This is a genomic window from Acetobacterium paludosum (assembly GCF_008086595.1).
GTDB classification, from domain to species: Bacteria; Bacillota; Clostridia; order Eubacteriales; family Eubacteriaceae; genus Acetobacterium; species Acetobacterium paludosum.
Genome location: NZ_RXYA01000004.1, coordinates 115,344 through 173,014 on the forward strand (window position 1 = coordinate 115,344; position 57,671 = coordinate 173,014).

Consider the following 57,671-nt stretch of genomic DNA (forward strand, 5'->3'; position numbering starts at 1 on the left):
GAACTTGCAAGAAGAAACAAACCAATTAAGAGAGAACTTCAGCATGTTTAAAGCGATGGTAATTTACTTTGATGAAAGCCATCAAGTCCGGCCAGAAATAGTTCCGGTCAAAACAAAATCAAAAGACGAAGCTCTTAGAATTGTTTACCAGTGCTATATGGACAGAAAGCCTAAGAAGGGCTTACGGTTTGCTGGTGTAATAGTATTTTAATGAAAAAAGGCAGTTATATATTTGGCCACCCTTTGCGGTGGTCTTTCTTATGCCTCTAGGAGCTGATTCTGGATAATAACGTAGGGTTTAGCTGTGTGATTATGTGTGGAGAATTAAGAGCTTAAAAGCGGCCTTTAAGGAGCAAGAACATAAAAGCCATTGTTTAAAATATTTTTTCATAATTTTTTATGTTAACATCTTTATGAATGGCTTTGCAACGGTAATATAAAACCAATACCTTGGTGTTTATTTGGTGTTTATTTTAAATTTTTGAGTATTTTTTCATCTCTTTTCATGACATTTAATTAAAAGATAAATCGATAAAATAGCTTATTATAGCCATCTAATGAGTTGGTGAAAGTTCATCTATTTTCATTTACTTTACTGGCAGTCAGAAGGCCAGGGGTTCGAGTCCCCTCATCTCCACCAATAAGAATTGCATAAGAGAGCCATTGAGGTTCTCTTTTTTTTATGTCTGGATGCTGGAAGAGGTCATAAAACCCCTAGGCTGGCGACTGCTTGGCGACTGTTTTTAAAAAAACTAAAGCCCAATAACAAAAGTTACTGAGCTTTACGGGCTTTTGTGACTAGAATATGATCCAGGGCATCACTGGCTTTTGCATCGGCTGAATTAATCACATGGGCATAAATATTGCCGGTTGTGGATAAATTCGAATGACCCAACCGTGAAGATACTGTTTTGAGATCCACACCGCTGGCAATTAATATGGATGCGTTGGTGTGCCGGAGTGAATGAATGTGTATGAATTCATTTCAAAACTGGTCATGATCCACATTGTCTAGCACTTTGACAACGCCATTTATTTCAATATATCGGCTCATTGGATTACATTCGGTTGGAAACGTGCAGCTTTTCCATAAGAGCATCTTGTAATACTCTGGAAACATTGACATTTGCCTTATCTGCTTCAAGATTCAACCAATTGGGTAAGGTTACATTCCGTCTAACTGTTTTATTGTCAATTCGGCGGCGGTATTCTGAAAAGTCCACATCAACTAATGACACAATCCCACTCCCATCAGGGGCAAAAGTGCCTTTTAAGGGATCAATTTCATTGAACTTTGAAGGTGCTGGAACATCTTCACCATCGTCTTGAATCGTGATCCCCTTTAATCCAATGGCATCACGGGCCATATCAATGGCATCAGCCATATCGGTTCCCTCTGTCAGAATTCCCAAATCTGGCACCTCTACCAGAACAATATCATCTGTTTGTGTGAAAATCACGGGAAAAATGGTTTTCATTTGTTTATCCTCCTGGTTTGTATATTTTGCAAGTGGAAGCAGGGCTTTTATAAGCCCCATTTCCTCAAGATTGCTTTTGCCAGACGTTCATTGATTTCATTGTGTCGTGGGATTTCTTCTAAATCTTTACCTCTTCGGTAAACATCATGCTTCCCTCCATAACGATCAAACTCAAAACCAATTTTTTCCAGCTTTTTTATCAAGTCTCTACGTTTCATAGTATCCTCCTGACAATTATATTATACGCACTGAATACACATTTGTCAATGAAATCAAATCATACGACTTAATTTTTTCCATTTATACCATGCGTACAAAAAACAATTTATGACATTTACGACAATACGACAAGGAAAATGATATTCACTGGAAAGCCCATCAATACAGACTTATTTCTACTGAAGGATGTTTTAGGAATTAAAAAAACAAACAGCGAATCAAAAGTAGGTATACAGAATGTTTGAAGTCATGGTTTAAAATATAGTTGATTGTATTTTAAAAATTGATATTTTTATAAAAATGTCTGATAATCCTCGTAGTTTTTTTGCAGCAGTTCAGGGGTATCCAAACCATATGGACATTTTTCTTTACACTGATTGCAATGGATACAGTTCTCGATGTTTTTCATTTTTTCCTGCCATTCCTTCGATAAAAAATTGTCCGAAGGAGCACGGCGCAGCATCAAGCTCATTCTTGCACAATTATTAATTTCAATCTCGGCAGGACACGGCATGCAGTAACCGCAGCCACGGCAAAAATTGCCTGACAGTTCTTTTCGATCGCCTTCGATTTTCACTTTCATCTCTTCAGTAAGCCTTGGCGGACTTTCCTGGTAGGATATAAACTCATCCAGTTCGTTTTCTCTCTGTATCCCCCAGATGGGTGCAACATGATAAAACTGACTCAGATAAGCATAGGCGGCTTTCGAATCTGTTATCAGCCCGCCGGATAAGGCTTTCATTGCAATAAAGCCCATATCATTTGTTTTAGCAGCCTTGACAAGCTGCAAATCTTCATCGCTGGCAAGATAGCAAAATGGAAACTGCAGGGTATCATAGAGCTTGGTTTCGATGGCTTCTTTTGCGACTGACTGGCTGTGGTTGGTGATGCCGATAAAACGTATTTTCCCCTGTTTTTTTGCTTTAAGCATGGCTTCATAAAGACCGGATTCATCACCTGGTTTTGGACAGAAAGAGGGGTTGTGAAACTGATAGATGTCAATGTAATCCGTCTTCAAGTTCTTCAGACTCGTATCCAAATCTTTCCAGAAATCATCAGCTGTTTGTGCACCTGTTTTCGTGCTGATAATTATTTTTTCCCTGATCCAGGAAAAAGCGGCTCCCAGTTTTTCTTCACTATCGGAATACCATCTGGCTGTATCAAAGTAATTCATGCCATTGTAAAATGCCTTCTGTAGCAAATAAACGGCATCCTTCATTTCGATACGTTGTATTGGCAGCGCCCCAAATCCATTTTTGTTGACAACTATTTTTGTTTTTCCTAAAATAACCTGATCCACGATTTTTCTCCTTCTACCTTTACTATTTTAATCAAAACTGGCCGCTATATATTTTTGCGTTTATCATCAATAAAACTGACGGCATTAAGGGTTGCAACTTGGCCCTCGCCAGCGGCTTTCATATATTGATACGGTTTTCCTGAAATGTCGCCGGCAGCATAAAGCCCGGCCACGTTTGTTTCCATATTTCTGGTCACTTTAATATGCTTCCCCTCCATTTCAAGTCCCGGCACAAGCTGTTCCGGACTTACACTGTCCCGTAAAATGAACACCCCATCTGTGGTAATTTCCCGATCCTTCAGCTCAAGCAGTTCGACTTTATCGGTTCCTTTAATACTTACCGGTGTTCCTTGAACCATTTCGATATTAGGGTTTAACGCATAGTCTCCCTTAAACATCGGGATAAAATATGTTTTTTCCACAATCTCACTGATAAAATTCGCCTCATCTATTGATTCCTGATTATAACCAATGACCGTGACAACTTTCCCCTTGAAAAATGAAGCATCACAGGTTGCGCAGTAACTGACGCCCTGACCTAAATACTCAAATTCTCCCGGCAGGGTTTTTGAGAATTCAACACCTGTTGCAATAATCACCGAGACGGCCTCATAATTATTTTCATTTGCGATTAAAGCAAAATAATCGCCCATGGCATAAACGTTATTAATTTTTTCCGGGATTACTTCGATCCCCATTGCCGTTGCATGGTTGATAAATTTGTCTTTTAACTGTTTTCCGGTAATTTCAGGAAGTCCCAGATAATTGTCAATGATTGGTGCCTTTATTAATTTAGCACTTAGATCCTTACTCCCAAAAACGATGATATTTTTGTTTCTCAGTTTTGCATTTATTGCGGCTGATATACCAGCCGCTCCACTGCCGACGATGGCTAAATCATATCTTGTACTCATTAAAGCTCCCCTCTTTCAATTCAATTTGAGTGTTTTGTCTTTAGTTTTTTTACGGATGCTCATCCGCTTCCGTACCACCAGATACATTAATAACATTTCAATTCATGTTTGTATCTTATCTTTGCATACTACAATTTGTCGCTTACTCTGTCAATCTTTTTTATTGAATAACAGCTGTTCTAAAAAGACTTTTGGGCGGTATTCGGTTTGACTTTTTGATTATGCTTTCATATCAGCACATGTTATAATCATTTAATATCAGTTTGAAAAAGAAACCATCAGCACCACCGGCAAATACGCATTTTGAATTTCTGGGGGATGCAAGACCGCGTGTTTCTGATGATTAGAAACCACAGGAGGATTATATGATTCGAATTTCAAATATCAAAATAGGAATCAATAAAGTCGTGGCTCGTGATGCCGAAAGGCAGGCTTTGCAAAATGCGCTGCTTTCAAGAATCGAGATCAGTCCCAAGGACTTGATTGATTTCAAAATTTTCAAAAAATCCATCGACGCCAGAAAAAAGGATGCGATTGTTTATATCTATACCATCGATGCGAATGTTAAAAATGAAAAATACATCCTGAAAAAGCATGGCAAAAAGGATGTTGCCATCACTCCAGACTTATCCTATCGCGGTGTGCGACCGGGAAATCAGCGTTTGGCTGAAAGACCTGTCATCATTGGAATGGGTCCGGCCGGTCTTTTTGCCGGTTTAACCCTGGCTAAGAATGGTTATGAACCAATCATTCTTGAAAGAGGGGATGATGTCGATACACGTGCTGCCAAAATCGACGCATTTTGGGAGACTGGGATACTTGATACAAAAAGCAATGTCCAATTTGGCGAAGGTGGTGCCGGTACTTTTTCTGATGGAAAATTAACGACCCTAATCAATGACAATCGTTGTCGCACCATATTAGAAGCCTTTATTGAAGCCGGGGCGCCGGAAGAAATACTGTATCTTAGCAAACCGCACATCGGAACGGATCTGCTCAGAGAAACGGTAAAAAACATTAGAAAAGCGATTATTTCACACGGTGGCGAGGTTAGATTCCAATCGAAAGTCACCGATTTTATCATCAAAGATGGCCATCTGAATGCCCTCATCGTCAATGACAAAGAGGAACTGCCCTGCCAGATCGCTTTACTGGGAATCGGCCACAGTGCCAGAGATACCTTTGAGGCCTTACACCTTCGTGGCATTGAGATGTCCCCGAAACCTTTTTCGATTGGCGTCCGGATCGAGCATCCCCAGGAAATCATTGATCGCGCCCAATACGGTGATTCTGCCGGACATCCTGGATTGGTGGCCGCCGATTACAAACTTTCCTATCATTCCTCAAACGAACGGTCTGCCTATACATTTTGTATGTGCCCGGGCGGCTATGTCGTTGCTGCCACTTCAGAGGAAAAAGGCGTTGTGACCAATGGCATGAGCGAACATCAACGAAATGGGAAAAATGCCAATGCCGCCTTGCTGGTCGGCGTACAGCCTTCTGATTTCGGCAGTGAACATCCTTTGGCGGGAGTGGCATTCCAAAGAAAGTGGGAACGGCTGGCTTTTCAGTTAGGGGGAGAAAATTATCATGCTCCGGCACAGCTGGTCGGCGATTTTCTTGCTGATCAGCCCAGTACCAAATGGGGCAATGTGAAACCGACCTATAAACCCGGTCTTGCTTTTGCTCAACTCAAGGAATGTTTACCGGATTATGTCATCGAAACAATGAAAGAAGCCCTGGTGTATTTTGATACCAAAATCGATGGCTTTGCCATGCCGGACAGCATTATGACCGGTGTTGAAACCAGAAGCTCTTCCCCCGTCCGGATCAATCGCGATGAAAATAATGGTTCCAATATTAAAGGTCTCTACCCGATGGGAGAGGGTGCCGGCTATGCCGGCGGTATTATGTCGTCAGCAGTGGACGGCCTGAAAACAGCCGAAAAACTGATGCAAAAGTATGCTCCTTTTAAATAGCTGCCACATAAAAAGACGTTTTGCTGATAAAACACAAAACGTCTTTTTATTTTTACATCAGTTTACTGATATTTTGGGTGAATAAAACAATATCATCTACCGGCAATCCGGCAATCAGTCTTGCCTGATTATAGAGCAACTCGGTGTAGAGTTTGAGCTGATCTTCATCTTTTTCATAAAATCCTTTTAGTTTTTCATAAACCGGATGATTTTTATTGATTTCCAGGACTTTTTTGGCTTTGACTTTGCCACCCTGAGGCATGGAGTTTAATGTTTTTTCCATTTCAATGGAAAGATCTCCTTCTGTCGAAAGATAGACGAGATCGTCTTTTAAATGACCGGTAGTCTTTACCTTGACCACTTCATCACCGATAATTTCCTTCATCTTTTCAAGCAGTTTTTCATCTACTTCTGTTGCTTCTTTATTTTCCTCTTCTTCATTCTCTTCCGGCGCCTCTAGTCCCAGATTATCGCTGGACACGGAGCGGAAATCCTTTTCGCCATATTGACCGATGGTCTGGAATACAAATTCATCAATATTTTCTGTCAGATAAAGTATTTCATAGTTTTTGTTCTTAACGATGGATACCTGTGGCAGTTTTTCAATATGTTCTACGGAAGATCCGGAAGCAAAATAGATGTATTTCTGATCCTCGGGCATACGCTCGACATATTCTTTGAGGGTGACAAAGTTACCTTCTTTAGAAGAATAAAAGAGCAGGAAGTCCTGGAGTTTGTCTTTATTCTGTCCCCATTTGTCATAGGTTCCAACCTTTAATTGATTGCCGAAGGCCTTGAAGAACTCTTCATATTTTTCCCGATCATTCGCCAACATTTTCTTAAGCTCTTCCGAAATTCTGGAATCAATCTTACGGCTGATTAAACGCAGCTGTTTGTCCTGCTGCAGCATTTCGCGGGAAATATTAAGAGATAAATCTTCTGAATCCACAACCCCTTTTACAAAGCTGAAATAATCAGGAAGCAGTTCCCCACACTTATCCATGATCAACACGCCGTTGGAGTAAAGCTCCAGACCTTTTTCATAGTCTCTGGTATAGTAGTCAAATGGCGGTTGTCCCGGAATGTATAAAATTGCTTTGTAGCTCATCATTCCTTCGACATTTAAATGAATGTGAGCTAAGGGGGCGTCATACCCATATCTTTTTTCCTGATAGAAATTGTTATAATCTTCATCAGTGAGCTCATTTGCATTTTTTCTCCAAATCGGTACCATCGAGTTAAGAATATCGTCTTCCAGATAGGTTTCATATTCTGGGTTTTCATTATCTTTTGTTTCTTCTTTTACCCGGCTCTTTTCAGTTACCATCTTGATTGGGTAGCGGATATAATTGGAATATTTTTCCACCAGATTTTGAATGTGATAAGGTTCTAAATACTCATCATAATTGTTGTCTTCGGTATTTTCTTTGATATATAATGTGATTTTTGAACCATGTGATTTCAGTTCGCCCGGCTCAATTGTATAACCATCAGCGCCTTCGGAAACCCATAAATAAGCTTGCTCTTCATCAATTGATTTTGTTTCGACTTCGACCTTATCGGAAACCATAAAGGACGAATAGAAACCAACCCCGAACTTGCCGATGATATCAAAACCTTCTTCCATTTCCTGTTCTGATTTGAAATCATTGGAACCACTCTTTGCGATAATCCCCAGATTTTCTTCCAGTTCCTTTTCAGTCATACCAATGCCTGTATCTGATATTGTCAGGGTCCGATTATCTTTATCCGGATGAATTCGAATGTAATAATCATCCTTGTTAAAATTCTTATCTTTGTCCGTTAATGTTTTATAGTAAACTTTATCAATTGCATCTGAAGCATTTGAAATCAATTCACGCAAAAAAATCTCTTTGTTTGTGTAAATTGAATGAACCATCAAATCCATTAGACGTTTAGATTCTGACTTAAACTCCTTTTTTTCCATTGCATATACCCTTTCTCATTGCCAAATTATTATTAGCACTCTAACAGTTCGAGTGCTAACAGTTATATTGTAAGTTTATTTATGAGTTGTGTCAACACTGTTTAACAATTATTTAAGTAATTTTTTAGATTTTCCCGCACCGTAATCAATTTTTCAATTCTCAATTTTTGTAATGATTTTTGATCAATTATGGGTATAAATAGCATATCACTTGTAAATGAATTTATTTAATAAGTGCTTTAAAATGAATCGCTCAAGACTTTTTAATGTTGAGCGCAAAAAAGGACTGGTGTTATTATGAAAACAATACTGGAAATCCCGAATAAAAATTCCCGGGGACTGATTGTTATTACCGGCTGCGATACCGGAATAGGCAAAAGCCTCGTCACTGTATTAGTTCAAGAGGGCTACACGGTTCTTCAAACCTATTTGGTTCAAAATTCCTTTGAAAATGAATCTAACGTATATTCTATAAAAACGGATCTTCGGAACGAGGATGAAGTGGATAGATTCTGTCAATATGCAAAAAAATTATCTGGCGAACTACAATTGCAGGCTGTTATCACCAATGCGGGTGTCGCTCTGGGCGGTCCGATTGAGAATCTTCCCATGGCTGTTTATCGAGAGTGCTTTGAAATCAATTTTTTCGGCGCGGTGAAAATCATTCAAACCCTTATTCCTGAACTGATCGAAAGCAAGGGCAAAATCATTGTGAACGGCTCAATGGCCGGGAGGATTGCGCTGCCATTTCTATCCCCTTATGCCGCCACAAAATTTGCTCTGGAAGGATTTTGTGACTCCCTGCGGCGGGAGCTCAATCCGTACGGCATTAAAACGGTCTTGCTGGAGCCTGCTGCCGTTGCGACGCCTATCTGGAACAAGGCTAAGGAACAAGACATTTCATTTGTTGACAAAAAATATCTGCCCAGCCTTTACACTTTTCAGGATAATTTCATCGAGGGCGGAAATCACGGGCTGAACGTGGCGCTTGCCGCTTCAATGATCGCTGAAATACTGAATAAAAAAAATCCCAAGTCCAGATATATCATCGCCAAAAACAGGATGAGTTCCAAGTTGCTGCTGCTCGTGCCATCTTTTGTTCTCGATAAATTAGTTGTTAACATGTATCAGATGCATTACGGTTCACATGACTGATTTGAGCGATATCAGGTTTATGCTATAAAAAAAAGATATCAGCGAATGACTGATACCTTTTTTTATTACTTACACAACTTGTTTACGTTCCTGTTTTCTCTGAAAAAATTTGACTATTTCAACAATTGGAATCACTAGGAATGCTAATCCTAAAGCTGTAAAGTATTCCATAATCGAAATTGGTTCGAACTGAAATGCGGCTCGAATTGAAGGGACCACGATCACAATCGTTGTTAATAATAAAGATGCCGCCATGGCTAGGAATAAGAACTTGTTATGACTTCCCATTCTAAAGATCGATTGTCTTCGACTTCTCATATTTAATGAATGGAACATTTCGGCCATGGATAACGTTAAGAATGCCATGGTTACACCATCCGGACTGTTGGTGATTTCCCAAACGCCCACTTCCATAAAATGTCCAATAAAATATGCTGCCAGGGTCACCATTGTCACCATCACTCCCTGCCAAATAACATCGATCCCAAGACCGCCGGCAAAAACACCTTCATTGGATTTACGGGGCGGATTATTCATGGTATCTGCCTCTTCAGCTTCCATGCCAAGTGCGATCGCCGGAAAAGAGTCTGTAATTAAATTAATCCACAATAAATGCACCGGTTTTAAAATAATAAAACCTAATAAAGTTGCCACAAAGATCGCTAAGACTTCGGAAAGATTAGAGGATATCAGGAACTGAATGGCCTTACGAATATTATCGTAAATACGACGTCCCTCTCTTACCGCATGTACGATTGTTGCAAAGTTATCATCGGCAAGAACCATATCCGCCACATTCTTAGTAACGTCAGTTCCGGTGATTCCCATGCCAATACCGATGTTTGCCGTCTTAATGGATGGTGCATCATTGACGCCATCTCCCGTCATGGCGACAATCATTCCCTTGTTCTGCCATGCTTTTACAATGCGGACCTTATGTTCGGGCTGTACCCGGGCATATACGGAATACTTTCCGATATCTGTTGCAAACTGTTCATCACTTATTTCACTTAACTGGGCTCCCGTTATCGCTTCTGATATATCCGAAATGATTCCCAGCTGTTTGGCAATCGCAACTGCGGTATCTTTATGGTCACCGGTAATCATGACTGTACGGATACCTGCTGCATTACATTCTGCTATAGCAGGTTTAACTTCAGGTCGGATCGGATCAATCATACCCGTCAACCCAATGAAGCAAAGATCATGTTCCAAATACTTGGATGTCTGCTGGACAGGCATCGAATCCCAGGAACGAAATGCTGCCGAAAGCACCCGAAGTGCCTGATCTGCTAAAGATTTATTGAATTCGTTAATTTCCTGACGCTTTGCATCAGTCATCGGCCGCTTGCTGCTGCCATCCCAGTAGGAAGTGCAACGGGATACCAGGACATCCGGAGCACCCTTTGTATATTGTTCAAAGGAGCCGTTTTCCATTTTGTGAACCGTACTCATCAGTTTTCTTCCCGAGTCAAATGGAGCTTCTCCTACCCGTGGAGTCACTGCTTCCATATCGCTTTTAGTCAAGCCAAGTGAAAACCCATAATTTACAAGGGCTACTTCTGTTGGCTCACCCTCTGCTTTTTCAGCATTATTTAAATAAGCATCATTACAAAGTGTCATCGCTCGACCTAAAAGCTGTTCATCTAAGTCAAAATGATCGACTACCGTCATTTTATTCTGGGTTAGCGTCCCGGTCTTATCTGAGCAGATGACCTGTGTACAGCCCAAGGTTTCGACCGCCGTTAATTTACGAATGATCGCATTTTGCTTGGACATTTTGGTTACGCCAATTGACAATACAATGGTTACAACCGCAGCCAAGCCTTCTGGAATAGCTGCTACAGCCAAAGAAACGGCTACCATAAAGGTACCTAAAATACCGATGCCGGTAATGCCTCCGTCCATATTAAGACGGATTAAACTAATTCCAAATATAAATATACAAATACCGAGTACCAGCCAGCTGAGTACCACACTTAACTGATTGAGTTTGATCTGAAGCGGTGTCTGATTTTCTTTGGCCTGGGTAATCGCATCTGCAATCTTACCCATTTCTGTGCTCATACCGGTTGCCGTTATGGCGGCTGACCCGCGACCATATACAACGGCACTTCCCATATAAACCATATTCTTACGGTCACCTAAAGAAATATCTTTTTCATCTCCTAAATTCAAGGCGTTAATCACCTTTTCAACCGGAACGCTTTCTCCGGTCAGCGCGGCTTCTTGAATCTTTAAGCTGGCACTGTCAAGTAATCTTGCATCACCAGGTATGGAATCCCCCGCCTCCAAAAGAATGACATCCCCGACAACTAAATCCTCACTTTTTACGACTTGAATTTCACCCTCACGCATAACCTTTGATGTGGCCGCCGATATCGCCTGGAGTGCTTCAATGGCCTTTTCTGCCTTACTCTCCTGATATACCCCTAACACCGAGTTGATAATAACAACCGCCATGATAATGATAACATCGGCAAAAGATTCTCCTGAATAGACCGCTGTGATCCCTGAAATAATTGCTGCCGCCATCAGAATAATAATCATCGGATCTTTTAACTGATTTAATAAACGAACGGTTAAAGAGTCTTTTTTTGCTTCCGTAAGCTTATTCTTACCGTTATCTTCCAATCTTTTGCCAGCTTCACTATCCAGTAAGCCCTCCGACCTGGATTTCAGCTCCAGAAGCACTTCCTCAGAAGTTTGTAAATACTCTTTCATCTAATTCCTCCCTTAAATAAAAATGACCAAGTGCATCTGCACTTGATCAAAAAAAGACTCAAGTACAGATTTCTAACTGTACATGAGTCTCACTTATTAAGATAAACCAGGTATACGACTATACCATGCGTGTTGACTTATCACGCAAATTGCATCACACAAATTGCGAAAATTACTCCCTCATATTATTCTCATTTTACAGTGCAAAATTATATTTGTCAATAAAATACTGCACAAAGCACAAAATAAATTGCATCTCAAGGACAATTATTTATCTTTTTGAATCACATCAACGGAGCAAACAAGCGAAAAACATCCTGAAAAAAGCGCGTGATAACATTTTCGCTGCAATCCTGTTTTTTTATTCTCTGACAAATTTCAAGAGTTTTTAAAAAGTCGTTTTTCACTTCCATGACTGCAGTACTACGATGCATCCATACGCCGCATTCAAAATGCAGATAAAGACTTCTGAAATCTAAATTTGTAGTTCCCACTGTAGCAGTACAATCGTCAGAAACAAAGGTCTTAGAATGCATAAAGCCATTGGTATATTCATATATTTTAACACCGGCAGAAATAAATTCTCGATAATAGGAGCGAGTCGTAAAATGAACAATTCGTTTGTCCCATTGATGGGGTGTCACAATGCGGACATCGACCCCACTTTTGGCTGCCAGCGTCAATGCCGAAACCATGCTTTCATCAACAATAAGATAAGGGGTATTGATATAAATATAGTCTTTGGCGTGATTAATTATTTGCAGGTAAACGTGTTCTCCAACGTTCTCATGATCCATTGGACTGTCAGCATAAGGCTGTACCAAACCATCGTCTGCTATTTCACAGCGCTCATGCTTCCATGGATAAAAGCTTTGATAATTCTCTTTAATATTTTTACAAATAGACCACATTTGTAAAAACATCACGGTGAAACTCCAGGCGGCTTCCCCTTCAATCATGACAGAAGCATCTTTCCAGTGACCATATTTCTCAATGACATTAATATATTCGTCTGCCAGATTGATCCCGCCGGTAAAGGCAACTTTACCATCAATGACGGCAATTTTCCGATGATCACGATTATTTTGTACGGCCGTTAGAATTGGCCGAAACGGATTAAATACGGCGCACTTAATGCCCATTTTTTCCAGTTGTTTGGGATAATCCTTTGGCAAAAGAAAAAGGCACCCCACGTCATCATAGATCAGCCGTACATCGATGCCCTGGTTTACTTTATCTTTTAAAATTTCTAAAACACTGCTCCACATAATACCATCATGGACAATAAAATATTCAAGAAAAATATAGTGCTCCGCTTTTTTTAGTTCTTCCAAAAGGGCTCCGAATTTTTCCTCGCCGGGCGTTAAATATTTTGTTTTTGTATGCTGATAAACCGGGAACCCCGCAAAATCCTGTAAATATCGGATTTGAGGAACATGAGTTGGTGCTTCTTCACACGCTTCATTATACCGGTTTCCCGGCAGCAAAAACACCGATTTGCTTTCTCTTTGAACTTTTTCCAGCTCTTTATGAATTTTTTTATTAGACGTCTGAAATTTAAACAGCAAATAAAACAAACCGCCAAAAATCGGAAACAGCAAAATCAGAAACACCCATGTCAGTTTATAAGCGCCTTTATTTCTTTGGGTAATAATATGAAGCGCCACTAACAAACTTATCCCGGAAAAACACCAGGTGATAAGCACCGATTCCTCGCTTCCATTCTCAATTAAAAAAATAATGACGGCTAATTGTAAAATAATGAGGAACATTACAAATAATCGTCCGCGAAACAACTTTTTAAACCATTTTTCTCCCACAACAATCACTTCCCAGTATTTTTTCTTTTTCTTTATCAGACAATATAATAACGCAAAAAAGCAGAAAACGCAAATTCTTATTACTGTCCTTGCTATAAAAGATCCGTTCTGTCGATAAAGAAATATCTATGCCCATTAATATCCCGGTAACCGCAACCGCTCATTGTCTTCTGATCAGTCGCTTATAATTCTTGCCCAAAGTGCTTTTGGAAGTGACAACACCCCCTGCATCAATACGATACAGGGGGTATTGTCACATACACATTATCAAAATGATAGTCTAATTCTGCTTTCTTTTTTCGGCTTCTTCCATAATACTTTTCAGGGTTATCAGCAACGGATTGCTTTTTTTATCCGATGAAGCCCCTGCCGAGTAGGTAAGTCCTGTCATCGAATTGGCTTCACAAATGTAGTAGGTATCATCTTCTCCAAAAAGAAAATCAATGCTGCCAAAATATATGTCCAGTACTTCTGCCGCTTTTTCGGCAATTTCAATGACCGGTTCCGGAGGCGTGATAAACTGAAGCTCACCACCTTGAGAAAGGTTTGATTTAAAATGATCTCCGTTATCTCTTATATACGCGGTTGCGTATTTTCCGCCACTTAACATGATGCGCATATCCCGTCCTTTGGAGGCCGCAATGCATTCCTGAATCAGAATATGATCGTCAAAGTTCATGGCGGCATAAATGTCCAGAATATTTTCCAGTTCTTTTTCAGTTTTAATTTGTACGACGCCTTTTCCCTTGCTTCCATGCATGACTTTTACAACACAGGGAAATCCTATTTCAGCGGCAATAAACGATGCTTTCGTTTTAGGGTTCATCAGAACCGTTTTTGGAAACAGCACCGTTTTTGACGCAGCCGCCAGTTTTTGAAAGGTCAGTAATTTATCCGCGGTATTGTTTAAGCTTTCCGAGCTGTTGACACAGAGGACATTTAAAGACTCCAGCATTTTAACCACAGCTTTGCTGTGGTAATTATTTCCGCCGAAGAAAGCACTCAGGGCAAAATCTGGAATATCTGTTGCCTCGCCTCCGATAAAGCAGTTCTTACTGGTTCCCGGTTCACACAACACCTGAACTTCACTTACTTCAACTGTTTTGATGTTCAAATTCATCTTTTCTATCAGCTGAATAATGGTTTGTATTGACGGTTCATCAAGCGTTTCCTGATTGACTAAAAACCAACCTAGCATGTTTGTTCTCCTTCTCTTAATCGTTTCTTCCAAAGCGGCTCCGGCATGCTTTCTACCTGCTTTATTAAATCCTTAAACATATCCTGGAGATCAAAAGCGATTCCCGGCATAGCGTTGGCTTCGCATAGATAAAAGGTATCATTTTCGCCAAACAGAAAATCCACACTGCCCATATTTATTTTCAGGCAGATGGCAACTTTTTCCGCTGCTTCGATAACCGACTTGGGCGGTGTATATTGCACAATTTTTCCGCCTTTGGCAAGATTTGATCGGAAGCTTTTCTCATTTTGACGAATAAATGCACTGGCAAACTTGCCGTTGCATAAAACGACTCTTAAATCCCGTCCTGATGAAGCAGCAATGCATTCCTGGATAATAATTTCATCGCCAACCGCACTTGCTGTGCTCATGCTAATCAGGTTATCCAGTTCTTTTTCGGTATTGACCAGTACAACCCCTTTTCCTTTGCTTCCGTGCATAACCTTCATAACCAGGGGATAGTCGAATTGTTTGCTGACAAATTCGGCACTGGTTTCATCTGTCACTAAAAGTGTTTTGGGAAAATCGACTTCTTCAATGGACTCAGCCACTTTCTGAAACGTCAGCAGTTTATCGTCAACATTCTTAATACAATCATAAGAATTGATGCAGAGAACGCCAACAGATTCCAGCATTCTCAAGACCGATCCGGTATGATAATTCTTTTCCGTAAAGAAAGCCGCAACCACATAATCCGGAACTTCCAGGACTTCGTCTCCGACATAAATCTTGCCATCAAAATCATGATCGCAGATGACATGGATTTTCAGCGGATCTACCACTGTTAGATCAATATTATTTGCCTCCACCACTTTCATTATTTTAACAATTGACGGATCATTCATTTTCTCGGGATTTCTTAATAACCAACCTTTCATAATAACCTCCTGTATTTTAATTATCTGACGCACTTAAGTAAAGATTTGCGTATAAACCATTTTTATTCATCAGTTCACGGTGACTTCCAACTTCACGAATATCGCCATCCTGCATGAAAATAATTTTGTCGGCATTTTTGATGGTAAAGAGACGATGCGCAATGATAAAGGTTGTTCGTCCTTTCATCATTTCCTCCATTGCCCGGGTGATTAATATTTCTGTCCGGGTGTCAACCGATGAAGTCGCTTCATCCAGGATCAAAACCTTCGGATCGGCAATAATGGTTCGGGCAATGGCAAGTAACTGGCATTCTCCTTCAGACAACGTGGTGAAATCTCCGCCAATACGCGTTTCATAACCCAGTGGCAGCTTTCTTATAAATTCATCACATTGTGCTTTTTTTGCCGCCAGAATGACTTCGTCCCGAGTTGCCCCGCTTTTTCCATAAGCAATGTTTTCTTCAATTGTTCCGTCAAAAAGCCAGGTATCCTGAAGAACCATTCCAAAAGCGCTTCTGAGATTTCGTCTGGTGAGATCTTTAATATCCAATCCTTCAATCGTTATACTGCCATGATTGATTTCATAAAAGCGCATTAATAAATTCACCAGCGTTGTTTTTCCTGCTCCACTTGGTCCGACAACTGCCAGAATTTCGCCTGGTTCAGCTTTTAAGGACACATCATGAAATAAAGTTTTTTCCGGAATATAACCAAATTCAACATGCTCAAATGCGATACTCCCTTTGGCATTTTTTACATCTAATTTTACAATTCCGGTATCTTCCGTTTCTTCCTCTTCATCCAGTAGCTGAAAAATCCGTTCGGCTGCCGCTGCCCCAGACTGTAAGAAATTCAAGTTGTTGGATATCAGGGCAATCGGACTGGCAATGTTGTTGGCATACATTAGAAAGGCCTGGATTCCACCAATGGTGAGCCCCCCGGTAATGACCAAAATACCGCCGATAACGCAAATAGCAATATAGGCAATATTATTGATTAATTTCATCAATGGCGATGTGAGACCGGAAAAAAATCGGGAACTCAAATACGATTTAAAAAAGCGCTGGTTGATATCGTCAAATTTTTCAGCCGCTTTTTCCTCATAGTTGAACGATTTAACAATCAAATGGCCATCATATACTTCCTCAATGAGTCCATTTAATGAACCCAACTCCTTTTGCTGTCTTCTGAATAAAACCTGTGTTTTTTTGGTAATCAGTTTCATAACAAAATAGGATAGCGGCAAAGCAATGAAAAAGATCAGACTCAATTGAATATTTACCACCAGCATCATCACAATAATACCAATAATGGTGGTTCCCTGCACAAGAATTTGGGTCACGTTGCCTTCCAGTGCTCCGGATAAAGTTGTCGCATCATTTGTCACTCGGGATAGTAGATCCCCTCTTTCGTTCTGGTCGATTACATTCAGAGAGAGTTTATTCAGTTTTTCCTGGATCTCCTCTCGCAACCGTTTGATAACCAACTGGGAAAGATAGGTGGTTCTCCGGGTGGCATAATAGATGAGACCAGCGCTGAAAATATAGAGCACCGCCAGCACGATTAATTGCCTGCCAATATAAACAAAATCAATAGCCGTACTTTGAGCAACACTGTTTGCGATACTATCCGTCACATATTTGGTCACGATCGGGGCGAAAATAGTAAATACCGTGCTGAAAATCAAGGCGATCGCAACACAAACAGCGGTAAGCTTTTTATCATTTAAATAGTCTTTCAAACGTCGCACAATCGTCATAAAACTGTATTTACGTTTTGATTTCTGTTTGATCACAGTGACTCACCCCTTTCCTCTTGATAGGATTGGGATTTTAGAATTTCCTGATAGACAAAGCAATCTTTAGCCAGCTCCTCATGTTTCCCCTGTCCTACAATAGCACCATTATCCAATACCAGGATTCGATCCGCGTCTTTTATGGTACTGATTCGCTGGGCGATCATAATAACCGTTTTGTTTCTGAAATTCTCTCTGATGCCCTTTCTGACTAAAGAATCTGTTTTAAAATCCAATGCCGAAAAGCAATCATCGAAAATAGTAATTGGCGCTTTTTTTACAACCGCTCGAGCAATACTGAGCCGCTGTTGCTGGCCTCCTGAAAGATCTGCTCCGCCTTGAGCAATTGAGCTAGTCAGCTGATTTTCCCTGGCACTGACAAAATCTGTGGCTTGAGCAAGGTTTAGAGCCTCTTTTACTTCTTCTTCAGTTGCGTTTTCATTTCCAGTTCTGATATTATCAATAATCGGTCCGCCAAATAAAATCGATTCCTGAGGAGAATATGCAATCACACTTCTTAGATCATGCTGGGTGCAATCTCTGATATCAATCCCGTCAATGGTAATTCCGCCTTCACTCACTTCATAAAGGCGCAAAATCAAATTCACCAGGGTAGATTTCCCGGACCCGGTGGCCCCAACAATTGCTGTTATTTTCCCCGGTTCCGCGATAAAGTCCAAATGATTCAGCACCTTTTTTTCGGCCCCTTTGTATCCAAATGAAACATTTTTAAATTCGATGCGGCCTTCTATATTTTCCATTTTTTTCGGCTGCTCGGGGTCTTTGATTGAAAAATCATAATCCAGAACTTCTTTTACCCGGATTGCTGATACTTGCGCCTGAGGGTAAGCCATTAAAAGAACAGAAACCAGACTCAGGGCTGACATGAACATCAATACATATTGAATAAATACCATTAAATCGCTCAAACCGACGACCTGCTGTTGAACTTCTTTGGAACCCATCCACAAAATAAGAACCATCGTCAGGTTCATCATTAACTGCATCAGCGGAGAAAAAAAGGCCACCGCATAATTTGCTTTCAGGGCCGTATCCATTCCTTCCTGATTAGCTTGGGAAAACTTTTCAGTTTCATATTCCTGTCGATTGAAGGCCCGAATTGCTCGAACTCCGGTCAACTTTTCTTTAATCAACAAATTCAATCGATCCACTTTTTCCTGCATAGTTTTAAACAAAGGCATGCTTCGGGATGTTGTGATGACAATGATTAGCGTCGTTAATACAAATGATGCCAACAGTACCAAAGTCAGGGTTATGTTTTCCCTGAATGCCATGATCAGAGCTCCTATTCCAGTTATTGGAATTAACAGAAGTGATCTCAACCCATTAATAACCACAATCTGCATCTGGGTTGCATCCGATGTTGATCGGGTAAGCAGGGTTGCTCCTCCAAAACGGTTAAAATCCGTTTGGGAGAAACTTTTTACTTTGTCAAATACATCCGCCCGTATGCCACTGGTAAAAGATGCAGTAACATAGGCAGAATAGTAACTCGATGCCACCATACAAACTGCCGCAACGAGTGAAACACCAAGCATCATTGAACCACTTTTAAAAATATAAGCTGTGTCCCCTTTCACCACACCGTTTGCGACAATATTTCCCATCATGATCGGGAGATAAAGCTGACAGGCTGCCTGACTCAAAACAAAAACAAAGACGAGGATCATCTGGATTCGATAATCCTTTAAATACCTTATGAGCAAACTGATCATCTATTACTCCTTGTCAACCAATGCAAAAAAGAAATTTTCTTTAATCAGTGTGTCGATCACACGAACAGGCTTTAACTGATTACCGGAAATCCCCCGATGGATCATTAAATCCCGATATAAAGCATAGGTTTCTTCTTGAACAAAGGTAATTTCTGAGTGGCTCAAAACTCCACTTTTTACTTTTTTGCCAATGGACGGATTAGCGATGCTTAATTTTTCACCAATTATTTCGCGATATTCATCATGTTTATCTTTTGACAACCGCTCTGCTGTTTCCATTAACAGCACATACCGACCAGGCGAGATCATCGTATCAGCGTAAACACTGTAGTCAACAAGTTCGCAGCCCGCCTCTTTTGCAAATTCTTTTACTGCCCAGGATATACATTCTTCGGTTGTTTTTTCACCGGCAATGCTCACCATCTGGTTTAATCGATAGACAAATTGTATTTTCGGGCATTTTTGATACCATCCCATGACACGAACTACATCCTGTATGCGATATCGGTAAAAACCGGAGGTATTGGTAATGATAATTTCATAGTCTTTTCCGATCTCAAGCTGATCCATTGTCAGAGTCTCTTCTGATTCACCTTCCCGATCCATCGGAATAAATTCATAAAAAGCACTGTCTGGGATTAATACAAATTCCTGGGACTCCATTTCATTACAAATTGCCATTATCGACTCTGAGGCGGCATAAATACTAAAATAAATAGGAATATCGCCAAGATAATTGCGCATTTTATCCGTATAGACTGAAAATCCGCCGCTTCCGATGGCATGAACGAATCTAAATTCCGGCCAGATTCTGGGAATAATCGGATCCGAAAACCCTTTTTGGAATTCCGCCCTTAATTCTGCTGCCCTTTTAGGATCTGGTTTTATTTGTTGCAACAGCTGCTTTTTTACATCGTCCGGTATTTTTATCTCTGCATTAATAGTTCCTTTTTCAATATCGTCAACCAGAAGTTCCCAGTTAATTTCCAAATATTTCATAAGGTCTGAAACAGCCGTCATGAAAGCTGAACATATAAAAGAAAGGGATCTGTCCGTTAAGGCAAACCGAAGATGCGCGTATTTCGAATCCATTATCTCTTTAGGAAACACCACCTCTTTGGGCGATGTAAACATGAGAAACAGCAAATCTTTTATACTGTAAACACCTCTTCCCGAAATTGACCCTGCAAACAGACCATTTGGGAGGGTTTCAAATTTAACTTCCATCAAGTTTAAGCCCCGGCCCTTTTTCCACTTTTTCCAATTTTTTTCCAGGGCACGGCAGATAATGGCAAAACTGTACTGCGTGGCATATTCCCGATAATTTTTAACCGTATCTTCTGACACTGGAATTCTTTTGGGATTATCCACACTTCCTGAAGTCAGCGCGTAATGGACAATCGGATCATTGGTAATCAAACCTTCTGCTCCTTCAATCATCCGTTCAATATAAGGTGCATAATCATCATAGGTGGAAAATGGCACGTTTTCTTTATAGGTTTCCAGTGTTTCAATCTGATCAAAATGATATTTTTTTCCATACTCCGTGCTGGCATTTCTCTTCACCAAGTCCAACATCAGCTGTTTGTTCACTTCTGGAGCATTTTTTGTTAATTCATCAAACCTTTTTATTTTCTCATATCCCTTTTTCACATTGAGGGAATACACGAGCTTTGGGATTATTTTTATCATCCTTTTCCTCCTGCCCAATTTAATATTTGATCATTCTCTGGAAGTTCATTTACAATTGTTTTTAACTTCGTCTGATTCACGTTTTTGCCAGGCAAAACTGTACGGGTAAACAAAGAATCACGGTATCCGTCCTTCATGATCATGATTTCTAGTGGCGCAAATTCTTTCGATCTGCGTTTAATTTCATAAACACTATTTTGAGACATTAAAATATTTTCTAATGTCAACTCAAAGCTTTCTCTTTGAATGCGATCAGAAAACGGCTCAACAATAAACACCAGTTTGCTATTAATTACATCCACCAGAACCTGATAAAAACGAACTTCTTCATTTTGCTGTTCAGAGGCTTTTTTAATTGTCTCCTCAATTTCATAAACCATCAATTCAAGATCATCCAGTTTAAGCTTTTCTGATGATTTACATACAAAAACGATTCTCGGGGATTGATTATCCAACTCTTCAACATAAACAATATCTTTCATATTATAACGATATAATCCTGAATACGAGGTGATAATGAGTTCATAATACTCCCCTTGTTTTAATTCATGTGCTTGAAGTGTCTGGCCTCCTCCAATAGGTAAAAACTCATAAAAATAACCAAAAAGAGCACAGAGGCCTGCTGGGTCCTGTGCTTTATCCGGTATATTGAACTTTCCTTCGCTGGCTCCGTATCCCCACTCCAAAAATTTAACATTCTTTGATAAACGTTTTTTTACATCATTTACAATTCTTTGCGCGGTGGAAGACATCCAGCAGGAAACCACCGAGAAATCCGGCCAGATATAAGACACATCCAGACATTTATTTTTCTTGAAAATTTCTTTCAATTCCTCAGCTCGTTCTGGATTCGGTTGAAGTTTAGCAACTAGACTGTTTCTCAAGCCTTCATTGATGCTGATTTTTGAATTAATTTGCCCCGTCTTAATGTCCTCTAATAAATCATCCGTCCATTGATTCATTTTTTTTAGCAGAATATTGAAATGAGCAATGTTACTGCACACCACCCCGGCGAGATTTTTTTCTTCAAGAGCATAACGAATGGTCAAATAATCCGTCGCTTCATTGCTGAGATCTTTCGCCATGATCAATTCAACCGGCAACACCATTTTTTTCTGAAGTTCTAACGGGAGATCCTTCGCCGCCTGCCCAGAAGCTGAACCAATACCAATGCCGCCTTCGGTTTTAGCATATTCAGACGGATTGGCAATGGCTAAAACCTTTTTACCGGGAGCCATTACTTCTGGTGCCATCATTAATAATAGAATGGCACGGATCTGAGAGACCAGACCCTTTACTAATTCGCCATTTTTACTTTCAGGAATTAATTTGGGGACCCCGGAGGATCCGCTTGTTGCAATAAAGCTGGCCATTTCACCATTAAAGAGAATGTCTGATTCTCCCGTTTTGAGCTTTTCAATATAAGATTGATAATCGTCAAAGCTTGAAATCGGAACTTTCTTTTTAAAATCATCAACTGATTTAATTTCAGAAAAGCCCATTTTTTGACCAAATTCAGATTTTTGTGCATGTTTTAAGATATCTTGAAGGACCGCGTTTTGCATTTCTTCAGGATTCTTTTTCATTGCAAAAAAACTTTGTATCAATTTTTCATTAGGCATTTCTTTTAATGTTTCCGGAATGCTCTTTTGTGCGTTAGCGGAAAATATTCCGCCTAAAATTTCCGCCTGCTTAAAATCTTTATTCATGTTGATTCCTATCATTCAATCGTTAAAATTTCAGAAAATCCGGTCATATTAAAGACCTCTTGTATCTCTGGCTTAACATTTTTTATAATCATATTTCCACTTAAAGCTTTTGATTTTTTTTGTATTAAAAGCAAAACTCTCAACCCAGCACTGCTGACAAAGTCCAATTTCTCAAAATCGAGGATTAAACTAAACCCTTGTGCATTATAGTACTCTTCCAGTTCTTTTTGAAAATCCGGTGCCGTGTTTGTATCCAAACGGCCTTCCATATCCACTACCGTATTTTCATTTTCTTTTTTAAATTCAATATTCATTTTTCTCCTCATCTTCTATTAAAATTTTTGATGTTACAAACTCTTTACGCTTTTCATTCAAACTATCAATTAAAAATTCTACCAAATAGAATTTTAATTATTAATATATTTCATTCATATTAAATTACATTTGTTATTGTTTTGAATAATTTAAAAATGTTCTCGTCATTTTGGTAATTGTATTCAATTTTATCCACACTTTTTTTTACCATAAGCAGCCCCAGGCCACCATAATCACGTTCATCCAAAGTCATGTTGATATCTGGTTCTTTCACCGATAGGGGATCAAATGGAGTGCCCTTGTCTTTGAAAGTAAATATAATCTGATTCGTTGATGTTTCTATCTCAATTTCCACATCGCCTTTATTTTTATCGTTTGCACGATCCTGATATGCATAATTTGCAATATTTGTGAATATTTCTTCGCATACCATTTCCAACACATTAATTTGAACCCCTTTAATAAAGTCTTTCTCTAAAGTGTCTTTTATAAATTGATAAAGAGCATCTAAATTAGTTGTATCTGCCGACAAAATGATTTTATTTTTCATATCAGCCCTCAAATCTATGAATTTCTTTACATCATAACATATTCCTTTTTTCTGCGCAATCATATAAAATGTTAATTAACATTCACTTAACGCTAGCTTATTCACCCAATAACTTTAATAAAAAGATTGATAACGGTCGTTAAAAGCAACATTTGTCAACAGTCAGAAATATCTTCGATGCTTTATTTTATTTTCATTTACAACCTTGCAAATATCTTTTACAAGTTGTTTACACTCTATTTACATTCTCCATAAAATGTGGTAGAATTACACCACTTAAACTAAGTCTAATGTAGGTATATCGATACACTACATTAAAAAAGAGGGAAGGAATGTCATGAAACAGAAACCGTTTATTTCTATAATTATTATCTTACTTGTTCTCCTTACCGCAATTATATTTTTTCGAGACAGTGGCCAAGTCGGAAGCGAAATGAAATCCTATAACGAGGCGGGTACTTACACCGTGAAGGCAACGTACAAAAATGCTGAAATTACCGCTGCCGGTGTAACCATTGAAAATGCAACCTTCACTGGAAATGTTTCCATCGCCGACTCCATTGTTGATGGCGAAATTCATCTTACGTCCTGTAATGTTAATGGAGAACTATTTGTCTATGGCGGAGATACCATTTATCTCAACAATGGCACCTACCAAAAGGTTACTGTTGATAAACAAGGTGTTAAAATCATTCTGCTTGGCGATGCCACCATTGACACCCTTGATGCTAAATCACCCTGCACCATTGTGGCCAGTGAGCAAAGCAAAATTACAAACCTGATTGTGGAAAAAACTGCCAGCCGTACTTCCATCACTTCCCAGGATAGCGGAACCATTTCAACCATTCAGGCAAACGGAATCGCTGATATTATTCTAAACACACCTACAAAATCAGTTACCTTTGGCCCAGATGCTACCGGCTCAACACTTGTAGCCAATGCTGCGGTAGAAAAAATACAAACGGAATCCAAGGTTATGCTGACCATTAATGCAAATGTCGGTTCACTAATTATAACTGGCGCTGGGGGCGGTACAACCGTGACACTTGGCAACAACGCAATCATTGCTTCCCTTGGTACTGATGCACCTGTCGAAATTACCGGTTCAGGCAGCGTGACTAGCGCTACCACCAATAATGCATCAAATCTTACCGGTACCATTACTCCCGGAATCATTAACATTACAACCGCGCCATTGACCAATGATCCAACTGGTGGTCTGACGATATCCGCAAAAACTTCCACGACAAGCACCACCGGAACATCAAGCGCATCAAAGACTTCAGGAACATCAAACACATCAAATACTGCCGCATCTTTAACCAATAATACAGCCTGGTATGCCGAATCCGGTAATTCAAGTAATCTTATCAATCCCAAATATGATACCCCCGCTGTTGATACCCCCGCTGATTCTGACTCTGTTTCCGTTACAAGTGTTCAAGTTTTACCGGTTGAAGCGGATGTCTTTATGGGTAACACTTTGACATTAAGCGCCGATATTCGTCCGGAAAATGCGACCAATAAAACGGTCTCTTGGGAATCCGCTAATCCGAAAATTGCCACCGTCAGCAATGGTATTGTTACCCCAGTTTCTAACGGTGAAGTCATGATCGTTGCCAGAACTCAGGATGGCGATAAAACAGATTTCTGTAAAGTAACGGTTAAAACCAATATCACTGCGGTAACAATGATTGATACCATTGATGCTGTCAATAACAATATTTCTGAAACCATCGCGTATAACGAAAATTACACGCTTCCGATCAGTGTGACGGTACGTGGCTATGGCAGCAACGATACCTTCTCCTGTTCAGTAACCTGGACTCCGGAATCTGCTGACAATAAAAAAGTTGGTGAAACAACCTATGTCGGCACGTTAATCATGCCAGGCGGGTATTACAATTTTGATAACATTCAACCAAAGATACAGTTGACGGTGAAATCACAACCCGTTATTGCGGTTAGCTCAGCTCTAACTTCCCAACGCATTTACTTAAATGGCAACCCTGCTTCACTCTCTGTGGACGCAACGGTAACGGAGGGTAAAACGCTGAGTTACCAATGGTTCCAACGAATCGGAACAGTTGACACAACCCTCGATGGTGAAACTGGATCAGCGTATGATCCAGATCAATCCTCAACTCCGGGCACTGTTTACTACTATTGCATTTTAACTGCTGAAAATGCCGATCCGCTTACCAGGCTGGCCGGTATTGTTGTGACCAGTACTAATCCGGCCAACCCCGCGGCGCTGGCTGAAATGCCCAAAATAACTGCTCAGCCGGTAAGCGTTTCCGGCACAACTGCTGGCTCCCCAGTTTCCCTTTCGGTGGAGGCCAATGTTGATAACGGCGGAACCTTAGCCTACCAATGGTTTACCCGCACTGAAGCAATCAACGCCGACGGAACGGCAATCCCCGGAGCTACTGGTAAAACTCATAGTTTTAATGCCCCTGACACTGCCGGCACCACCTATTATTATGTGGAAATCACAAACACCGAAGCCGGTCGCTCTTCAACCACCTCAGTGAGCCTTCCCGTATCTGTTACCGCCATTTCTTGAAATTTAAAAGAGTTGTTATCTGATTAAATATCATCAGACAACAACTCTTTTTTTATTTAATCACTATTCCCAAACCAGTTGAAAATGAACTTATTCCATTTCAACAACAAGTTCTCCAGATTGAACACTCTGACCTTCTGAAACATAAATACTTTTCACAACGCCGTCTTCACTGGCCACCATTTCTGTTTCCATTTTCATCGCTTCAACAATAACCAAGGCCTGGTTTTTAACAACGATATCCCCTTCATTTACGAGTACTTTAAGGACCGTTCCCGGAATACCTGATCCGATTTGTTTTTTATTCTTTGGATCTGCTTTAAGCATCGTCACCTTTTGTTTTGCAGAAAGGCTTCGTTTGTCTTCAATATAAATTTCTCTGCGGAATCCATCTACCTCAAACATAACGGGGCACATGCCCTCGTCGTTCGGAGCTCCCATGTTAACAAATTTAATAATCAGACGCTTCCCTTTCGATATTTCCACATCGATGACTTCGCCTTTATTTAGTCCGTAGAAGAAAGCATGACTTTCCATCCGCATAAAATCGCCATAATCCTGAATGAAATCCAAGTATTCCCGAAAAACTTTTGGATACAAGGCTACACTTAGCACTTCACGATCATTCAATTCATAATCGTATTCATCCTTGAACTCTTTTCGGATTGCATCAAAGTCTTCGTCTGGAAGCAACGCACCTGGTCGTACGGTAATCGGTTCAATTCCCTTTAAAACAATTTTTTGTAATTCAGGATCAAATCCGCCTTCCGGCTGACCGATCATACCGCTATAAAAGTCAACCAGAGAATCAGGATAAGAGAGGTCCTTGCCTTTTGTTTTAATGTTATCAGCGGTCAAATCATTTTGAACCATAAAAATAGCTAAATCCCCAACCGTTTTAGAACTTGGGGTTACTTTAACAATATCCCCCAGCATCAGGTTGGCTTCTTTATATTTGTCTTTAACTTCTTTAAATTTATGGCCCAGACCAAAACTTTCCACCTGAGCTCTCAGATTTGAATATTGCCCCCCCGGAATTTCGTATTTGTAAATCTCTGTCGATCCAGATTTCATCTCTGATTCGAAATTTCCGTATACCTGTCGGGTTGTTCCCCAATAATCTGACAGCAACTGCAGATTATCCTCATTCAATTCGGTATCTCTCGGCGTGTTTTTCAACGCCGCCACGATGGAATTAAGCGCTGGCTGAGAAGTTAAACCGCTCATGCCATTAAAGGCGGCATCCGCAATTTCAACGCCGGCCATACATGCCATCAGGACCGTAGCTACGCCATTTCCGGTGGTGTCATGGGTATGCAGATGGATCGGCATTTTTACTTCTTCTTTTAACGTTTTGATCAGCTTATGTGCGGCCGCTGGTTTTAGCAATCCTGACATATCTTTGATGGCTAAAATATGAGCGCCGGTATTTTCAATTTCGTGAGCCATTTTAACATAATAATCCAAATTGTATTTTGTTCGTGATTCATCCAGGATATCACCAGTATAGCACATGCTGACTTCAGCAACTTTTCCTGTTTTCAATACTTCTTCAATGGAAATTTTCATGCCATCCATCCAGTTAAGTGAGTCGAAAATACGGAAAATATCAATCCCATTCTTTGCCGATTCCTGAACAAAAGCACGGATGACATTATCCGGGTAATTTTTATACCCGACCGCATTTGCGCCGCGCAGAAGCATCTGAAAACAAAGGTTGGGAATACGCTTTCTTAATTCATCCAACCGTCTCCATGGCGATTCTTTTAAATAGCGATAGGCAACATCAAAGGTTGCTCCTCCCCACATTTCCAATGAAAACAAATCAGGAGCCAAAGCTGCCGTTTCCCGAGCTATTTTAATCATATCTCGACTTCTGACCCGGGTTGCCGCAATAGACTGGTGAGCATCCCGGAAAGTGGTATCACAAAGCAAAAGTTTGTTCTGGCTTTTAATCCACTTGACTAAACCATCCGGTCCCTGTTCATCCAAAATTTGTTTGGTCCCGGTGAAGTTTGTATCCACCGGAATTTCCGGGATAAAAGGTTCATCGAAATCCGGTTTATTTCCAAATGTTTCGTTAACAATAATATTTCCAAAATAACGAAGGACATTTGTACCTTCACTTTTTTGTTCTTCAATATCAAACAATTCCGGATGATCATCAATAAATTTCGTATCGCAATTTCCATGAATAAACATTGGATGCTGGAGCACATTGATTAAAAAATCTTTATTCGTCTGGACGCCTTCAATGTCCATTTCTCTAAGTGCTCGAACGGCTTTTCGTCTGGCATCCTCAAAGTTTCTGGAAAAAGATGTACTTTTAACCAGCAAGCTATCATAGTATGGGGAAATTTCCGCTCCGGTAAAGCCGTTTCCAGCATCAAGCCGGATCCCAAAACCGCTGCCGGTTCGATAAACATCCAGTCGTCCGGTGTCCGGCATGAAATGGTTTTTGGGATCTTCAGTCGTAACGCGACACTGAATTGCAGTTCCCCTTGTTTTTATGGAATCCTGACTTGGAATTCCGACTTCTTCAGAATGCAAGGGTAAACCTTGCGCGATTAAAATTTGTGATTGCACCAAATCGATGCCGGTAACCAATTCTGTCACCGTATGTTCAACCTGAATACGGGGGTTCATTTCAATGAAAAAATGGTCGCCGTTTTTATCCATCAAAAACTCGATGGTTCCGGCATTACGGTAGTTTACTTCTTTAGCCAATTTTAGGGCATCTTTACAAATTGCCTGCCTCTGTTCCTCAGTTATACTGAGCGATGGCGTGAATTCCACAATCTTTTGATGTCGTCTTTGGATGGAGCAATCTCTTTCAAAGAGATGAACAACATTGCCATAATTATCCCCTAAAATTTGAACTTCGATATGTTTAGGTTCTTCTAAATATTTTTCGACAAAAATGGTTCCATCACCGAAAGCTTTAGTCGCTTCACTAGTGGCCGAGTGAAATTCTTTGAGCAAATCTTTTTCATCTCGAACAATACGCATTCCGCGACCGCCCCCGCCGGCAGCTGCCTTTAGAATAATCGGATATCCAGCTATCTTGGCATACTCGATGGCCTCCTCATCAGAAGTGATGGGTTTCTCCACCCCTGGAATCGTGGGAACATTAACGCTTTTCGCCACAATCTTCGACTGAATTTTATCTCCCATTTTTTCCATCATTTCATGGGTAGGACCGATAAAAACAATGCCTTCTTCTTCACAGCGTTTCGCAAAAAGTGGATTCTCCGACAAAAATCCATACCCGGGATGGATGGCATCAACTTCCTTTTTCTTTGCCAGGGTAATAATTCTGTCCATATCCAAATAAGCTTCGACCGGTCCGGTCGTGCCGGTTATCAGATAAGACTCATCTGCTTTTGTTCTGAAAAGCGAGAGTTTATCTTCCTGGGCGTAAATTGCCACGGTGTGAATTCCCAGCTCCTGACATGCTCGAATAATTCGAATAGCAATTTCTCCTCGATTGGCAATTAATACTTTATTAAATTTCTTCATATTACCTTCAACTTTCTTACACGCATTTTTATGCATTGTTAAATAAATTTTTTAAACTAAATTTAATTGTAGTTATTATATATAATCAACTCCAATTATTAAAGTTATTTTTCAAAAAAACATGATTGTTTTAAAAAAATATTCAAAATTATAGCAATCCATGGTCTAATACTTCTCATATATTGTTCGGTATGATACACAGCACTATTAACGTTACCTTTAAAAGTTTTAATTTTACGCTATCTTTACTTTTCATTATTTTCAAAATCCTGCTCATTTTCTTTATGGTCGGCTTCTGATTTTTCGACTGCCTCTTCTGGTGAATTTTCAGCTGTTTCCTTGGCCTCGTTTATCTCATTTTCCAGGCGTTGAAACCCATAACGCTTTTCGGTTGCTTTATCCATTTTACTATTGCCTGAATATAGAGTTTTTGAGATACGACTAACGATAAAATAACCAGGAACAACAATCACAACGATGATTAAAAACATCAGCAGATCGCTCATCAACCATTACCGCTTATCTTGTTTTGTTTTTGATCATTAATCCATTGTTTCTGAAAAACTTTACTGCTGTCCAGCAGTTCTTGAATAAACCCTTCATAGGCCATAGCATACTCTTTGTTTTTAAGCTGGCTCAAATTTTTTTCTTTGACCCTTTCTTCTCGATTTTGGTCGAATATTTCATCATCATTATTGTATTTATATTCAGCAACTGCCTTGATGCAATCCATCCGTCTTTCGAAAAGCACCCGCATTTCAGCATCAATCTCATCAATTGTCTTTCGAATTATTTCCAGTGCCATAAATAATCTCCTCCCACTCTATATTAAAAAATCTGCCATACAAATTGCGGTTGCCGCCTCTACCACGGGAAAAGCTCTGATCACAATGCAAGGATCATGACGTCCTTCAATTTTTAGAAGCGCCTCTTTCTTTTCGGCCAAATTGATGGTCTGCTGTTCTTTTCCGATTGAAGGTGTGGGTTTAAACGCGACTTGAAAAACGATTGGCATGCCATTTGAAATACCGCCGTTTATTCCGCCATTGTTATTGGTTACTGTTTCAATTTTGTGATCGCTTATTCTCAAAAAATCATTCGCCTGAGAACCGCGCTTAGCCGCTATCTCAAATCCATCACCAAAGGTGACGCCTTTAACCGCTGGAATGGAAAACAACAAACTGGAAAGGCGACTCTCAATGGATTCGAAAAAGGGATTTCCAATGCCCGGTTTTAAACCAGTTACAAAACCTTCAACAATTCCCCCCACGGAATCATGTTCTTCCATAGCGGCGATGATTTCGTGTTTCATTGCTTCTTCGAGGTCTGGCGTATAGAGTGGAAAGGCGGGATTTTTAAATCCTTTTATCAGATCTTGATATTCCTTCCAATGAGCAATCGCACCATCTTTTATCCCGCCAATAGCAACAATTCGGCTGCCAATAGAAATTTCTGGCTGAATGGCTCTTAACACCTCTTTTGCGATCGCTCCGGCAAAAACTAGCGGTGCGGTAAGGCGGCCTGAAAAATGTCCGCCGCCCCGATAATCCTGAAAGCCTTTATATCTGATGCTGCTGGCATAATCAGCGTGTCCCGGGCGCATCAGATCTTTGGTTTTTGAATAATCACCAGAGCGGGTATTTTCATTACGGATCAGCCCCGCCAAAGGGGCTCCAGTTGTTTTCCCGTTAAATACGCCACTGAGTATTTCGACCTGATCCCCTTCTTTTCGGGGGGTAGCCAAGGGATTTCCTCTGGCTGCCCGGCGATTTAGTTCATGCTGGACTCTTATCAAGTCAATATCAATCCCGGCGGGAAGGCCGTCAATAACAGCGCCGATTCCTTCTCCGTGAGACTCTCCAAAAATTGATAGTTTAAGCTTGTTTCCCCAAGTTGATCCCAATGACTTCACCTCCCAATCTTTCAAAATCTTCCCAAAAATGCGGATATGACTTATTCACTGCTTCTGCCCCCTCCAAGATTATCTTCTTTTCGGATCGAATCGATGCCATTGCCACAGCCATAGCAATGCGATGATCGTTATGACTCGTGACTCTTCCGCCGATGAAGTTTTCAATACCTTGAATAATCAGACCGTCACGTGTTTCAATTGCGTTCCCCCCCAGGATGTTGATCACATCTGCCGTTGCCATCAGTCGATCTGATTCTTTGAACCGCAGACGCTCGCCATTAACAATGGTTGTTGTTCCCTTGCTCAAACTTCCAAGGACCCCTAAAATAGGGACTAAATCCGGACATTGTGACACGTCGATGATCATTCCCTGGGTTTTCGAATTGCTAACCACGATCGTATCGGACTGCGCCTGAATATCTCCACCCATGGCTTTGAGTATCTCCACAATCACTTTATCTCCCTGATTGGAGGTCAGATTCAAATCTTTACATTCGATCGATTCCCCAATTATTCCCGCAACCAGCCAAAATGCGCCCTGAGAAAAATCACCTTCGACACGGTAATTGCAGGGTGAATAGGCCTGGTTTCCGTGAATGTAAAATCGTTGATCATTCTCATTAACAATCTCAATTCCAAAAGATTTTAAAACATCCAGAGTGATATCAATATAAGGCTTCGATTCGAGCTTTGTTGTCAATTCAATCACTGAATCCCCTGAAAGTAATGGCAGGGCAAAAAGCAATCCGGTAATGAACTGCGAACTAACACCGCCACTCAATCGATAGGATCCCGGTTTTAGTTTACCTTCTAAAGCCAGCGGCAAATCCTGTCCGTCCTTGAGATGTTCGAAATAAATTGACTTCTCTTTAAAAATATCATAGTAGGGATCCATCGGACGCGTTACCAGTCGTCCTTTTCCGGTGATAACCGCTCGGTGTAGCTGAAGTAATAAAATTGGGATGATAAAACGCAGAGTTGATCCTGATTCATTACAATCAATTGATTCCGTATTTAATTGAAGAGGGTCACAGCCCATAATTTCTAAAGTATAACGATGATTTAATTCTTCCCGATACGTTATGATTGAACCAAGAGCTTCCATGGCCTGACAGGTAGCGATCATATCCTTGGATAACAGAACATTCGCTATTACGCTTTTTCCCTTAGCTAATCCAGCTGAAATAATCGCTCGGTGGCTCACACTTTTTGATGGGGGAATTTCCAGTCTGCCGCTTAGTTTTTCTGGGCTAATCTCAATAGTTTTCATTTTTATCCTCATCTATTTCTATAACATAAAACTTATTATTAAATTATCTAAACAGCTCAATGGCCTGCTGCTTCTGCATTTTTACGATTTGGGCTTTGCCAATTTTTTCTAAGGCACAGATATAAAGGCTATCATTTTCAAATTTTTTATCGGTAAACAGAATTTCCTGAACCTTATCCAAGGGCATCTTTGGCAGCTTGGTCGGCAACCCATAGGCTTCTAAAAGTTCAATGAGATTAGTATAAGTGTCCCGTTGTGAAATTCCCTCTTCCACTGTCTTTTTTGTAATTTGAGCCATACCGATAGCCACAGCTTCTCCATGAGAATATTTTTTAAATTTAAAATAGGTTTCTACAACATGCCCGACGGTATGTCCAAAATTTAATATCCGTCGCACCCCCTGCTCATGCTCATCTTCCTGGACGATATCCCGTTTTATCTTACAGCATTTGGCAATGATATCTTCCATATCTTCCATCAGATCTTCATGATAGGTGTAGCTCATTAATTTAACAAACAAAGGGGCGCTGCTGATGCAGCCGTATTTAATGACCTCACCCATTCCATCCATTAAAAAGTGATCTTCCAGAGTTTCTAAAAAAAGTGGATCAATGAGTACGGCTCGGGGTTGATGAAATGCCCCGACCAGGTTTTTTCCATAATCTAAATCAATTCCCACTTTTCCGCCGACACTGCTATCGACCTGCGCCAATAAAGATGTCGGCATTTGGATTAAGTCAATCCCTCTGAGGTATGTTGCCGCGCAAAAGCCGCCTAAATCACCGACAACCCCGCCGCCGAGAGTGAGTATCGCATCCGTTCTGGTAATATTGCACTTAACGAGTTCATCATATATAGTTGCCGTTTCTTCCAGGCATTTGCTTTGTTCTCCTGGGGGAATCACAATACTGTAGACCTTTGGACCGGCAAGGCGTACCTGACGTTCAATATCATTTAAATATTCTTTGGCAACATTTTTATCGGTAATAATAACAACCTTATGATACTGTGAAAAAAGGGCTTTCATTTGCGACAAACGCCCTTTAAGTCCTTTTTCAATAATAATTGGGTATTGGTGCGTATTTTCTGTTTTACAAACTAATTCCTTCATTCTTTCAGCTCCTTTAAAATCTTGAGGTTTATTATATCATAATTTCATATTTTAAAAAATCCGTCTTTGACGAGACGGACTCTTGCTCTTATAACTGAAATTAATTATCGTAATATCTATCTGCTTGTTTACCGATCTTCTTTAAAATAATTTTTTCCCAGCCATGCCGGCTCTTTTTTATTGTTTATCTTCCGCATTGATGTGAACAGCAAAACGAAAACGGTCGCCAAATAGGGCAAAGCGGTAAACAAATAAATTGAAACCGGAAGATTATACTTTTGCAGCCAAAAGCTGGCAATATCCAAGGCCCCAAAGAAGTATGCCCCCAGCATGGCCTTCCCCGGATTCCACATTGCGAAAATGACCAGACATACCGCAATCCACCCTCGTCCACTTACTACATTTACTGGATAGACGCTGATGTAAACCAGGGATAAGAATGCTCCGCCCAATCCGCAAAGTGCACCACAGAGGACGATATTGAAATATTTATACTTATCAACCGGGATTCCACTTGCATCGGCTGCCACTGGATTCTCGCCAATCATCCGCGTATTTAGGCCCCACTTGGTTTTGTAAAGATAAAGATATATCGCAATCACAAGAATATAGGAAAAATACACATAAACACTTTGATTAAAGAATATATCGCCAATAAAAGGGATATCTCCCAGAAAAGGCAGTTTTATTGGTTGAAAAAAGGTTGTAATCGCTTCCGGAACTTTCTTCCCAACAAAAGTCTTTCCAAAAAAAGCTGCAAAGCCAACCCCGAAAATACTTAAGGTCAGTCCGGTAACCGTTTGGTTTGCTTTAAAACTAACGGTTAGCAAGGCATAAATAAGCGCACCTGCCGCACCAGCAAGGGCCGCACAGAGAACCGCGGCAAGGGGATTTCCGAAAGTAAATCCGGCAATAAATCCGATGACTGCACCCATTTGCATCATTCCTTCAACCCCAAGGTTTAAGTGTCCCACTTTCTCGGAAATGATTTCTCCCAGGGTTGCATAAAGCAAACATGTTCCGGCTTTAACGGCCGCACTTAAAAAAAATACAAATTCCATTTAGGCAACCTCCCTTTTCTTTTTGTCCGATGTAATCCGATACTGTAAAATGAATTCACTGCCAAGAATAAAGAACAGGACAATCGCCTGAACCATCTCGGCGACGGAGCCCGGGATCTGAAACGCTGTTTGAATATAAGATGCACCCTGAAGCAATATGGCAAAGAAGAACGAATTCATCACCACAAAAGGCACCTTAAGCCCTGAAAGCCAGGCCACAATAATAGCCGTAAAGCCAAGTCCGCCGGTAATTTCAATCGAAAGAGCGCCGCTCACTCCGCTGATTTGGAACATTCCCACCAGACCGCAAAGACCACCACTGACCATGGCTGCAATGATCACTGTTTTGGTGATATTGATTCCGATATAACGGGCCGTATTCTCACTTTCACCTAATACCGCAATCTCAAATCCAATTTTTGATTTATTCATAAAGAAATACATGACCAGAACAATAATGACGGTGAATAGGATGCTTAAATTAAACCCACTGATACTGGGTAACAGTGCATTTCCCGGAAGATTAGCAATTTTAGGCATGCCGTTTGCAGCTGGATCCTTCCAAAAATCATATTGCAATGCGGTGACAAAAGTCAGCGCAATATAATTTAACATCAGCGTGAATAATGTTTCATTTGTCCCAAAACGGGCTTTAAAAAAGGCCGGAATCATCAGCCAAATCGCTCCGAAGATGAAAGCCAGCAACGCCATGCATAAAAGCATAATTGGCAGCGGCAGATTAGGCAGGAGCCTGACGACAAGGGTTGCCCCCACTGCCCCCATCAAGAACTGTCCTTCAGCCCCAATATTCCAGAATTGCATTTTAAAAGCAACCATCACCCCTAATGAAAGTACCAATAAGGGTACCATTTTTTCGATGGTTGCGCCAAACCGATGGATACTTCCAAAACAGCCCTGGAAAATTCCAATATAGAGTTCAATGGGATTTGCACCTGCAAAAGCAACAATAATTGATGACAAAACAAGTGCTGCCAGAACTGCACCGACACGTATAAGTATTTTATCCCGAGTTTTAGAAACTTCTTTTTTTACAATATGGATCATTGTTTTTCACCCTCATCCATTACCCCTGACATCATCAGCCCAATGGCTTCTTTCGAAGTTTTTCTTGGATCAACAATACCTGTTACTTTTCCTTCACATAATACCATAATCCGATCACAAAGACTCATTAGCACATCCAGGTCTTCGCCAATATACATAATGGGTTTCATCTTGGCTTTTTGAGCATTCAATAATTCATAAATAATTTGAGACGATCCAACGTCCAATCCCCGGGTGGCATAAGCCGTAATCATTAGCTTAGGATCAAGTGCAATTTCCCGGCCTAACAATATCTTTTGGATATTTCCGCCGGAAAGAAGACTAACGGCATGATTCTCTATCCCTGGTGTTGAAACATTGAGCTTTTCAACCAGCAACTCTGCTTTTCCACGGGAAACAACCCGGGAAATTCCCAAGCCTTTTTTATTTCGATAATCTTTAAGTAAAACATTGTCGATAATATCCATAGACGATACCAGCCCCATTCCCAGACGATCCTCGGGAACAAAACTCAAACTGATCCCCATCTCATAAATTTTTTCCGGTGTTTTGCCAACAATATTTTCACCTTCAAAAACAACTTCGCCGCTCTTGATCGGGTATAATCCTGCGATCCCTTCACACAGCTCTTTTTGTCCACTTCCCGCGATCCCGGCGACCCCCAGAATTTCTCCCGCGTAAAGATCAAAGGTCACATTATCTAAAATCGTTACCTTGTTACGATCGATGGCCGTCATTGATTTTACTTCTAAAGACTTTTCTCCTCGTTCCACCTCAAGAAATGGGACATTTAGCTCCATAACATCCCCAACCATCATTCCGGCCAACTCCTGAGGTGTTGTTTCGCTTTTTTTTACGGTCTGAATGGTCGTTCCTTTCCTCATAATGGTAATCCGATCACTGATTTCCATGACTTCTTCCAATTTGTGCGTAATAATAATAACCGAGCAGCCGTTACTGACCATTCTTCTGATAATTCCAAATAAGTTTTCGATCTCCTGCGGTGTCAGAACCGCGGTTGGCTCATCTAAAATTAAAACATCTGCCCCGCGATACAATACTTTGAAAATTTCCAAACTTTGCTTTTCGGCGACTGACATTTCATAGACTTTTTTAAATGGCTCGATATCCATTCCCAATTTATCGATCAATTTCCCCATCTCATCTAAAATCTTTTTTTTATTTAAAAAAGGGGTTGTCCTGCGACTGCCTGCCGCAATATTTTCGATGGCGGAAAAAGCTTCCACCAATTTATAATGCTGAGGCAGCATGCCAATTCCTAAGTCCAGCGCATCTTTAGGAGAGCTGATATTGACGACCTGTCCCTTCACTTCTACCGAACCCTCATCCGGCATATAGATACCGTTGAGGACGTTCATCAGTGAGCTTTTGCCCGCCCCATTCTCGCCTAAGATGGCATGTACTTCTCCCTTTTTTAATGAAAATTCCACATGATCCAGGGCTTTGACTTTGCCAAAAACCTTCGTGATGTTTTTCATTTTTACAACATAATCATTATTCATGCTTTCACCTTTACTATAAAATAGCGGACAGAGTCTTTAAGGCTCTGTCCGTTATTACATTTTCTGACTAGTTTACACTGCCAACCACGTTGTCGACAAACCAATCCATGCTTAATTCCGCTTCATCTGTCAGCACCGTACCGGCATTCACTCGTACTGTTCCGGTCTGATCTTTTATCTCGCCTGCAAAAACATTAAGTGTTCCCGCTTTAATTGCTGCTGTTGCCGTATCAACCTGGGCTTGAGCCGATCCTGGTGCCAGCTTTGTTAAAGTATCAAGTGAAACAATACCGTCATTCATGCCGCCCCAATACGTATCAGATTTCCAGGTACCATCGATGACCGCTTGAACTCTCTCGGTATAATAACCGCTAAAATCCCACAGCGGTGCTGTCATATATACTTCCGGCATCGTTGCAGCTGCGCTTAGGTCATAACCTATCGATAATTTTCCGGCTTCCTTAGCTGCTTCCATAACAGCTGTTGAATCTTGATGTTGAGCTGTTACGTCGCATCCTTGCTGAATCAAAGCTTCGGCTGCGGCTTTTTCAACGGTCGGGTCATACCATGTATTGGTCCACGACACATTTACAGTTGCAGTTGGATTTACCGATTTTACGCCCAGCGCAAAGGCATTGATTCCCCGAACACATTCTGGAATCGGCATTGCTGCAATGTATGCGATTTTATTTGTTTTTGTCGTTAAGCCGGCGACAATTCCTGATAAATAACGAGGTTCTTCAATTCGTCCGAAATAAGTTCCTAAATTATCAGATGTCATATAGCCTGAGCAATGTTCGAATTTAACATTTGGAAATTCTTTAGCAGCTTCTACCATGCCATCCATGAAACCATAACTGGTTCCAAAAATAATTGTACAGCCCTGATCAACCATATCTCTGACTGTTGAGACAACGGCACTTTTTTCTTCCGCAACATTTTCTTTCACTACTGTCTCAACTTTACCGTTAAAGTGCTCAACCATTTTTGCACGGCCTTGATCATGAACTTGTGACCACCCGCCATCATCGGCAGGGCCAACATAAAGAAAACCAACCTTAGTCACGGCATTCGTTTTTGTTGTCGAACCTGAACTACAACCTACAACACTGACTACAACCATAATCAGCGCAAGCATCAATACTCCCAATTTCTTTTTCATTCTGTTCCTCCTAATTATAATTAGTGCAACCTGTTAAAATAAACAGTCTTACCCACATTAGTATTCTACCTAAAAAGCATCTAAAATGCAATCTAAAAAAAGCAAAACAGCGGGGTGCATTTATTGTCGATTTTTGTTGCAATCAACCCATTAATTCGTTATTATTATAATATGTAAACAGGGTGAACTAAAACCTTCACCTTAGAAAAGGTACGTATTTTCATTTTGAAAGGAGTGTCGTTTTGAAAAAAGAAAAGAAAAGCAAGAAATTGGATATCAAAGAAGGTAAGGATTCAAAAAAAGAAACAAAAAAGAAAAACCTGAATGAAGAAAAAAAGGTGGGTGTTATTAGTAAAAAATCAAAATCTGTTCCGCAAGACAACATTCAGCCAACGGCAGGAGTTGATTATGCTGTGCTAAAAAAACTCATGATTGATTCAGCCGTTCTTTACCAAAATATTCTTGTCTTACCGCAGGCTTTTAATGTCAGCAATCATTCATACTCCTTATTCCCTTCAGAGCTCAAAGCTCTTGACATGATCGGTCACTTTTCAGGCATCAATTTAACTCAGCTTGCAAATAAAATAGGAATTTCTAAGAGCGCCATTTCGAAATGCACCTCTAAACTTTTAGAAAAAGAGCTGATAAAAAAAGAAAAATCACCGATTAATGTTCGGGAAGTTGTTTTTACACTCTCTGAGGATGGTCAATCAATTTTTTCTCAGCTAGATCATGCCCATTCTGATCTGTTCAGACCTTTTAATCGTGTTCTTGAAAGCCTTTCCATCCAGGAAACTAATGAACTTCATCATGTGTTTTTAGATATTCATTCGCGTTTAGAAGAAATCCTTGACAATCTCTAACTTAAATTATAAACCAGCGACACATCAAAAAGACAACTCTAAATTTGAAGGTCAGCATTTATCTGGTTGTAACCAATCCTGGTGACAATCAAAACACCGACAATAATGTTGGCCTTTAAATTTTTTCAATTCGTCCTATCACAATTTACTCTATTGCATCAGGTTATTTGAATTATTTTTGTTTTCGCCCTGATTTACTTTCGTATAAGTCTCCTCATCGATCATTCCATAACTTTCCAGCTTCAACGTCATTGTCTTTTCAGATAACACTTCCCCTTTAATTTCGAAATCAGTTGTTTTCAAAATTGGTTGATAATTCTCCACTTCCTGAAGAAAGCGAATGGAGTTCGCCTCATTCCCGGAATAAATAATTGCAAATGAACACCTGGCCAGATATCTTCCATCCGGCCCTTTGATTATTTTATCTTCATTTTCCATTTCCAGACCAACAGCCTCATCCATTTGAGTATCGATTGGATTAAATTTAACAGAGATTAATTCGACTTCCGCTTTCTCTGCCATTTCAACGATACCTGCATATAATCCTACGGAATCAATCATATCTGGAATATTGATCTTATATTCTTCAATTTTTTCGCGAATATTTCCGAATTCTGATAAATATTCTTTCTCCGTCATTTTTTCTGGAAAACCAATACTGATGTTGTTTTTTTCTGCTAACATTTCTTTGTTAGCGACAACCATTTCATATTCCGGAACCAGAAACAATACTGTTAGCATAATGATAAAGGCAGCGAGAATCAGTCCTTTTTCAATCTCTAACTTTAACCCTTTATTTGTTGTTTCACTTTTTTCCTGATTCTCCTTGTCAATGATACTTCTACTCATATTGAACCTCTGTTGTTTCTATTTCAAATGTAAATTCCCAAATATTTTCGTTTAAAACCTCATTAATGGTATTTTTATGTTCGGTTTCCAGCAATGATTTTTTTGCGGTATCTTGGATACTGACATTTTTGAACAATTCCTGTGTCATGAGCTTGTCTCTGAACTGAAAAATATCTTCCTGGTTTTTCGTTCGGCCAGATACGATTAATTTTCCATCAATATATGTATATTCGATTAGATTGACTCCAGTCGGAAGCGAATCATTAACCCCATTCAACGCTTTCAGAGATGTATCCTTATTCCGGGTTAAAACTTTTTTAAGTTTATTTTGATACTCCAACAATTCATTTTGATCTGAAATATTCTGATAGATAATCTGATCGCCGCTTTTATTTCTTATAACTTCCTCAACCTGTTGTATTCTATTTAAGAGAACCTGATTCATAACGACCAAACTTCCATATGCCATTAAAAACAAAATAGCGGTCCCCCAAATCGCCAGGATCCACAACTTTCTTCCGGATACTTTTCCCGGCTTCTTTTTCCGGGAACGAATTGGCAATAGATTTATTTCTGTCTTCATGGTTGCCTTCCAATCCTATCATTCTATTATTATTTTAACATTCCGCTTAAGCAGGGCAGTAATAAGCAAAGTTCCGCTTCCGTCATTTCCTTTGGAAAATGAAACAAACTCTGATCTTCCAAAAAAATCGAAAAATATTTGACTTCCTTGTTAATCTTCTCTTTAATGTAATTTAGAACCCCATATTCCAGACTTTTTCCGCCTAATAAATAGATATTGCTATTTTCGTATCCTCTGGCAAGTCCCAATGGTGATTGAAAACTCTCTTTTATCCCTTTAACCACAGATATTAAATAAATTTCGAAATCAGCTGAACCATTCATTTCTATCCGTCTCTCTTCCTGAAGAAAACCATGATCATAAAACAACAGACGGGCACTTGTCTGACCCATATCTATTATTAAATCCGCATTCTTTTGATTCTCCGCAAATAATTTTCCCAAGACACTGAATTGCGGTTCAATCCTTTTCAGGCCATGTTTGGTACTATTAAACACCTTGCAATAAGCTTTCAATACTTCTTTATGAACGGCAACTCCCAGCACATCCAGCTTTTTAACATCAATACCCAAATATTCAAAAATTTCCGTTCGTTCTTTTGCTAAAAAATCAATCCGCCAGTTATCAAATTTTTCCGGTATCATAACCTGCATCTTCCAATTGATTGCTTCCTTAACCTCTTCTATTTGCATCATTGGAAATGCAAAGGAGGATACAACCATATTTTTATGATTGATTACCAGCAGCAAATCATCGCTTATGTGATGTTCTTTCAGCAACGTTCTTAAAAACACCACCAGATCTATTTTTTTTTCAGGAATTCCTTCATTAAAAACATCATTGGGTGTTTTCTCTATCCAGTAGTTTTCGATTTGTATAATCCCTGCATCCGTGCAAAATCCTTTCGTTATTTTCGTTACTTCTTCTCCTAAATCTACGACCCACTGCCTCTTTTTCTTTTTCATTCCGCCTCCAGCATCTTCCATTTAAACGTTGAAACGATCCCTTTACTTGTTTCATCATTTTTCGGAATAATCTCTATTTCGCCATTGAATTTTTTGTGGAAGTCTCCATAATTGCTTTTCACATCAACAAAACGGTAGTTTTCGGCTGCCACAGTTATAACAATGCTGTAGTTGCCACCATTTTCATCAGCCTGCATGCCACTGGTTCCTCTATAATTAATGTCATTCTCCAGTTCGGATCGAGCAACTGCCAGGGCATTTTTTCCGGTTAGAATGCAAAGCTCATAGTCCTGGTTCAAGACATTTGCCTTAAGTTCAGCCATCCCCTGAGTTAGTAGGTATCCCACACCTCCAGCCAGCAAGGCAATCACCACAAGCACTAACGGCAGAATAAATCCTTTTTCATTATTGATTATCTTTTTCAAATAATTTCCACCGTCTTTCCATGCCGAATCGTCGTTTTGCGATAAAAATTTTCGCCATCAACAGACAAGGTGTATTCCAGCACAATTTCATTATTAGGTCCCAATGAAAGAGAAAACGCCTGAACGTTGTCGGTAAACTGACTGTTTCCCCCTGAACCAATTGAATTGAGACTGCCTTTATATACTTTATAACGTCTTAAAAAGCCATTTCTAAATTGATAATAATTATAATAAAGATCTGGATTTTCTAAATCCTGCAAATAAATACGATCAGATTTGACTATGATTCGCTCGGATTCTAAAACTTGTTTTTGAAAATAGAGGTTTAAATAGCGTTCATTATAGGAAACCTTCTGATTGGTTTCGGCTTTTTGGTCGATGCTGTTGACAAATATTAAACCTGACAAAAGCATCACTAAAACCAGCGAAATAACCATCAGCGCTGTTATTACTTCAATGAGGGAAAACCCTTTATTATGGTCAAGCCGGATGATCACCATGACCTCCAGGAAACTTTGATATAGAAGTGCTTTTCTGCGCTATTTTTCCCTTTATGTATAATCTTAATTGTATACAAACCCGACTGATCGTCCCCCTGAATTTCTTCCCGCCGATAACCTGAGTATTTACCCTGCAAAACAGAATCCACCTTTTCGGAAAGGGTTAAAGCGGTTGAATCACCTAAACTCCCGTTAATCTCATCAGCAATACTGTTTATTTCAATGGACTGTTCGAAAATACTTTTTGATACCATCTCAGTTTTAATCGCCATTCCATAAAGCCCAAGGATGGTGGCAAGACCAAATCCGCAAATAGCAATCGCGATAATTGCTTCCACCAATGTATAACCATTTTGCACGCCCAGTACCCATTTATAAAAACCTTTAAATTTATGGTTCATCCAAATAAATCCTTCCGTTTCCGAGTTGTACTATTATTTTTCTGGTTACCCCAATGGGACTGACAAGATTAACTGTTCCTCCTTGCGACACCGTCCCATGCCCATATAAATTCAACGCAATCTCCTTGGTATATGAACCGGTATAACTAAAAGTATTCGCTGGAATAAAAACAATATGATGAACTTTATCTTTCGTCCATGAAATTTGCATACCATTATCAAGCAAGCGAACCTGCCGATAATTTCCATCCATAATGGCTTCATTTTGATACTGAAGTAATGTGTATAACGTTTTTTCGCATTCCTCGTTAAAAGCTCTTTCTGTTAGTTTTCCTTTTTCGCTCAAATTGATACTGAACATGGTTACCGTTAGCAAAGATAAAATTGCCAATGTCACCATGAGTTCCATTATTGTAAATCCATTTTGCGCTCTATTTGATTTCTGCTTTGAATACTTTGCCTCTTTTCTCTTTTGTAAGCTTATTATAAAGTGGTTGATTCTTCGTATTATGTTAATCACTTCACGGAATCCGTTATCCCGACGGTTCTTGTTGTTGAATCATAAGTGAATACTTTTCCTTTGCTGACTGGTGCTATGGCGATTTCTTTAATATAACCTTTTTTATTTAGCTCAGTAATCAGATCATTAAAAGTAGTGAATGTCGATAGATTTTCTGCTCGTTCGGCCTCATATAATTCTATGGCACTTTGAACAATGCGGACATTTGCCTGATCTGTTCTTGCCTGTGAATTAATAAGAACGCCAGTGAATCGTGGCAGTGCCAAGGCTGTTAACGCTCCTAAAATGGCGATTACTACAATCAGCTCAATCAGAGTAAAGCCGGAAACGTTTACATCTCGTTTAATACAATTACCATTTTCTTCCACTTTTTCTCCCCATTCTCTTTTTTGTATGATAGTATCACGATTTCCAAATTAAAAGAAGAGTAAATATTAATAATATTTACTCTTCTTTTTCATTCGGTTCATCAATATATTGTTTTTTTCAATTCTATTCCATTACTGATTGAATTGCATAATTATCTATTCAACTTTATAATCATCATAACCTTTTTCTTCCCGTTTGATTTGCGCATAATTTTTCTTCATTTCAATTGCCTGAATAACAAGAAAAATACCCATTATGCCCAATACGATGCCAATAATCACCATAAAAAATCCTGCCGGTCCCATTGGATCAATAAAAGCATAGATTCCAAACGCGATTAAGGCAATTCCGATTACAATTTTCATCATCTTTCCGAAACCTTCTGAATTACCAGATATAATCAGAAGAAAAATACCGGTAATAATGGCCCAGATTCCAATAATAAAAATAAAAAAGGAAACAATAAGGTTTGGCACTAATAAGAATATTGCGCAGATCACCAAATCAAATATGCCTCTGCCGATGCTAAAGTTAACACTCGAGCCATATTTATGACGAATGATCAGGGCTGAGATCAGATAAAGCGCACCCATAACCCCCCGATAAACACCAAAAACAAAAACTAAAAGGGTGAGCGCCAGATTGCTGTTGATAATTGTCAATGCACATAATGCAAGATAGCAGAGCCCATCCAGAAGCATGAGCCACCACTTGCCATATGAACGTTCCAGTACTTCTACTCCCAAAGACTTTGCTTCACTTCGATTCATTTGAAAACCTCCTTGTTAATTTTATTTTTTCTCCATACTTTCAACTACCCGATTAAAAACCTGAGCGGCTCGAATTTTAACCGGATTACATCCTGTTACGGAATCTCTATGATATTCCTTGATGTAATCACAATCTAAGCTTCCAAATTCCGCTTCAAATTCTTTGACTAAAAGTTTTGTTGCCTGAGTCATTTTTGCCTGATCGGATGGGCGCTCATCAGTATATAATACCCCAAGTGCTGCCAATGAACCAGAAAAGGCACCACATGTTTTTCCTGAATAAAAACCTGCCCCAAATCCCTGAAGCATTTTATAGCAATCATCATTCAAATTTAAATCGTATTTGTCATTAGCTGCCCGAAGCAGTGTCTCCGCACAATTCATATGATATAATGGTTGTTCCTCAACTGGTTTGTCTTTTCCAAAAACGTTATATTTCTCGACCTGCTTTTCCATTTTATCCCTCCGATTGAATTTATTTATATTGAATTTACTTATTTCATTGATTATATATTATAAACACACCATCTGTAAAATGTATTTTTATATTTCATAATCGCAATAAACTGCAATACCGACAATTGATTAACAATTGTCGGTATGATTTCACAATAAGCTATTTGAAATTCAAATTTTTTATACTTGGATTTGATATTTTTTAATTTTGCTATATAAGGTATTTCTTTGGATCCCCAGTACATTGGAAGTCTGGCTGATATTACCATGAAATAGTTCTAAAACCTTTGTTATGTGTTCTTTTTCAACATAGCTCATATCCAGCCTTGAGGGATCAAGATTTTCTAAGCCTTCTCTTAAAATTGCTGCTGGCTCATATTCTGCCAAACTATCCGACAAAGCCTGATTTTCCTGATTTGAATTTTCAATAAAATATTTTATCGGAAATGATTCCGAATTGACTATAAGTTCCGCAATATTTTCCAATTCCCTGACATTTCCAGGCCAATTGTAGTTTTCTAATATCATCAGTGATTCTTCCGAAATTTCGATTTCCTTTTTTCCATATTTTTCTGAAATACTTTTCATGAAATATTGAAAAAGTAGATAAATGTCACTTTTTCTTTCTTTTAATGGCGGAAGATACAAGGGTAATACATTCAGACGATAGAATAAATCCTTGCGGAATCGTCCGAGTTCAACTTCTTTTTTTAAATCTTTATTCGTTGCTGCAATAATTCTCACATCGATTGCTATCGGGTTTTGACTTCCGATTTTTGTAATAATATTTTCCTGGAGCACTCTTAATAAGCGCGTCTGCATATCCAGGGGCATTTCTCCAATCTCATCCAGCATGATCGTACCGTTATTCGCCTGCTCAAATTTTCCGATATTTCCGCCCTTTTTAGCCCCGGTATAAGCGCCTTCTTCATAACCGAATAGTTCTGATTCTATTAATTGATTGGGAATGGCTCCGCAATTTAAAGCAACGAAAGGTTCATCCATCCGTTTACTGTAATTATGTATGGCTTGAGCAAAGACTTCTTTCCCGCAGCCACTCTCTCCCAAGATCAGAATGGTTGATCGATTGTTTGATATTTTTTTTGCATATTCAATAGTACTTACAAAATTTTTGTCTTTTCCCATAATTTTGTCAAATGTATAATAAGGTTGATAATGTCTTTTGTTTATTTTCGTCTGATCTTCTTTTAAAACAAAGACTATTTCGATACTGTCATCTTGGGGATTATAGATGGGACTTGCCGTCATCAGACAGGGAAAATGATTCCGTAAAGCCTTTATATTAATAATCCGTGATACATTTTTTTCCAAATTAATGGCTTCCTTAACGCTGCTCCATTCCTCGATAATTTCACTAACGTTTGTCGCTGTTAATTGTTTATATTTATTGCCACATAAATCCACCGCTTTTTGATTGTAAATTTTAATCCGGCCCTCCAAATCAGAGGTCAGGATCGCAACCGGCATGGAATTAAAAATCGTTTTGATATGTTTATTCGTCATATTCTGAAGGCGGTTATATTCTTTTACCTTTAACATCTCTTCAATGGCATTAGAGGCTGCAATCACCATTCCCAAAGTATGGGGGTGAACCGAATCCGAGTAGCCGGTTAAATTCAGCGCTCCAATCAGGTTTCCGTTTACGTCTTTGATCGGCGCTCCTGAACAGGTCCAGCGGTGATAGGCTTTGATAAAATGATCTTTTCCCGACAACTGAACAGGCTCCTCTGATTTGATAACCAAAGACATCGCATTGGTTCCAATGCATTCCTCATTCATGTAGGCGCCGGCAATCATTTTCAGATTGAATGCTTCAGACAGTATTTTTTCATCCCCGATGGCATTTAGAATACAGCCTTCTTTATCCGTTAACAGAACGAAAAAGTTTTTTCCTCTTACAATGCTCATTAAGTGTTCTATATAAGGGGATGCCGTTAAAATTAAATTTCTGTTCTTGGCAAACACGACCTGCAATTCAGCATTGTCAATTATTTTTTTGCTGTAAATTTGGTCTTCTGTTATTCCAAATTTGCTGCATCGTTCCAGCGAACTTTTAATAAGCGCTTGATAAATTTTTGTATTCATTATTTTTATCCTTTTTCATCCGTTTTCATAATTCCATTGTTCTTTTTCCTGATCAAAATAAATTTTCTTAACACTTCCGTACGGCAGGGACATCTTTAAAATTTCTTTTAAATTCAAACCAAAAATGGTGCTGAGAATGACCCGGTTAACCCCTGAGTGTCCAAGAATAATAATATTTTCCGCCGCTTCATCCATGATAATCTTATAAAAAGCGGGCATGACTCTTTGCTGCAAATCTAAAAAACTTTCTCCATTGGGGGGAGTAAAACGATCTATTTCCGCTCCTCTTTTTTCATAGGCATCCGGATCGGTTCTTTTAATTTCTGAAAAGGGTTTGCCTTCCCAATCCCCCATACTGATCTCTTTAAACTCATCCACGATGGTTTTCGAAATTGTCCGGCCCGCCAATATGATAGCTAAAGTATCCTGGCATCGTTTCATCGGGCTGGTATAGGCTTTATCAAGAGGTATGTTCGAAAAATATTTTTGTAATTTCTCTGCCTGTTCAATTCCCTCTTTGCTTAACAAAAGCTCCGTTTGTCCAATATAGGCTTTTTCCTGATTCCATTCTATTTTGCCATGTCTAATTAAATAAATCTGCTTTACCATCGAACAATCCTTTCCCAATAATTGCTTCAATTTTGTGCTGAATCAACCTGGCATTTTCAAAACGTCGCTTTATTTTTTCACTAGCCTCAGGATTTCCGTCATATTTTATCAACGTTTGCTTTTCTCTTTTTTTCAGACAAACCAATTGATCATTCACAACCAGCTTGTCTGCTAAATAGACTATTTCATTTTCGGTAATTTCTCTATCTTCGGCAACCCTAATATCCATATGAGTGGAAATAATGTTTCCTATTTTTTCATAACCCAGTTTTTTAAGCAACTGTGCGCCCTTCTCGGGATGATGTTCTTCCGTTCTCATGATATCATGAAGCATTGCTGCCGCCTGTACCGATGCAACATCAAGCGTAACATTTTTATCTTTTATCTGACTTAACAAGAAATGTGATACTTCCAACACTTTCTCACTGTGTTTTCTAATCTTTTCCGATACCTGATAACGATCCAGCAGGGCCATACATTCTTTCAAATTGGGTGCCGTCTGGGAATCATAGCATAACAGCGCCTGATAATCAGTAGGGGTATCCATGTCCATTAGAATGGATTCATCTTCTAACGGTAGGTCAATCGCATCATCGGCATATGTTTCCAGCAGCCTTTTTAATCCGCCATCCTGGTTATTCGTCATAATGCTATTTTTATAACGGCTATGAATAAGAGGGGGATGCCCTCGTTTTCCTAAAAAGCTGGGGTAAATAATTCTTTTTTCACTTTTTTCGAAAAATACCATCAGCTGTTGGATGGTTTGCTCTTTTACCAAAGGAATATCCACCGGATGAATAAAAAATGCCGCCATCCTGTCATCTACTAAGGTCAGCCCTTTGACAATCGAGGTGTACATGCCCTGATCAAAGTTTTCATTAATGATACACTGGACAGGCGTGTTTTCAAAATATGATTTTATTTCTTCGGCCCGGTATCCCATTACCAGGATTATCTGATCAACTCCTGCTTTTTTATAAGTCTTAACGACTCTTTCAACCGCCGTATCATTTCCAAATTTAAGCAGCGGTTTAAATCCGTCCATTCGTGAAGAATAGCCAGCGGCAATGATGATTGCTGCAATCTTATTTTTTCTCATCTTTTCGGGGCCCTTCTAACCTGTATCATTTCTGCGGCAATACTAACAGCAAGTTCTTCCGGAGTTTCTCCATGAATGGGCAGTCCAATCGGGCTGTAAACTCTTTCCAAATCCTTATACGTAAAGCCTTCTTCCAACAGACTCTGATACGCTTGATTTCGTTTACTTCTGCTTCCAATCATACCAATATATTGTGCGTCAGTTGAAAGCATTTGAGCCAGCACATCCTTATCATAAACATGTCCCCTGGTGACAATAACGACAAACGAATGCTGGTCAATTTTAACCTGATCAATGACCCGTTCAAACGAGTCGATGACGATGACCTCATCCGCTGTTTTAAATCTCTGAATATTTGCAAATTCTTCACGATCATCAACCACTACCACATAAAAGCCCAGAATCTTGCAAAAATCTGCCAATACCTTACCAATGTGTCCGGCCCCGATAATTAGCACATTTTCATTCGTGAAAAATAGTTCAACAAAATAAGTTTCATCCTGCAAATAAGCTTCCCGGTATTTCATCGTACTAAAATTTTCTCTTATATCCTTTATCAGACTTAACAGCTCTTCACTTTCCGATCCGAACAAGGCCGTTTCTGTACAAATCCATTTTTCCAAACTTTCACCGCCGGCCTCTGGAATTTTAGTTATGATGACAAAATCCGTTTTCTTTTCCCGATAGCTAATAAGCTCACCATAAAAATCTTCAAAAATACGATCACGATAATTGACATATTCCAATAGGATTTTAAGATTTCCGCCACCAGCCGTTCCCAGGCTTACCACCTCTTTACTGGAAAGAAGAAAATTCTCTACCCGAAATTTTTTTTCCTTGAAAACTTTTGCTGCTGATTTGATGATCATCGCTTCAATAAGGCCGCCGCCAATGCTGCCTTCAATGGTCAGGTCCTGCTTGATGATCATCTTTGTTCCTTCGCTTCGCGGCGCAGCAGCTGATTTTTCCAGAATTGTCGCTAAAACCAGGCATTCGTTGTCATCAAGAATTCTTTTTACAGACAATAAAACATCATTCATTTCTTCTTTCCTTTCGCATGTCGGAAATTTTTCTTTTAAGCATACTATTCACTAACTGATTCGGTTTTTTTTCCTGATTTTTATTGACTTTCACATTTAGTGAAAATGGAAAGGTTTCTTGAATCGTTGTGCTTATTTGCCTTCTTACAGCAGGGTAACTGCTTTCATCATATAAGGCTATTTCAAGCTCCAACGTGTTGCTATCTTTTAGAACTGCCTGATAATCAATAATTTCTTCAAACTGTAGAATGATTTCGTCCAATGTTTTCAATTCAAGAAAAGCCCCCCTGCTGATTTCTACCCGGTTCTCCAACCGCCCCTCCACTCTTTTCAGCGTTCTTAAAAAAGTGCCACAGGGACAGGGTTTGTCAGAAAACGCAGCGATATCACCAGTGCGGTATCGGATTAAAGGCATGGCTTCCCGTGTCAGAGTTGTGAAAACGACCTCTCCGACTTCCCCGTTTTCCACCGGCGCTCCCGAATAAGGATTGATTATTTCAACATATAGATCGGCTTCACGCAAATGATAGCCATTTAAGGCTTCACACTCAACGCCGCCCCCATATCCCATTTCAGTCATCCCGTAATGTGTAAACACCGGGCAATTAAAATTTCGATTTAATTCATTGATCATGGCTTCCGGTACGTAATCAGTGCTCAGCAAGAGCTTTTTTATTTTTCTTTTAAAGACATCACTTTTCAACCGACTGAAATACAGAACCTGAATGGGAACCCCGACAATACAGTTGATATCTCTTTCATCAATGATTTTCTCCACTTCGTCAAGATTAGAAAGCAATCCGTATACAGTACTGGACACACCAGATAAGGTTAGTGCTTTTTTCAGCAGATCGCCGATGCTTCCATAAGTGTTTCCCGGCAATAAAACGAGGACACGGTCGGTGCTGTCTGTCAATGAACGCATACCGTAATTAAAAAAATCTACCGTCAGTAACAAATCTTTATCCGTAAAGAAAAGACGTTTCTTTTCTCCGTTGGTTCCTGATGTATTAAGTGTTACAATCCGATCAACCTTTTGTTGGGGAACACATAGAAATGAATAGGGCGACTTTTCGATATCTTCAGGATAAGTAAATGGAATTTTTTTGAAATCATCCAAAGAACTAATGGTATTTTCCCCGATCAAATCCAGATGTTTTTTATAAAACGCGCTGTTTTTTTTCACATAATCCATCGTTTCCAGAATTTTTTTGAATTGATACGCTGCTAATTCCGTTTGATTTCCTGGCGATATTCTGGTTCGGTTGACGATCCAATCTTCAAGTGGTGTTTTTTTCATTTAATGCCTCACTGACCTCGATATAACGATTGCCCTTCTGTATTTGTCAGGTTGTACATGCAAAACGGAATTAATTGCCCCCTGGCATTGACAACATGAATACAGCAGTCCTTGACTCTTTCCAGATCAAGGTTCCATGCATCCTGAAACGCCATGGCTGAAAGAGTAAATGAATAGCGGTTGATACGATCCAGGATTTCATCAAATCCCCGTGAAATAATTTTCTCGGTATTATTTTTTTCTTCGAACTGATCATTTTCTGCTTGATTGCCTGACCATTTACTGGCGATATAAGCTTTTGTTTTGCTGGCACCCTCTTCAGCCTTTTCACTGCCACAGCAGGAAACATTTCTTTTTAAAGTCATCAGCTCATTATTTTTTTGATAAATATAATTCCCGTGAAATGAGCAAAGAGCATTTTCACACCCCGGCGGATTGAAGTCTTGCACTTTAAACTTACTATCAGTTTGCTCTTCGATCCTGTCCATGACTTCTCCGAGCGTTATTCTTTTTTTATTTTCAGGCAAATCGGGTATTCGTCCAAAATAACTTACCGGCTGAAAATGCACGCCCTTTACTGTGGGAATCCATTTTAGTGCAAAATCGATAATATTTCCGATATCCTGGTCATTGATGCCAGATACCAGAGTTGGCACCAGCACCACACCAATTCCGTATTTTTGGCAATTTTCCAGTGCTTTTATTTTTATTTCAAGCAACGGTTTTCCTCTTAATTTCTTAAAAATTTGATTATTCGTTCCATCAAATTGCAGGAAAACAGAATCCATTCCAGCCTCTTTTAATAGTTTAACATAATTTTCATCTTCACCCAAACGAATTCCGTTGGTATTCACCTGAATAAACGGAAAGCCGATTTCATGCCCCATTTTGATGATCTCCGGCAGATCATCTCTTAAGGTTGGTTCGCCTCCAGAAAGTTGAATATTGCACTTCCCGGATGTCTGCATCACACTTTTATACATGGTATCAATGGTTTCCCATGAAAGATCTTGCTGCCAATTACCCTCTGCATTGGCAAAGCAAAACGAACAGTTTAAATTACAGTTCTGAGTTACTTCGATCAGAGCCGTACAGGTATGCTGGCGATGGTCCTCACACAAACCGCAGTCATAGGGGCAGCCTTTATCAACCGTTGTATTGGGATTATTAATTCTGGCCCGCACTTTATTTCGCACCCAATTTTCCATTGGAATGCTGCCCCGCCAAAGCAGGGTTTTAAATCGGCCATGCTCGGGGCATGATTTTTCCATATAGGTCTCATTGTTTTCATTCCATTTTATGGCCGGAATCTTTTTCAAGCAAACCGGACAAAGACTTTGGGTTTTCGAAATGACACGTCTCATCCTTATTCCCGGCTTCCGAGTTCATAACCATGTTCCTGTAAAATTTCCTGGATTTTTCCGAAGCTTTCCAGTATCGTATCCCCGCATTTTACCGGATAACTTCGGTTGTTTTCATCCGAGAAATGATAAACTCCGATGAGATCTACACATTCGGTACTGCCAAAGTGCTCCTCGAACCACTCCATATATTCTTTCACCATGCTGCCATAATCTTCTTTTGTCCATTCTTTGGCTTTACCTTTTCCGGCATATAAGCCGATAATGCCGATTCCGCCGGTGAGAACCCCACATTCTTTCTGGCTTCCGCCGATACCATCACAAAGCCCCCCTATTACCCGAATCAGATCTTCATTGTCGCTTTCTTCCATATCCAGCGCCAATTTCATCATGATCTGACTGCAACAGAAACCATCCGAAACAAGTTTAAAAAGTTCAAAAGCTCCTTCATTCATGTTTTATTCCACCTTTCTTGCGATCATCATAAAATAACCCGGTTTACACCTTTTTAACTGTTCCTGAAAACCCGATGCACAAGAACCCGTTGTTTTCTTCCAAAACCCATTCATTGAACCATTCTCAAATATGGTTTTCACCAGCAGCTGTTTCATTAAGTCGCTATGATCTTCCAATAGCATGACTTCGAAACCGTTGCTTTCAACATTAATCTCCAGTTTCCTGATATCATACAGGCCGCGCATGCAGCTTTCAAATTCGTAGGGTTCTAATAAATCAAGGAACTCCGGGTTTCTAGCATAGACATCGGTGATAAAAAAGTATCCATCTTTTTTAAGAACCCGATGTACTTCCTGTAATGTCAGTTTCACATTGTCCATTAATGAAAGGGTGCATTCTGACAACACGCCTTGAAAAGAAGCATTTTCAAAAGGAAGGGCTTCCCCTCTGCCGATATAAAATTCTCCATCCGGGTTATTTTCCTGTGCTATTTTTAATAGCATCTTGGACGGATCAATTCCCACCGCTTTCAATCCATGATTTTTATCCAAATATCCTACGGTTGCCCCTTGACCACATCCTAAATCCAACAGAGAGTCTGCTTCCGTCCACTGACAAAATTCAATTCCTTTTTGCGTTAAATCAAAACCGCCTGGCCGCAGAGTTGCACCCAAAAGACAAGCCATTGCAGGACTTTCGTAAGCACAATTTCCCGACAATTTATTTATCCTCCAGTCCCTGTTCAACTTCTGCCATTTTGCCCAAAGCGAGGGACTCATTGATAAATACTTGATGACAGGTCGGACAATTCAGCAGCTCCACTTCGAATTCTCCTTCCAAATAGTGGACTTTTACTTTCGTCAATTCCAATTCCTTCTGGCATTTATCACATATCCAGGATTGATAATCTTCTTTTTCTTGATACATTTTATTCCTCCACTATTTCCATGCGATGACTATATACATTTCTAATTAAAACTTTATCATCATCCTGAGCATACTGCACCCAAAAAGTGACATGTTCTCTTTTCAAGCTTGCTAAATAGTCTCCGCTTTCAGGATTAAAAAAACGTTTCCTGCTCTCTTGGGCATTTTTAACGACCGCCTGAATATCTTCCATTAAAATATAACGGTCTTCCATATTCTGACGGACAGATTCAGGTATCACCAGCTGATAATCGTCTTGTGCCGGTTCATCCACGTCTTCATTCCAAACTTCCTTCAGCAACGACCGTTTAACCTGACTGCGGTTCTGATGACGCTCTGAAAGGGTTGGCATTTTTTTAACAGCGCCATCCTCATTGTCTTTGGGATAAATCAGATCGATCAAATGAAAGGTTCTTTTCCCGCCGGAAACGAATAAATCCTTGCACATTGTGCAGTATACCAAAATATCATGGGGGCTTTCTTGAATTCGTTCCGCTACGAAACCATCCGATTGTTCCCGATTGGCGTAGTAGACAAGGCCGCCATAGCCACAGCATTTTGTTCTTTCTCGGCTATATTTCAATTCTTCAATGTTATAGCCCAATTTTGATACAATTTTTCGCACACTCTCATGAAGATCGCTGTTTTCCCTGGTACCGCAGGCATCATGAATACTTAATGTTTGCGGGATCTTAATCTGATCTTTATTTGGCAAACCCTTCTCAGCATAAATATCCCATAATGATTGAACTTTTATTTCCGGCAAATATTTCTCGAAAACCCGAATGCAGCTGGAGCATGCCAGAATAAAGGTCGGTCGTTCCATCTCTTCCCAGACTTTTTTGATCGCTTCAATGTTTTCACCCATCAGATCCTGACGTCCTGCCCAATCTGCCGGAGCTCCACAACAGCCCAAATAAATACCCACATCGCCTTTAACATGTCCGACCAGATACTCGTAAATACTCTTGACATCATCCGGATAGGATGCCGGTAACTGGCAACCGGGATAAAAGAGATATTCGGTTTTTCCGGTCCCATGATACAGACCTTTCACATAGTCGGAAAAGGAAATAAGCGGATAATAGAACAGGTCTTTGGATTGCTCTTTACTGGGTTGTTTGCGAACCAATGAAAACCGTGAACTGTTTGAAAACGCCATATCTTTCAGAGCAAAATCATGGGCGCTGACCGGCATTTTATTTCTTTCCACCATGCTTTCTCGCGTATCCTGGATGACGTCTTTCATGCTAATGTCTAAAAAGCACTCCTCTTTACACAATCCACATTCGGTACAGGAATTGATCATCTTGTTGGCATAATGAGTTCCTAAGATTATCCGCTCGCTGTGATTGATTTGCCGCACATAAGCATAGGGTGACATGTCAAATTTTCTCAAATGATTGCAGCCATCCATACATTTTCGGCACTGGCACTTTATACAGCGTTTCGCTTCTTGTATCGCTTCTTCTTTACTGTATATCGATGACTGCTTTTCAACTTTAATTATAACTTCCGTTTCACTTACATCCTGTTTGAGCGGTGTTTCAAAAATGCCCTCACGCTCTCTGGAATCGGTCAGCGATACTTTTGACAGATAGCGCTCGATTGAAAGAGCCGCCCGTCTTCCTGAGCTTGCCGAAAATATAACCGAGTCATTCCGAGTCACAATTCCACCGCCGACAAAAAGGTTGAGTTCGCCCACCTGAAAGGTTTTTGGATCAAATTCCAGCTGTTCATCCCAGCCACCGGAGCCCAGATAAACCGCATCATATTCCGACAGCAAATCCGTTAAGCGGTTTTTATTCAGCTCTTGATTGAATTGGATGCTGATTCCCTTATCTTTTACTAGTTTAAGCTCTTCTGACAAATTATCTTCCTTGAGTGATTCTCCAATATGATCCCATAGTCGGCCACCCAAACGATCTGTTTTTTCATAAAGAACGATTTCATAACCTTTTTTATCGAGATCCACAGCAACTGTCAAGCCGCTTAATCCGGCACCGATTACGGCAACTTTTCCCTTTTTCTTGGGAACCGGCCATACTTTTTTAGGTTTGGCTGCGCCGTATTCCAGAACCGCTTTTTCCAGCTCCGAAATACTGATCGCCCCACCGGCCTCACTTCTTACGCAAAATGATTCACAGGGATGATCGCAAATTTGACCGATGATTCTGTGAAAAGGGATCTTCTTTTCCATAAGCTTATAGGCTTTTTGAAAATCGCCTTTCTCAATTTCGGAAATAAATTCTATTATTTCCAGATGAACAGGACAATTGGCCGCACAAGTTGGAGGTTCTTTAAAAATACAGCGATCCCCCGTTTCTAATAGCTTGTCTAAATCCATTTTATTGCTACCCTTCTAATTTAAAATAGAGCTGTGGCAAAACTCCGTTTAAATTGACCGCGCCCACCCAGTATTCCCACCAGCACGAGAGCGGATACCCGTTGGGTATTCGCCTCGAAGCGTGGTGGATCATTGGCAAGTTCGGACAATTAACCGATTTTAGCAGAAACCTTTAATCGGTTTTTCGAGTTTGCAACAGCCCCTTTGTAATAATGTTCAGACTACTTTTGTAAAGCTTTTAAACCTGCCAGTACTTTTTCAGGATAAGCCGGCAAATGTGTAATACGTACGCCGCAAGCATTGAAAATCGCATTACAGATCGATGCATGAGGTCCAGATAATGGCATCTCTCCTGAGCCAGTAGCACCGAATGGTCCGAGCGGACGAGGTGTTTCTTGATAAATCAGATTGATTTCATCAGGAACATCTTTAATTTGAGGGATTCCACAACCCGTTAAAGTCGTGTTCTTTTTCAGATCTTCAAAGTCTTCGCTTAATGCTAAGCCAATCCCCTGAGTCAAGCCACCCCACAACTGCCCATCAACAACCAATTTATTTATAATTGTACCAACATCAGCAACCATTGTCAATTTTTCAACTTGAGTTTTTCCGGTTGTCGTATCAACGGCAACTTCTGATAACAGAACCCCATACATATAACATGGGAAAGGATTTCCCTGACTTGTTTCAACATCAGGAGCGGTACAAGGTGCCGTCCATTTAGCGTCATAATGAAGAGGTAAATTATCAGCAACCATTTCATCATAGGTTCTATAGGTTCCGTCTGCTTTTTTCATAGCTGCCAATAACATTTCACAGCCAACTTTGATGGCATTTCCGGTTATTGTATTATTTCGACTGCCGCCTGATGGTCCGCTGTTTGGTGTAAATTTCATGTCATTCATAACAAGTTTGATCTGTTTTGTTTCGAATCCTACCGGTCGCAAGGTTTCATATGCAATCGCAAGTGATCCCATGTCAGCTCCCTGGCCATGATCTTCCCATGAGTTTCCAACAGTAACACCTTCTGGAGTCAACTCAATCCATATTTCCGAAGAATCCGGGCCATCAAGACCACAGCTGTAAA

At 39.9% G+C, this 57,671-nt stretch carries 52 protein-coding genes (2 of these 52 cut by a window edge); 5 read left to right on the plus strand and 47 right to left on the minus strand.

The genetic code is table 11. The features are described 5' to 3' along the window. A protein-coding gene (locus FZC41_RS05615) for a hypothetical protein (RefSeq protein WP_148566420.1) crosses the window boundary here: on the plus strand, nt 1-51 show its final stretch. 225 nt of this gene lie to the left of the window's left edge; 51 of the gene's 276 nt are visible here — the last part of the coding sequence; its start codon lies off the left edge, out of view; its stop codon occupies nt 49-51. 721 nt (nt 52-772) lie between these two features. On the opposite strand, the gene FZC41_RS05620 is transcribed toward FZC41_RS05615, so the two are convergent. From FZC41_RS05620 to FZC41_RS05640, 5 genes are all read right to left on the minus strand, one after another. Next, nucleotides 773-976 carry a tyrosine-type recombinase/integrase gene (locus tag FZC41_RS05620; protein ID WP_148566421.1) on the minus strand — a complete coding sequence of 68 codons (204 nt, stop codon included), beginning with the start codon at nt 974-976 and terminating at the stop codon, nt 773-775. Between the two features lie 82 nt (nt 977-1,058). Further along, on the minus strand, nt 1,059-1,478 hold the full coding sequence (locus tag FZC41_RS05625; RefSeq protein WP_148566422.1) for a type II toxin-antitoxin system HicB family antitoxin: 420 nt from the start codon (nt 1,476-1,478) through the stop codon (nt 1,059-1,061). Nucleotides 1,479-1,525: 47 nt separating this feature from the next. Then, nucleotides 1,526-1,696: a type II toxin-antitoxin system HicA family toxin gene (locus FZC41_RS05630; RefSeq protein WP_148566423.1), complete on the minus strand. Its 171-nt coding sequence runs from the start codon at nt 1,694-1,696 to the stop codon at nt 1,526-1,528. A gap of 293 nt (nt 1,697-1,989) precedes the next feature. After that, nucleotides 1,990-2,997 (minus strand): aldo/keto reductase, encoded by a 1,008-nt coding sequence (locus tag FZC41_RS05635; RefSeq protein WP_148566424.1) that lies wholly within the window; start codon nt 2,995-2,997, stop codon nt 1,990-1,992. A gap of 44 nt (nt 2,998-3,041) precedes the next feature. Further along, the gene (locus FZC41_RS05640; protein WP_148566425.1) at nt 3,042-3,911 is read right to left on the minus strand and encodes an NAD(P)/FAD-dependent oxidoreductase; all 870 of its coding nucleotides are present in this window, start codon (nt 3,909-3,911) and stop codon (nt 3,042-3,044) included. Between the two features lie 365 nt (nt 3,912-4,276). Between FZC41_RS05640 and FZC41_RS05645 the strand changes: the two genes are divergently transcribed. Next, complete coding sequence (locus FZC41_RS05645) at nt 4,277-5,890, plus strand: NAD(P)/FAD-dependent oxidoreductase (RefSeq protein ID WP_148566426.1); 1,614 nt, start codon at nt 4,277-4,279, stop codon at nt 5,888-5,890. A gap of 52 nt (nt 5,891-5,942) precedes the next feature. On the opposite strand, the gene htpG is transcribed toward FZC41_RS05645, so the two are convergent. Next, complete coding sequence (htpG, locus tag FZC41_RS05650; RefSeq protein ID WP_148566427.1) at nt 5,943-7,838, minus strand: molecular chaperone HtpG; 1,896 nt, start codon at nt 7,836-7,838, stop codon at nt 5,943-5,945. Nucleotides 7,839-8,135: 297 nt separating this feature from the next. Between htpG and FZC41_RS05655 the strand changes: the two genes are divergently transcribed. Continuing rightward, on the plus strand, nt 8,136-8,993 hold the full coding sequence (locus FZC41_RS05655; protein ID WP_148566428.1) for an SDR family NAD(P)-dependent oxidoreductase: 858 nt from the start codon (nt 8,136-8,138) through the stop codon (nt 8,991-8,993). A gap of 69 nt (nt 8,994-9,062) precedes the next feature. Here FZC41_RS05655 and FZC41_RS05660 read toward each other — a convergent pair whose 3' ends face one another. From FZC41_RS05660 to FZC41_RS05705, 10 genes are all read right to left on the minus strand, one after another. Continuing rightward, nucleotides 9,063-11,717 (minus strand): cation-translocating P-type ATPase, encoded by a 2,655-nt coding sequence (locus FZC41_RS05660; protein ID WP_148566429.1) that lies wholly within the window; start codon nt 11,715-11,717, stop codon nt 9,063-9,065. A gap of 284 nt (nt 11,718-12,001) precedes the next feature. Further along, nucleotides 12,002-13,489 (minus strand): cardiolipin synthase, encoded by a 1,488-nt coding sequence (cls, locus tag FZC41_RS05665; protein WP_186855129.1) that lies wholly within the window; start codon nt 13,487-13,489, stop codon nt 12,002-12,004. A 328-nt stretch (nt 13,490-13,817) separates the two neighbouring features. Next, complete coding sequence (locus tag FZC41_RS05670) at nt 13,818-14,735, minus strand: ATP-grasp domain-containing protein (RefSeq protein WP_148566431.1); 918 nt, start codon at nt 14,733-14,735, stop codon at nt 13,818-13,820. Then, the gene (locus FZC41_RS05675; protein ID WP_148566432.1) at nt 14,729-15,652 is read right to left on the minus strand and encodes an ATP-grasp domain-containing protein; all 924 of its coding nucleotides are present in this window, start codon (nt 15,650-15,652) and stop codon (nt 14,729-14,731) included. The genes FZC41_RS05670 and FZC41_RS05675 overlap by 7 nt, the downstream gene beginning before the upstream one ends. A gap of 16 nt (nt 15,653-15,668) precedes the next feature. Continuing rightward, nucleotides 15,669-17,447 carry an ABC transporter ATP-binding protein gene (locus FZC41_RS05680; RefSeq protein WP_243136657.1) on the minus strand — a complete coding sequence of 593 codons (1,779 nt, stop codon included), beginning with the start codon at nt 17,445-17,447 and terminating at the stop codon, nt 15,669-15,671. After that, nucleotides 17,444-19,183, minus strand: a complete 1,740-nt coding sequence (locus FZC41_RS05685; RefSeq protein WP_148566433.1) for an ABC transporter ATP-binding protein — start codon at nt 19,181-19,183, stop codon at nt 17,444-17,446. The genes FZC41_RS05680 and FZC41_RS05685 overlap by 4 nt, the downstream gene beginning before the upstream one ends. 3 nt (nt 19,184-19,186) lie before the next feature. Then, nucleotides 19,187-20,875 (minus strand): GH3 auxin-responsive promoter family protein, encoded by a 1,689-nt coding sequence (locus FZC41_RS05690; protein WP_148566434.1) that lies wholly within the window; start codon nt 20,873-20,875, stop codon nt 19,187-19,189. After that, nucleotides 20,872-22,584 (minus strand): GH3 auxin-responsive promoter family protein, encoded by a 1,713-nt coding sequence (locus FZC41_RS05695; protein WP_170253867.1) that lies wholly within the window; start codon nt 22,582-22,584, stop codon nt 20,872-20,874. Before FZC41_RS05695 ends, FZC41_RS05690 begins: the two co-directional genes overlap by 4 nt. Nucleotides 22,585-22,595: 11 nt before the next feature. Continuing rightward, nucleotides 22,596-22,898, minus strand: a complete 303-nt coding sequence (locus FZC41_RS05700; RefSeq protein WP_148566436.1) for an STAS domain-containing protein — start codon at nt 22,896-22,898, stop codon at nt 22,596-22,598. Between the two features lie 119 nt (nt 22,899-23,017). After that, complete coding sequence (locus tag FZC41_RS05705) at nt 23,018-23,449, minus strand: ATP-binding protein (protein ID WP_170253868.1); 432 nt, start codon at nt 23,447-23,449, stop codon at nt 23,018-23,020. 337 nt (nt 23,450-23,786) lie between these two features. Here FZC41_RS05705 and FZC41_RS05710 point away from each other — a divergent pair, with 337 nt between their 5' ends. Further along, nucleotides 23,787-26,015 (plus strand): Ig-like domain-containing protein, encoded by a 2,229-nt coding sequence (locus FZC41_RS05710; protein ID WP_148566438.1) that lies wholly within the window; start codon nt 23,787-23,789, stop codon nt 26,013-26,015. 90 nt (nt 26,016-26,105) lie between these two features. Here FZC41_RS05710 and FZC41_RS05715 read toward each other — a convergent pair whose 3' ends face one another. From FZC41_RS05715 to FZC41_RS05760, 10 genes are all read right to left on the minus strand, one after another. Continuing rightward, complete coding sequence (locus FZC41_RS05715) at nt 26,106-29,534, minus strand: pyruvate carboxylase (protein WP_148566439.1); 3,429 nt, start codon at nt 29,532-29,534, stop codon at nt 26,106-26,108. A gap of 245 nt (nt 29,535-29,779) precedes the next feature. After that, on the minus strand, nt 29,780-30,025 hold the full coding sequence (locus tag FZC41_RS05720) for a hypothetical protein (protein ID WP_148566440.1): 246 nt from the start codon (nt 30,023-30,025) through the stop codon (nt 29,780-29,782). 14 nt (nt 30,026-30,039) lie between these two features. Continuing rightward, on the minus strand, nt 30,040-30,339 hold the full coding sequence (locus FZC41_RS05725; protein WP_148566441.1) for a chorismate mutase: 300 nt from the start codon (nt 30,337-30,339) through the stop codon (nt 30,040-30,042). A gap of 18 nt (nt 30,340-30,357) precedes the next feature. Further along, nucleotides 30,358-31,437: a chorismate synthase gene (aroC, locus tag FZC41_RS05730; protein WP_148566442.1), complete on the minus strand. Its 1,080-nt coding sequence runs from the start codon at nt 31,435-31,437 to the stop codon at nt 30,358-30,360. After that, entirely contained in the window at nt 31,409-32,716 is a 1,308-nt protein-coding gene (gene aroA, locus FZC41_RS05735; RefSeq protein WP_148566443.1) for a 3-phosphoshikimate 1-carboxyvinyltransferase, read from the minus strand. The genes aroC and aroA overlap by 29 nt, the downstream gene beginning before the upstream one ends. Before the next feature lie 43 nt (nt 32,717-32,759). Then, entirely contained in the window at nt 32,760-33,827 is a 1,068-nt protein-coding gene (gene aroB / locus FZC41_RS05740; RefSeq protein ID WP_148566444.1) for a 3-dehydroquinate synthase, read from the minus strand. Nucleotides 33,828-33,955: 128 nt separating this feature from the next. Beyond that, complete coding sequence (locus FZC41_RS05745; protein WP_148566445.1) at nt 33,956-34,888, minus strand: ABC transporter permease; 933 nt, start codon at nt 34,886-34,888, stop codon at nt 33,956-33,958. Next, the gene (locus FZC41_RS05750; protein WP_148566446.1) at nt 34,889-35,953 is read right to left on the minus strand and encodes an ABC transporter permease; all 1,065 of its coding nucleotides are present in this window, start codon (nt 35,951-35,953) and stop codon (nt 34,889-34,891) included. Then, nucleotides 35,950-37,476: an ABC transporter ATP-binding protein gene (locus FZC41_RS05755; RefSeq protein ID WP_148566447.1), complete on the minus strand. Its 1,527-nt coding sequence runs from the start codon at nt 37,474-37,476 to the stop codon at nt 35,950-35,952. The genes FZC41_RS05750 and FZC41_RS05755 overlap by 4 nt, the downstream gene beginning before the upstream one ends. A gap of 67 nt (nt 37,477-37,543) precedes the next feature. Further along, a complete protein-coding gene (locus FZC41_RS05760) occupies nt 37,544-38,638 on the minus strand; it encodes a BMP family ABC transporter substrate-binding protein (RefSeq protein WP_148566448.1) in 1,095 nt (364 codons plus the stop codon). A 242-nt stretch (nt 38,639-38,880) separates the two neighbouring features. Here FZC41_RS05760 and FZC41_RS05765 point away from each other — a divergent pair, with 242 nt between their 5' ends. After that, nucleotides 38,881-39,501, plus strand: coding sequence for a MarR family transcriptional regulator (locus FZC41_RS05765; protein ID WP_148566449.1), 621 nt, complete (start codon nt 38,881-38,883; stop codon nt 39,499-39,501). Nucleotides 39,502-39,651: 150 nt separating this feature from the next. On the opposite strand, the gene FZC41_RS05770 is transcribed toward FZC41_RS05765, so the two are convergent. From FZC41_RS05770 to FZC41_RS05870, 21 genes are all read right to left on the minus strand, one after another. Continuing rightward, nucleotides 39,652-40,350 (minus strand): hypothetical protein, encoded by a 699-nt coding sequence (locus tag FZC41_RS05770; RefSeq protein ID WP_148566450.1) that lies wholly within the window; start codon nt 40,348-40,350, stop codon nt 39,652-39,654. Then, entirely contained in the window at nt 40,343-40,933 is a 591-nt protein-coding gene (locus FZC41_RS05775; RefSeq protein ID WP_148566451.1) for a PilN domain-containing protein, read from the minus strand. The genes FZC41_RS05770 and FZC41_RS05775 overlap by 8 nt, the downstream gene beginning before the upstream one ends. Nucleotides 40,934-40,962: 29 nt before the next feature. Continuing rightward, nucleotides 40,963-41,898 carry a hypothetical protein gene (locus FZC41_RS05780; protein WP_148566452.1) on the minus strand — a complete coding sequence of 312 codons (936 nt, stop codon included), beginning with the start codon at nt 41,896-41,898 and terminating at the stop codon, nt 40,963-40,965. After that, the gene (locus FZC41_RS05785; protein WP_148566453.1) at nt 41,895-42,323 is read right to left on the minus strand and encodes a hypothetical protein; all 429 of its coding nucleotides are present in this window, start codon (nt 42,321-42,323) and stop codon (nt 41,895-41,897) included. Before FZC41_RS05785 ends, FZC41_RS05780 begins: the two co-directional genes overlap by 4 nt. Continuing rightward, entirely contained in the window at nt 42,320-42,823 is a 504-nt protein-coding gene (locus tag FZC41_RS05790) for a prepilin-type N-terminal cleavage/methylation domain-containing protein (RefSeq protein ID WP_148566454.1), read from the minus strand. Before FZC41_RS05790 ends, FZC41_RS05785 begins: the two co-directional genes overlap by 4 nt. After that, the gene (locus FZC41_RS05795) at nt 42,817-43,224 is read right to left on the minus strand and encodes a type IV pilus modification PilV family protein (protein ID WP_148566455.1); all 408 of its coding nucleotides are present in this window, start codon (nt 43,222-43,224) and stop codon (nt 42,817-42,819) included. Before FZC41_RS05795 ends, FZC41_RS05790 begins: the two co-directional genes overlap by 7 nt. Continuing rightward, nucleotides 43,214-43,744 (minus strand): prepilin-type N-terminal cleavage/methylation domain-containing protein, encoded by a 531-nt coding sequence (locus FZC41_RS05800; RefSeq protein WP_311135818.1) that lies wholly within the window; start codon nt 43,742-43,744, stop codon nt 43,214-43,216. The genes FZC41_RS05795 and FZC41_RS05800 overlap by 11 nt, the downstream gene beginning before the upstream one ends. Continuing rightward, a complete protein-coding gene (locus FZC41_RS17715) occupies nt 43,741-44,112 on the minus strand; it encodes a competence type IV pilus major pilin ComGC (RefSeq protein WP_279235168.1) in 372 nt (123 codons plus the stop codon). The genes FZC41_RS05800 and FZC41_RS17715 overlap by 4 nt, the downstream gene beginning before the upstream one ends. A 156-nt stretch (nt 44,113-44,268) precedes the next feature. Next, nucleotides 44,269-44,883 (minus strand): HdeD family acid-resistance protein, encoded by a 615-nt coding sequence (locus tag FZC41_RS05810; RefSeq protein WP_148566457.1) that lies wholly within the window; start codon nt 44,881-44,883, stop codon nt 44,269-44,271. A 21-nt stretch (nt 44,884-44,904) separates the two neighbouring features. Next, nucleotides 44,905-45,339, minus strand: a complete 435-nt coding sequence (locus FZC41_RS05815) for a C-GCAxxG-C-C family protein (protein ID WP_148566458.1) — start codon at nt 45,337-45,339, stop codon at nt 44,905-44,907. A gap of 180 nt (nt 45,340-45,519) precedes the next feature. Then, complete coding sequence (locus FZC41_RS05820; protein ID WP_148566459.1) at nt 45,520-47,445, minus strand: sigma-54-dependent Fis family transcriptional regulator; 1,926 nt, start codon at nt 47,443-47,445, stop codon at nt 45,520-45,522. 15 nt (nt 47,446-47,460) lie between these two features. Further along, nucleotides 47,461-48,054 carry an alpha-ribazole phosphatase gene (cobC, locus tag FZC41_RS05825; protein ID WP_148566460.1) on the minus strand — a complete coding sequence of 198 codons (594 nt, stop codon included), beginning with the start codon at nt 48,052-48,054 and terminating at the stop codon, nt 47,461-47,463. Continuing rightward, nucleotides 48,029-49,153: a DVU_1551 family NTP transferase gene (locus FZC41_RS05830; protein WP_148566461.1), complete on the minus strand. Its 1,125-nt coding sequence runs from the start codon at nt 49,151-49,153 to the stop codon at nt 48,029-48,031. The genes cobC and FZC41_RS05830 overlap by 26 nt, the downstream gene beginning before the upstream one ends. Next, nucleotides 49,150-50,193: an XdhC family aldehyde oxidoreductase maturation factor gene (locus tag FZC41_RS05835; RefSeq protein ID WP_148566462.1), complete on the minus strand. Its 1,044-nt coding sequence runs from the start codon at nt 50,191-50,193 to the stop codon at nt 49,150-49,152. Before FZC41_RS05835 ends, FZC41_RS05830 begins: the two co-directional genes overlap by 4 nt. Continuing rightward, nucleotides 50,186-51,493, minus strand: coding sequence for a DVU_1553 family AMP-dependent CoA ligase (locus tag FZC41_RS05840; RefSeq protein ID WP_148566463.1), 1,308 nt, complete (start codon nt 51,491-51,493; stop codon nt 50,186-50,188). The genes FZC41_RS05835 and FZC41_RS05840 overlap by 8 nt, the downstream gene beginning before the upstream one ends. A gap of 8 nt (nt 51,494-51,501) precedes the next feature. Continuing rightward, entirely contained in the window at nt 51,502-52,857 is a 1,356-nt protein-coding gene (trsS, locus tag FZC41_RS05845; protein ID WP_148566464.1) for a radical SAM (seleno)protein TrsS, read from the minus strand. A gap of 2 nt (nt 52,858-52,859) precedes the next feature. Beyond that, nucleotides 52,860-53,309, minus strand: a complete 450-nt coding sequence (locus FZC41_RS05850) for a DVU_1555 family C-GCAxxG-C-C protein (protein ID WP_148566465.1) — start codon at nt 53,307-53,309, stop codon at nt 52,860-52,862. 3 nt (nt 53,310-53,312) lie between these two features. After that, nucleotides 53,313-54,029: a DVU_1556 family methyltransferase gene (gene trsM / locus FZC41_RS05855; RefSeq protein WP_243136658.1), complete on the minus strand. Its 717-nt coding sequence runs from the start codon at nt 54,027-54,029 to the stop codon at nt 53,313-53,315. A 1-nt stretch (nt 54,030) separates the two neighbouring features. Further along, on the minus strand, nt 54,031-54,237 hold the full coding sequence (locus FZC41_RS05860) for a DVU_1557 family redox protein (RefSeq protein WP_148566467.1): 207 nt from the start codon (nt 54,235-54,237) through the stop codon (nt 54,031-54,033). A gap of 1 nt (nt 54,238) precedes the next feature. After that, complete coding sequence (locus FZC41_RS05865; protein WP_148566468.1) at nt 54,239-56,584, minus strand: pyridine nucleotide-disulfide oxidoreductase/dicluster-binding protein; 2,346 nt, start codon at nt 56,582-56,584, stop codon at nt 54,239-54,241. A gap of 221 nt (nt 56,585-56,805) precedes the next feature. Then, nucleotides 56,806-57,671, minus strand: partial view of a molybdopterin-dependent aldehyde oxidoreductase gene (locus tag FZC41_RS05870; protein ID WP_148566469.1) — the end only. Its footprint extends 1,864 nt past the window's final position; the window shows 866 of its 2,730 coding nt (coding positions 1,865-2,730); its start codon lies off the right edge, out of view; its stop codon occupies nt 56,806-56,808.

Bases quoted from the DNA above. Each gene is read 5' to 3' on its own strand.
- FZC41_RS05755 (WP_148566447.1), bottom strand. From the start codon at position 37,476: ATGAATAATGATTATGTTGTAAAAATGAAAAACATCACGAAGGTTTTT.
- FZC41_RS05720 (WP_148566440.1), bottom strand. From the start codon at position 30,025: ATGTTTTTAATCATCGTTGTGATTGTTGTTCCTGGTTATTTTATCGTT.
- cls (WP_186855129.1), bottom strand. From the start codon at position 13,489: ATGTTCCTCATTATTTTACAATTAGCCGTCATTATTTTTTTAATTGAG.
- FZC41_RS05625 (WP_148566422.1), bottom strand. From the start codon at position 1,478: ATGAAAACCATTTTTCCCGTGATTTTCACACAAACAGATGATATTGTT.
- FZC41_RS05745 (WP_148566445.1), bottom strand. From the start codon at position 34,888: ATGGAATTTGTATTTTTTTTAAGTGCGGCCGTTAAAGCCGGAACATGT.
- FZC41_RS05770 (WP_148566450.1), bottom strand. From the start codon at position 40,350: ATGAGTAGAAGTATCATTGACAAGGAGAATCAGGAAAAAAGTGAAACA.
- trsS (WP_148566464.1), bottom strand. From the start codon at position 52,857: ATGAGACGTGTCATTTCGAAAACCCAAAGTCTTTGTCCGGTTTGCTTG.
- FZC41_RS05725 (WP_148566441.1), bottom strand. From the start codon at position 30,339: ATGGCACTGGAAATAATTCGAAAGACAATTGATGAGATTGATGCTGAA.
- FZC41_RS05840 (WP_148566463.1), bottom strand. From the start codon at position 51,493: ATGAAAAAAACACCACTTGAAGATTGGATCGTCAACCGAACCAGAATA.
- FZC41_RS05645 (WP_148566426.1), top strand. From the start codon at position 4,277: ATGATTCGAATTTCAAATATCAAAATAGGAATCAATAAAGTCGTGGCT.
- FZC41_RS05640 (WP_148566425.1), bottom strand. From the start codon at position 3,911: ATGAGTACAAGATATGATTTAGCCATCGTCGGCAGTGGAGCGGCTGGT.
- FZC41_RS05795 (WP_148566455.1), bottom strand. From the start codon at position 43,224: ATGAACCATAAATTTAAAGGTTTTTATAAATGGGTACTGGGCGTGCAA.
- FZC41_RS05775 (WP_148566451.1), bottom strand. From the start codon at position 40,933: ATGAAGACAGAAATAAATCTATTGCCAATTCGTTCCCGGAAAAAGAAG.
- aroB (WP_148566444.1), bottom strand. From the start codon at position 33,827: ATGAAGGAATTAGTTTGTAAAACAGAAAATACGCACCAATACCCAATT.
- FZC41_RS05850 (WP_148566465.1), bottom strand. From the start codon at position 53,309: ATGAATGAAGGAGCTTTTGAACTTTTTAAACTTGTTTCGGATGGTTTC.
- FZC41_RS05675 (WP_148566432.1), bottom strand. From the start codon at position 15,652: ATGAAAGGTTGGTTATTAAGAAATCCCGAGAAAATGAATGATCCGTCA.
- FZC41_RS05750 (WP_148566446.1), bottom strand. From the start codon at position 35,953: ATGATCCATATTGTAAAAAAAGAAGTTTCTAAAACTCGGGATAAAATA.
- cobC (WP_148566460.1), bottom strand. From the start codon at position 48,054: ATGGTAAAGCAGATTTATTTAATTAGACATGGCAAAATAGAATGGAAT.
- FZC41_RS05830 (WP_148566461.1), bottom strand. From the start codon at position 49,153: ATGAGAAAAAATAAGATTGCAGCAATCATCATTGCCGCTGGCTATTCT.
- FZC41_RS05715 (WP_148566439.1), bottom strand. From the start codon at position 29,534: ATGAAGAAATTTAATAAAGTATTAATTGCCAATCGAGGAGAAATTGCT.
- FZC41_RS05760 (WP_148566448.1), bottom strand. From the start codon at position 38,638: ATGAAAAAGAAATTGGGAGTATTGATGCTTGCGCTGATTATGGTTGTA.
- FZC41_RS05865 (WP_148566468.1), bottom strand. From the start codon at position 56,584: ATGGATTTAGACAAGCTATTAGAAACGGGGGATCGCTGTATTTTTAAA.
- FZC41_RS05820 (WP_148566459.1), bottom strand. From the start codon at position 47,445: ATGAATACAAAAATTTATCAAGCGCTTATTAAAAGTTCGCTGGAACGA.
- FZC41_RS05695 (WP_170253867.1), bottom strand. From the start codon at position 22,584: ATGAATAAAGATTTTAAGCAGGCGGAAATTTTAGGCGGAATATTTTCC.
- htpG (WP_148566427.1), bottom strand. From the start codon at position 7,838: ATGGAAAAAAAGGAGTTTAAGTCAGAATCTAAACGTCTAATGGATTTG.
- FZC41_RS05670 (WP_148566431.1), bottom strand. From the start codon at position 14,735: ATGCTAGGTTGGTTTTTAGTCAATCAGGAAACGCTTGATGAACCGTCA.
- FZC41_RS05660 (WP_148566429.1), bottom strand. From the start codon at position 11,717: ATGAAAGAGTATTTACAAACTTCTGAGGAAGTGCTTCTGGAGCTGAAA.
- FZC41_RS05685 (WP_148566433.1), bottom strand. From the start codon at position 19,183: ATGATCAGTTTGCTCATAAGGTATTTAAAGGATTATCGAATCCAGATG.
- FZC41_RS05655 (WP_148566428.1), top strand. From the start codon at position 8,136: ATGAAAACAATACTGGAAATCCCGAATAAAAATTCCCGGGGACTGATT.
- FZC41_RS05790 (WP_148566454.1), bottom strand. From the start codon at position 42,823: ATGGTGATCATCCGGCTTGACCATAATAAAGGGTTTTCCCTCATTGAA.
- FZC41_RS05630 (WP_148566423.1), bottom strand. From the start codon at position 1,696: ATGAAACGTAGAGACTTGATAAAAAAGCTGGAAAAAATTGGTTTTGAG.
- aroA (WP_148566443.1), bottom strand. From the start codon at position 32,716: ATGAAAACTATTGAGATTAGCCCAGAAAAACTAAGCGGCAGACTGGAA.
- FZC41_RS05700 (WP_148566436.1), bottom strand. From the start codon at position 22,898: ATGAATATTGAATTTAAAAAAGAAAATGAAAATACGGTAGTGGATATG.
- FZC41_RS05835 (WP_148566462.1), bottom strand. From the start codon at position 50,193: ATGAATGATGTTTTATTGTCTGTAAAAAGAATTCTTGATGACAACGAA.
- FZC41_RS05860 (WP_148566467.1), bottom strand. From the start codon at position 54,237: ATGTATCAAGAAAAAGAAGATTATCAATCCTGGATATGTGATAAATGC.
- FZC41_RS05705 (WP_170253868.1), bottom strand. From the start codon at position 23,449: ATGAAAAATAAAATCATTTTGTCGGCAGATACAACTAATTTAGATGCT.
- FZC41_RS05710 (WP_148566438.1), top strand. From the start codon at position 23,787: ATGAAACAGAAACCGTTTATTTCTATAATTATTATCTTACTTGTTCTC.
- FZC41_RS05810 (WP_148566457.1), bottom strand. From the start codon at position 44,883: ATGAATCGAAGTGAAGCAAAGTCTTTGGGAGTAGAAGTACTGGAACGT.
- FZC41_RS05815 (WP_148566458.1), bottom strand. From the start codon at position 45,339: ATGGAAAAGCAGGTCGAGAAATATAACGTTTTTGGAAAAGACAAACCA.
- FZC41_RS05780 (WP_148566452.1), bottom strand. From the start codon at position 41,898: ATGAAAAAGAAAAAGAGGCAGTGGGTCGTAGATTTAGGAGAAGAAGTA.
- FZC41_RS05690 (WP_148566434.1), bottom strand. From the start codon at position 20,875: ATGATAAAAATAATCCCAAAGCTCGTGTATTCCCTCAATGTGAAAAAG.